The 54744-nt window shown below is 70.1% G+C and carries 51 protein-coding genes, 3 tRNA genes and 3 pseudogenes (1 of these 57 only partly in view); 23 read left to right on the top strand and 34 right to left on the bottom strand.

Features of this window, described 5'->3' with window-relative positions:
• Positions 1-279: 279 nt before the first annotated feature.
• The 3 genes and pseudogenes from ACPCJR_RS15410 to ACPCJR_RS15420 form a co-directional block, all read right to left on the bottom strand.
• Positions 280-444 (bottom strand): annotated as a pseudogene (locus tag ACPCJR_RS15410) (integrase); the annotation flags it as partial.
• Positions 445-507: 63 nt separating this feature from the next.
• Positions 508-1707 (bottom strand): annotated as a pseudogene (locus ACPCJR_RS15415) (IS256 family transposase).
• Between the two features lie 1965 nt (positions 1708-3672).
• Positions 3673-3747, bottom strand: a tRNA-Gln gene (locus ACPCJR_RS15420).
• 200 nt (positions 3748-3947) lie between these two features.
• On the opposite strand from ACPCJR_RS15420, the gene ACPCJR_RS15425 reads away from it, so the two are divergent.
• Both ACPCJR_RS15425 and ACPCJR_RS15430 read left to right on the top strand, forming a co-directional pair.
• Positions 3948-4691: an SDR family oxidoreductase gene (locus ACPCJR_RS15425; RefSeq protein WP_391515727.1), complete on the top strand. Its 744-nt coding sequence runs from the start codon at positions 3948-3950 to the stop codon at positions 4689-4691.
• Positions 4692-4795: 104 nt separating this feature from the next.
• On the top strand, positions 4796-6421 hold the full coding sequence (locus ACPCJR_RS15430; RefSeq protein ID WP_391515725.1) for a peptide chain release factor 3: 1626 nt from the start codon (positions 4796-4798) through the stop codon (positions 6419-6421).
• A gap of 59 nt (positions 6422-6480) precedes the next feature.
• Here the strand turns inward: ACPCJR_RS15430 and ACPCJR_RS15435 are convergent, their stop codons facing one another.
• The 5 genes from ACPCJR_RS15435 to ACPCJR_RS15455 form a co-directional block, all read right to left on the bottom strand.
• Complete coding sequence (locus tag ACPCJR_RS15435; protein ID WP_391515724.1) at positions 6481-6672, bottom strand: hypothetical protein; 192 nt, start codon at positions 6670-6672, stop codon at positions 6481-6483.
• 67 nt (positions 6673-6739) lie between these two features.
• Entirely contained in the window at positions 6740-7174 is a 435-nt protein-coding gene (locus tag ACPCJR_RS15440; RefSeq protein ID WP_110352375.1) for a tellurite resistance TerB family protein, read from the bottom strand.
• A gap of 94 nt (positions 7175-7268) precedes the next feature.
• Positions 7269-8051, bottom strand: a complete 783-nt coding sequence (locus tag ACPCJR_RS15445; protein ID WP_391515722.1) for an ABC transporter ATP-binding protein — start codon at positions 8049-8051, stop codon at positions 7269-7271.
• Complete coding sequence (locus tag ACPCJR_RS15450) at positions 8048-8800, bottom strand: ABC transporter permease (protein ID WP_110352374.1); 753 nt, start codon at positions 8798-8800, stop codon at positions 8048-8050. Before ACPCJR_RS15450 ends, ACPCJR_RS15445 begins: the two co-directional genes overlap by 4 nt.
• A 26-nt stretch (positions 8801-8826) precedes the next feature.
• Positions 8827-9840 carry an ABC transporter substrate-binding protein gene (locus ACPCJR_RS15455; RefSeq protein ID WP_391515720.1) on the bottom strand — a complete coding sequence of 338 codons (1014 nt, stop codon included), beginning with the start codon at positions 9838-9840 and terminating at the stop codon, positions 8827-8829.
• 201 nt (positions 9841-10041) lie between these two features.
• Between ACPCJR_RS15455 and ACPCJR_RS15460 the strand changes: the two genes are divergently transcribed.
• The 3 genes from ACPCJR_RS15460 (at position 10042) to ACPCJR_RS15470 (ending at position 11375) form a co-directional block, all read left to right on the top strand.
• Positions 10042-10485 carry a DUF3597 domain-containing protein gene (locus tag ACPCJR_RS15460; protein WP_391515719.1) on the top strand — a complete coding sequence of 148 codons (444 nt, stop codon included), beginning with the start codon at positions 10042-10044 and terminating at the stop codon, positions 10483-10485.
• A gap of 230 nt (positions 10486-10715) precedes the next feature.
• Positions 10716-11192, top strand: coding sequence for an NUDIX domain-containing protein (locus ACPCJR_RS15465; RefSeq protein WP_391515738.1), 477 nt, complete (start codon positions 10716-10718; stop codon positions 11190-11192).
• 108 nt (positions 11193-11300) lie between these two features.
• Positions 11301-11375, top strand: a tRNA-Gly gene (locus tag ACPCJR_RS15470).
• 521 nt (positions 11376-11896) lie between these two features.
• Here the strand turns inward: ACPCJR_RS15470 and ACPCJR_RS15475 are convergent.
• A tRNA-Gln gene (locus ACPCJR_RS15475) sits at positions 11897-11970 on the bottom strand.
• A 112-nt stretch (positions 11971-12082) separates the two neighbouring features.
• Positions 12083-12298, bottom strand: a complete 216-nt coding sequence (locus ACPCJR_RS15480; protein ID WP_391515717.1) for a hypothetical protein — start codon at positions 12296-12298, stop codon at positions 12083-12085.
• 526 nt (positions 12299-12824) lie between these two features.
• Here ACPCJR_RS15480 and ACPCJR_RS15485 point away from each other — a divergent pair.
• Positions 12825-13622, top strand: a complete 798-nt coding sequence (locus ACPCJR_RS15485; protein WP_391515716.1) for an ABC transporter permease — start codon at positions 12825-12827, stop codon at positions 13620-13622.
• Positions 13623-13797: 175 nt separating this feature from the next.
• Here the strand turns inward: ACPCJR_RS15485 and ACPCJR_RS15490 are convergent.
• Positions 13798-14111 (bottom strand): annotated as a pseudogene (locus ACPCJR_RS15490) (integrase core domain-containing protein); the annotation flags it as partial.
• 453 nt (positions 14112-14564) lie between these two features.
• Here ACPCJR_RS15490 and ACPCJR_RS15495 point away from each other — a divergent pair.
• On the top strand, positions 14565-15284 hold the full coding sequence (locus tag ACPCJR_RS15495; RefSeq protein WP_391515714.1) for a cytochrome c biogenesis protein CcdA: 720 nt from the start codon (positions 14565-14567) through the stop codon (positions 15282-15284).
• Positions 15285-15309: 25 nt separating this feature from the next.
• Here the strand turns inward: ACPCJR_RS15495 and ACPCJR_RS15500 are convergent, their stop codons facing one another.
• The 14 genes from ACPCJR_RS15500 to ACPCJR_RS15565 form a co-directional block, all read right to left on the bottom strand.
• Positions 15310-15990: a response regulator transcription factor gene (locus ACPCJR_RS15500; RefSeq protein ID WP_391515736.1), complete on the bottom strand. Its 681-nt coding sequence runs from the start codon at positions 15988-15990 to the stop codon at positions 15310-15312.
• Between the two features lie 20 nt (positions 15991-16010).
• Entirely contained in the window at positions 16011-16595 is a 585-nt protein-coding gene (locus tag ACPCJR_RS15505; RefSeq protein WP_391515712.1) for an MxaH protein, read from the bottom strand.
• Positions 16592-17539 (bottom strand): YncE family protein, encoded by a 948-nt coding sequence (locus ACPCJR_RS15510; protein ID WP_391515711.1) that lies wholly within the window; start codon positions 17537-17539, stop codon positions 16592-16594. Before ACPCJR_RS15510 ends, ACPCJR_RS15505 begins: the two co-directional genes overlap by 4 nt.
• Complete coding sequence (locus tag ACPCJR_RS15515) at positions 17536-18078, bottom strand: SRPBCC family protein (RefSeq protein ID WP_391515709.1); 543 nt, start codon at positions 18076-18078, stop codon at positions 17536-17538. Before ACPCJR_RS15515 ends, ACPCJR_RS15510 begins: the two co-directional genes overlap by 4 nt.
• Positions 18078-19100, bottom strand: coding sequence for a vWA domain-containing protein (locus tag ACPCJR_RS15520; RefSeq protein WP_391515707.1), 1023 nt, complete (start codon positions 19098-19100; stop codon positions 18078-18080). The genes ACPCJR_RS15515 and ACPCJR_RS15520 overlap by 1 nt, the downstream gene beginning before the upstream one ends.
• Positions 19097-19732, bottom strand: coding sequence for an MxaK protein (locus tag ACPCJR_RS15525; RefSeq protein ID WP_391515734.1), 636 nt, complete (start codon positions 19730-19732; stop codon positions 19097-19099). Before ACPCJR_RS15525 ends, ACPCJR_RS15520 begins: the two co-directional genes overlap by 4 nt.
• Positions 19732-20805 carry a vWA domain-containing protein gene (locus ACPCJR_RS15530; protein ID WP_391515732.1) on the bottom strand — a complete coding sequence of 358 codons (1074 nt, stop codon included), beginning with the start codon at positions 20803-20805 and terminating at the stop codon, positions 19732-19734. The genes ACPCJR_RS15525 and ACPCJR_RS15530 overlap by 1 nt, the downstream gene beginning before the upstream one ends.
• A gap of 5 nt (positions 20806-20810) precedes the next feature.
• Positions 20811-21767 (bottom strand): nonribosomal peptide synthetase MxaA, encoded by a 957-nt coding sequence (locus ACPCJR_RS15535; protein WP_391515705.1) that lies wholly within the window; start codon positions 21765-21767, stop codon positions 20811-20813.
• Positions 21768-21772: 5 nt separating this feature from the next.
• Positions 21773-22630, bottom strand: coding sequence for an MxaS protein (locus ACPCJR_RS15540; RefSeq protein ID WP_391515703.1), 858 nt, complete (start codon positions 22628-22630; stop codon positions 21773-21775).
• Positions 22627-23658 (bottom strand): AAA family ATPase, encoded by a 1032-nt coding sequence (locus ACPCJR_RS15545; RefSeq protein WP_391515701.1) that lies wholly within the window; start codon positions 23656-23658, stop codon positions 22627-22629. Before ACPCJR_RS15545 ends, ACPCJR_RS15540 begins: the two co-directional genes overlap by 4 nt.
• A 208-nt stretch (positions 23659-23866) precedes the next feature.
• Positions 23867-24157 (bottom strand): methanol dehydrogenase [cytochrome c] subunit, encoded by a 291-nt coding sequence (locus ACPCJR_RS15550; protein WP_110353573.1) that lies wholly within the window; start codon positions 24155-24157, stop codon positions 23867-23869.
• 131 nt (positions 24158-24288) lie between these two features.
• Positions 24289-24882, bottom strand: a complete 594-nt coding sequence (gene moxG / locus ACPCJR_RS15555; protein WP_391515698.1) for a cytochrome c(L), periplasmic — start codon at positions 24880-24882, stop codon at positions 24289-24291.
• A 127-nt stretch (positions 24883-25009) separates the two neighbouring features.
• Positions 25010-25927 (bottom strand): methanol oxidation system protein MoxJ, encoded by a 918-nt coding sequence (moxJ, locus tag ACPCJR_RS15560; protein ID WP_391515696.1) that lies wholly within the window; start codon positions 25925-25927, stop codon positions 25010-25012.
• 274 nt (positions 25928-26201) lie between these two features.
• Positions 26202-28082, bottom strand: a complete 1881-nt coding sequence (locus tag ACPCJR_RS15565; protein WP_391515694.1) for a methanol/ethanol family PQQ-dependent dehydrogenase — start codon at positions 28080-28082, stop codon at positions 26202-26204.
• A gap of 370 nt (positions 28083-28452) precedes the next feature.
• Between ACPCJR_RS15565 and ACPCJR_RS15570 the strand changes: the two genes are divergently transcribed.
• Together ACPCJR_RS15570 and ACPCJR_RS15575 are read left to right on the top strand one after the other, a co-directional pair.
• Entirely contained in the window at positions 28453-29334 is an 882-nt protein-coding gene (locus ACPCJR_RS15570; RefSeq protein ID WP_391515692.1) for a S1 family peptidase, read from the top strand.
• A gap of 165 nt (positions 29335-29499) precedes the next feature.
• Positions 29500-29697, top strand: coding sequence for a hypothetical protein (locus tag ACPCJR_RS15575; RefSeq protein WP_391515691.1), 198 nt, complete (start codon positions 29500-29502; stop codon positions 29695-29697).
• A 32-nt stretch (positions 29698-29729) separates the two neighbouring features.
• Here the strand turns inward: ACPCJR_RS15575 and ACPCJR_RS15580 are convergent, their stop codons facing one another.
• On the bottom strand, positions 29730-30464 hold the full coding sequence (locus ACPCJR_RS15580; RefSeq protein WP_391515689.1) for a DUF4336 domain-containing protein: 735 nt from the start codon (positions 30462-30464) through the stop codon (positions 29730-29732).
• 350 nt (positions 30465-30814) lie between these two features.
• On the opposite strand from ACPCJR_RS15580, the gene ACPCJR_RS15585 reads away from it, so the two are divergent.
• From ACPCJR_RS15585 to glmS, 4 genes are all read left to right on the top strand, one after another.
• On the top strand, positions 30815-31714 hold the full coding sequence (locus ACPCJR_RS15585) for an MBL fold metallo-hydrolase (protein ID WP_391515688.1): 900 nt from the start codon (positions 30815-30817) through the stop codon (positions 31712-31714).
• 10 nt (positions 31715-31724) lie between these two features.
• Positions 31725-32267 carry a DUF2243 domain-containing protein gene (locus ACPCJR_RS15590; RefSeq protein ID WP_391515686.1) on the top strand — a complete coding sequence of 181 codons (543 nt, stop codon included), beginning with the start codon at positions 31725-31727 and terminating at the stop codon, positions 32265-32267.
• 297 nt (positions 32268-32564) lie between these two features.
• Positions 32565-33950, top strand: coding sequence for a bifunctional UDP-N-acetylglucosamine diphosphorylase/glucosamine-1-phosphate N-acetyltransferase GlmU (gene glmU / locus ACPCJR_RS15595; protein WP_391515684.1), 1386 nt, complete (start codon positions 32565-32567; stop codon positions 33948-33950).
• 252 nt (positions 33951-34202) lie between these two features.
• Positions 34203-36029: a glutamine--fructose-6-phosphate transaminase (isomerizing) gene (gene glmS / locus ACPCJR_RS15600; protein WP_391515682.1), complete on the top strand. Its 1827-nt coding sequence runs from the start codon at positions 34203-34205 to the stop codon at positions 36027-36029.
• Positions 36030-36129: 100 nt separating this feature from the next.
• On the opposite strand, the gene ACPCJR_RS15605 is transcribed toward glmS, so the two are convergent.
• Complete coding sequence (locus ACPCJR_RS15605; protein ID WP_110353564.1) at positions 36130-36564, bottom strand: GlcG/HbpS family heme-binding protein; 435 nt, start codon at positions 36562-36564, stop codon at positions 36130-36132.
• Between the two features lie 270 nt (positions 36565-36834).
• Here ACPCJR_RS15605 and ACPCJR_RS15610 point away from each other — a divergent pair, with 270 nt between their 5' ends.
• Complete coding sequence (locus tag ACPCJR_RS15610) at positions 36835-37641, top strand: DUF502 domain-containing protein (RefSeq protein WP_391515681.1); 807 nt, start codon at positions 36835-36837, stop codon at positions 37639-37641.
• A 34-nt stretch (positions 37642-37675) separates the two neighbouring features.
• Here the strand turns inward: ACPCJR_RS15610 and ACPCJR_RS15615 are convergent, their stop codons facing one another.
• From ACPCJR_RS15615 to ACPCJR_RS15625, 3 genes are all read right to left on the bottom strand, one after another.
• Positions 37676-38002, bottom strand: coding sequence for a hypothetical protein (locus ACPCJR_RS15615; RefSeq protein WP_391515679.1), 327 nt, complete (start codon positions 38000-38002; stop codon positions 37676-37678).
• A gap of 316 nt (positions 38003-38318) precedes the next feature.
• Positions 38319-40448: an ATP-dependent DNA helicase RecG gene (gene recG / locus ACPCJR_RS15620; RefSeq protein WP_391515678.1), complete on the bottom strand. Its 2130-nt coding sequence runs from the start codon at positions 40446-40448 to the stop codon at positions 38319-38321.
• 31 nt (positions 40449-40479) lie between these two features.
• On the bottom strand, positions 40480-41658 hold the full coding sequence (locus ACPCJR_RS15625) for a hypothetical protein (protein ID WP_391515676.1): 1179 nt from the start codon (positions 41656-41658) through the stop codon (positions 40480-40482).
• Positions 41659-41847: 189 nt separating this feature from the next.
• Between ACPCJR_RS15625 and ACPCJR_RS15630 the strand changes: the two genes are divergently transcribed.
• The 5 genes from ACPCJR_RS15630 to ACPCJR_RS15650 all read left to right on the top strand — a co-directional run bounded on the left by ACPCJR_RS15630 (position 41848) and on the right by ACPCJR_RS15650 (position 47241).
• Entirely contained in the window at positions 41848-42144 is a 297-nt protein-coding gene (locus ACPCJR_RS15630) for a succinate dehydrogenase assembly factor 2 (protein ID WP_391515674.1), read from the top strand.
• 209 nt (positions 42145-42353) lie between these two features.
• Positions 42354-45962, top strand: coding sequence for a transcription-repair coupling factor (gene mfd / locus ACPCJR_RS15635; RefSeq protein ID WP_391515673.1), 3609 nt, complete (start codon positions 42354-42356; stop codon positions 45960-45962).
• Positions 45963-46295: 333 nt separating this feature from the next.
• Positions 46296-46505 (top strand): cold-shock protein, encoded by a 210-nt coding sequence (locus tag ACPCJR_RS15640; RefSeq protein WP_110353558.1) that lies wholly within the window; start codon positions 46296-46298, stop codon positions 46503-46505.
• Between the two features lie 98 nt (positions 46506-46603).
• Complete coding sequence (locus tag ACPCJR_RS15645; RefSeq protein ID WP_391515670.1) at positions 46604-46972, top strand: DUF6481 family protein; 369 nt, start codon at positions 46604-46606, stop codon at positions 46970-46972.
• Positions 46973-47043: 71 nt separating this feature from the next.
• Entirely contained in the window at positions 47044-47241 is a 198-nt protein-coding gene (locus ACPCJR_RS15650; protein WP_391515669.1) for a hypothetical protein, read from the top strand.
• 101 nt (positions 47242-47342) lie between these two features.
• On the opposite strand, the gene ACPCJR_RS15655 is transcribed toward ACPCJR_RS15650, so the two are convergent.
• Both ACPCJR_RS15655 and ACPCJR_RS15660 read right to left on the bottom strand, forming a co-directional pair.
• On the bottom strand, positions 47343-47684 hold the full coding sequence (locus ACPCJR_RS15655; protein WP_110353555.1) for a hypothetical protein: 342 nt from the start codon (positions 47682-47684) through the stop codon (positions 47343-47345).
• Positions 47685-47905: 221 nt separating this feature from the next.
• On the bottom strand, positions 47906-49309 hold the full coding sequence (locus tag ACPCJR_RS15660) for an AMP-binding protein (RefSeq protein WP_391515667.1): 1404 nt from the start codon (positions 49307-49309) through the stop codon (positions 47906-47908).
• A gap of 210 nt (positions 49310-49519) precedes the next feature.
• On the opposite strand from ACPCJR_RS15660, the gene ACPCJR_RS15665 reads away from it, so the two are divergent.
• The 3 genes from ACPCJR_RS15665 to ACPCJR_RS15675 all read left to right on the top strand — a co-directional run bounded on the left by ACPCJR_RS15665 (position 49520) and on the right by ACPCJR_RS15675 (position 51632).
• Entirely contained in the window at positions 49520-50782 is a 1263-nt protein-coding gene (locus ACPCJR_RS15665; protein ID WP_391515665.1) for an ATP-binding protein, read from the top strand.
• 90 nt (positions 50783-50872) lie between these two features.
• Positions 50873-51235, top strand: a complete 363-nt coding sequence (locus ACPCJR_RS15670; RefSeq protein WP_110353552.1) for a response regulator — start codon at positions 50873-50875, stop codon at positions 51233-51235.
• A 136-nt stretch (positions 51236-51371) separates the two neighbouring features.
• Positions 51372-51632 carry a hypothetical protein gene (locus tag ACPCJR_RS15675; protein WP_391515663.1) on the top strand — a complete coding sequence of 87 codons (261 nt, stop codon included), beginning with the start codon at positions 51372-51374 and terminating at the stop codon, positions 51630-51632.
• A 142-nt stretch (positions 51633-51774) separates the two neighbouring features.
• Here the strand turns inward: ACPCJR_RS15675 and ACPCJR_RS15680 are convergent, their stop codons facing one another.
• Both ACPCJR_RS15680 and ACPCJR_RS15685 read right to left on the bottom strand, forming a co-directional pair.
• Positions 51775-53406, bottom strand: coding sequence for an acyl-CoA synthetase (locus ACPCJR_RS15680; protein WP_391515661.1), 1632 nt, complete (start codon positions 53404-53406; stop codon positions 51775-51777).
• A 175-nt stretch (positions 53407-53581) separates the two neighbouring features.
• Positions 53582-53776, bottom strand: a complete 195-nt coding sequence (locus ACPCJR_RS15685; RefSeq protein ID WP_003599068.1) for a hypothetical protein — start codon at positions 53774-53776, stop codon at positions 53582-53584.
• Positions 53777-54097: 321 nt separating this feature from the next.
• Here ACPCJR_RS15685 and ACPCJR_RS15690 point away from each other — a divergent pair, with 321 nt between their 5' ends.
• Positions 54098-54744, top strand: the 5' end (the start) of a protein-coding gene (locus ACPCJR_RS15690; RefSeq protein WP_391515659.1) for an ArnT family glycosyltransferase. The gene runs 1162 nt beyond the window's last position; only the first 647 of its 1809 coding nucleotides appear in the window; the start codon lies at positions 54098-54100; the stop codon falls past the right edge of the window.

Here is a 54744-nt window from a genome sequence, read left to right on the forward strand (position 1 = left end):
ACGGCCTCGGCCACCTGCGCGTCGGTCCAGCCGGGTCCGCCCTCTGCCGCATCCGTCAGCAGCAGCATGCGCGCATGGCCCAGCGTGCGCGCCGCGGCTTTGCCCCGCGAAATCAGGCGATCCAGTTCAGTCCGCTCCTCAGCCGTCAGCGTCACACGGTAGCGCTTGTGCATGCCGCCCTCCTGACTTCAAGAGACAGGAGACTCGCGCCAACAAGCCCACACCGCAAGCGGGACAGAGCACTAGTACGCCGCAGCCGTTTCGACCGCGGCGTTCGGTTCAGATTTCGGTCTGCTCTGAGAGGATCAGCGCGTCGTCTACCTCAATGCCGAGATAGCGAACCGTGCTCTCCAGTTTCGTGTGGCCGAGCAACAGTTGGCAGGCTCGGATATTGCCGGTGCGCTTGTACACCAGCGCGACCTTCGTGCGGCGTAGGCTGTGGGTCGTGTCCCTTGGCGTGGTGTAGCTCGCTGAAGGCCACCACGATCACCGGCTGGGCCGGATCGGTCAGGCTGCTAGGTTAGGCAGGCCGACAAGGGGATCATCGCCGATCGGAGCGATGCTTTCCAGGGTCATGTAGCGGGCACGCTGGACGGCCCACTCGTCGTCTTGCTCCAGCAGGATCGCGCCGACCAAGCGGGTGATGGCGGCCTCGTTGGGGAAGATGCCGACGACCTCGGTCCGGCGCTTGATCTCGCCGTTCAGTCGCTCTAGCGAGTTGGTGCTGTGGAGCTTGATCCGGTGGCCGGCCGGGAAGTTCATGTAGGCCAGCACATCGGTCTCGGCGCTGTCCATCAGCGCGGCGAGCTTGGGCACTTTGGGCCGGAGTTGGTCGGCCACGCGCCGCCACTGCTACCGGGCGGCCTCGGCGTCCTCCTGGGCGAAGGCGGTGGCGATGAATGCGGAGAAGACCCGCTGTCCGCTGTGGCCGGCATGGGCCAGGGCGTTGCGCATGAAGTGGACGCGGCAGCGCTGCCACGTGGTGCTCATCACCTTGGCCACCGAGGCCTTGATGCCTTCGTGCGCGTTCGAGATCACGAGCTTGACGCCGCGCAGGCCGCGGCGCGCCAGCTTGCGCAGGAAGGCGGTCCAGAACGTCTCGGCCTCGGAGGGACCGACGTCCATGCCCAACACCTCCCGGCGACCGTCATTGTTCACGCCGACAGCCACGATGACGGCGACCGAGACGATGCGGCCAGCCTCGCGCACCTTCACGTAGGTCGCGTCGATCCAGAGATAAGGCCATTCGCCCTCGATCGGCCGGTCGAGGAAGGCGTTGACCCGCTCGTCGATCTCCTCGCACAGCCGCGAGACCTGGCTCTTCGAGATGCCGGTCCCGCCCATGGCTTGAACAAGGTCGTCGACCGAGCGGGTCGAGATGCCCTGGATGTAGGCCTCCTGGATCACCGCCGTGAGGGCCTTCTCGGCCATCCGCCGAGGTTCTAGGAAGCCGGGGAAGTAGGATCCCTTGCGCAGCTTCGGGATGCGCAACTCGACCGTGCCGGCTCGCGTCTGCCAGTCCCGATCCCGGTAGCCGTTGCGCTGGACCAGACGCTCCGGGCTCTTCTCGCCGTGAGCCGCCCCGGTCAGGCCGCCCACCTCCAGTTCCATCAGCCGCTCAGCCGCAAAACCGATCATCTCACGCAGCAGATCGGCGTCGGCACTCTTCTCCATCAGCCCACGCAGGGCCATCATCTCGTCGGTCATCGGAGGTCTCTCGGGTTCGGGTTGGCTGTCGCAACCCGACCCTACCCGGCAACCGCCGATGACCACCCCTCCAGCTACACCACCACCCGGGACACGACCCACGTCCACGTCGCCGAGTTCGAGATAGGCCAGCTCGGATAGACGCGCGCAGGAGTAGTAGCCGAGAAGCGGCAGCCAGTAGACGGCTGCGAAGATCTGTTGCCTCCGCGCGATCCGCAGCATCTCCGGCTCCGAGGCCGTCGAGGTCCAAACGGGATGCGCGAACAGCTTCTCCACCTCGTCAACTTCGAAGGCCGGTCGCTTCTCACCATCCCGTTCCGGGTCGATCAGCCGGAAGTCGCTCAGGAGCTCGACCTGCCCGATCGGGCGCTGCTTGGCGCGGCAGTACTTCGCGATCGTCGAGAGCTGCGTGATATGCCGGTTGACCGTCGCGGGACTGAGCCCAACCTTCTCGGCCTGACCAGCGGCCCGCATCGTTCGTCCACGCTCGACATCGCGTGAACTCTTGCCGTAGGATTTGGGCAGGTTCGAGAGGTCTTGGACGTAGGCGGCGAGATGCGCGTGCGTGATCCGACGCAGGTCATCGGTCCCAGCGATGTCGCCCAGCATCCTGCCGACGGCCCGATGCTGCCGCCGGGTCTTCTCGTCCCAGGTGACGCCTTTGTGGATGATGAGCTCTTCGACCATCGTCGTCAGGGAGTTCGTGATGGGCTCGGAGACGGCTTCCACGCCCGTGCTCGCATCGTCCTGAACTCGCTGTTCGTAGTCAGTAGCGCAGTCGGCGGTGTCTTGAATGGCATCCTCGCCATCCAACTCGGACCGCATATGCGATTGTTCTGGAACCGCTTCTGGAGCGGCGGCCTCCGTTTCCGAAGGGTACGACGCAGGCGCTGGCGGGGCCGGGGGGTGTTTCCTGGCTGGTGCAGGGCCCTGTTCGGGTGCGGGATGGCGGGCAGATTCGGATAGGGGAGGGGTAGGACCGCCATCATCATCACTCGCTCTTTGCCGAAGTATCGGCGGAGCGTGGATTTTGAAGTCGCCCCATTCGAAGCTGTCGGCGCCATCGAAGTCGGACGAGGCCCAGCCCAGCTCGTCGCGTGGCATCTCGCCTCTGGCGCGCATGGCAGAGAGGTTGGCCCAGGCCTCACGCGGATCGCAACGGGCCTCGGCATAAGTTGCAGCGAACTCGCGCGAGACATGGCCGGAGACAGCCGCGAGGCCACGTAGGCATCGGATCAGGCCCGCTTCGGTCACGGGCTCGTCCATGCTCATCAGCATCGCCTCGAGGTAGGCGCGGGGCGGCGTGAGCCGCCCGGTCTCATCCGGGCGTCCGAGATCGCGCAGGTAGCCATTCGTGATGCGCCGCCTGATCGCCCCGCGTTCCGTCGGGCTGAAGCCTTCCTGCTTCAGGCGAGCATCGAGTTCGCCGTCGTACCCGGCTTCGAAGCCTCCCTCGGCGGCCAGGGCCTGCAGGCGCCCGAAGATGCGGTACTCGCGGGCGCGTCTCTCCATCAGCGTGGGCCAGTCGCCGACGAGCGGATCACGCGGCGGATCGAGGTCGCGCTGCAGACGCGTCAACCGCGCGCTTCGCTCCCGGTCGACATAGGCGCGCAGGTGGTCACGGATCTGGCTTGTGGTGCGCATGGCGGGATCGTCCCGGACGCGGAGGCTTTCCGCGTTGAGCGCCCAGCCGAGTGTGCGCGCACTGGATGGGTCGGTCGTGCCCAGGCTCAGAGCGACCGTGGTGGAATTCCCCTTAACAGAGGCACCAAGCGGTTGCGTCCGCTCATCGCAACGGAATCGCCTACGCCACCAGTATACCGCACCGCGACGGTACACGTTAGAACAAATCGTCAACGGCCTGCCCCTGTGGACAAGCGCGTGCAACAGCTCTGCGTACAATCGGCGCAGCCGCGGGAGCGGCCGAGCACAGATCGCAATCAGATCAACGACTTAGCTGAGGCTTGGCTGGGGCGCCAGGATTCGAACCTGGGAATGGCGGTACCAAAAACCGCTGCCTTACCACTTGGCGACGCCCCATCGGCTCCAAGCCGCCGGTTCTCTAGACGGGCCGCGCGGGACTGGCAACCGGGTCGCAGGCGTCCGCTCCCGTGTCCGGGGGTGTTTTTGCCACGAGGGCTCGGGCTCCTGCCGGAGGCCTCGGCCCCGAAAGGCCCCTGCACGGGGTCCGCGCGAGGCCCTATGCTCGGGCCGAACGGGGACGCGGGAGCGTGAGGGCGATGGCGGATCGGGTGGCGGTGGTGACGGGGGCGGGGTCCGGCATCGGGCGCGCGGTCGCGTTCGGGCTGGCACAGGCCGGGTGGCGGCTGGTGCTGGCGGGGCGGCGGGGAGAGGCGCTGGCGCGGGTCGCCGCCGCACTGCCGGACGGTGCGGCTTGCGTGCCCACCGACGTGGCCGACCCGAAGGCCGTCGAGGCTCTGTTCGCGACGGTCGCAGAGCAGTTCGGACGGCTCGACCTGCTGTTCAACAATGCCGGGATCTTCACCCCGGCCGCGACCGTCGACGAGGTCGCGGTCGAGGATTGGCTGGCCAGCGTCAACGTCAACCTCACCGGCGCCTTCCTCTGCACCCGCGCCGCCTTCGGCTTGATGCGCCGGCAGGAGCCCCAGGGCGGGCGCATCATCAACAACGGCTCCATCGCGGCCTACGCGCCGCGGCCGATGTCGGCGCCCTACAGCGCCACCAAGCACGCCATCACCGGGTTGACCCGCGCCACGGCGCTGGACGGGCGCCCCTTCGCGATCGCCTGCGGCCAGATCGATGTCGGCAACGCCGAGACCGAGATGACGCAGAGCTTCGGGCAGGGCGCGCGGCAGGCCGACGGCTCGATCCGGCCCGAGCCGTACATGGAGGCGGCCCACGTTGCGGAGGCGGTCGTCTACATGGCCGGGCTGCCGCTCTCGGCCAACGTGCTGTTCATGACGGTGATGGCCACCGGCATGCCCTTCGTCGGGCGAGGATAGGGGAGCGGCTTTGCGTCGGAGGCGCGGAGCGCGTAGAGAGCAGGCCACCGCCCGGCCCCCTTCGAGACGAGCGGCCGCCCGCAAGACGGCGGCCGGTGCCCGCCATGCTGATGCAGACCGATCCCAAGCCTGCCGATCATTCCAAGCCCGCCGACCCGGTCGCGCGGCGGCGCACCTTCGCGATCATCTCGCACCCGGACGCGGGCAAGACCACGCTGACCGAGAAGCTGCTGCTGTTCGGCGGCGCGATCCAGCTCGCGGGCGAGGTGAAGGCCAAGCGCAACCGGGTCTCGACCCGCTCCGACTGGATGGGAATCGAGAAGGAGCGCGGCATCTCGGTCGTCACCTCGGTGATGACCTTCGAGTACGGCGATTGCGTCTTCAACCTGCTCGACACGCCGGGCCACGAGGACTTTTCCGAGGACACCTACCGCACGCTGACGGCGGTCGACTCGGCCGTGATGGTGATCGATGCCGCCAAGGGCATCGAGGCCAGAACGCGCAAGCTGTTCGAGGTGTGCCGGCTGCGGGACATCCCGATCGTCACCTTCGTGAACAAGCTCGACCGCGAGGCGCGCGACCCCTTCGAGACGCTCGACGAGATCGAGAAGACGCTGGCCCTCGACGTGGCGCCCGTGACCTGGCCGATCGGCCTGGGCCGCAACTTCGCCGGCACCTACGAACTCGGCGGCAACCGGGTGCGCCGGCTCGACGCCGCGGACGATGCCGGCACGATCGCCGTCTCGGGCTTTGACGATCCGCTCTTCGACACGCTGCTGACGGAGAACGGTGCGGCCGATGCCTGGCGCGAGGAGGTGGAGCTGGCCGAGGGCGGGCTCAAGAGCTTCGATCTCGCCGCCTTCCGCGAGGGCCACCTGACGCCGGTCTTCTTCGGCTCCGCCCTGCGGAATTTCGGGGTGCGCGACCTCATCGACGGGCTCGCCCGCTTCGCCCCGCCGCCGCGCGGCCAGGAGGCCGACAAGCGCGCCGTAGAGCCGACCGAGCCGAAGATGACGGGCTTCGTGTTCAAGATCCAGGCGAACATGGATCCGAACCACCGCGACCGCATCGCCTTCATGCGGGTCTGTTCGGGCCAGTTGCGGCGCGGCATGAAGGCCAAGCTCGTGCGCACGGGCAAGCCGATGTCGCTCTCGGCGCCGCAATTCTTCTTCGCGCAGGATCGGGCGATCGCCGACGAGGCCTATGCCGGCGACGTGGTCGGCATCCCCAATCACGGCACGCTGCGCATCGGCGACACGCTCACCGAGGGCGAGGAACTCGTCTTCCGCGGCGTGCCGAGCTTCGCCCCCGAGATCATGCGGCGGATCAAGCTCACCGACGCGATGAAGGCCAAGAAGCTGCGGGAAGCCCTCCAGCAGATGGGCGAGGAGGGCGTGGTGCAGGTGTTCATCCCGCAGGACGGCTCGCCGGCCATCGTCGGCGTGGTCGGCGCGCTTCAGCTCGACGTGCTGAAGGAGCGTCTGCAGGCGGAATACGGCCTGCCGATCGACTACGAGACCACGCGCTTCTCCGTCTGCCGCTGGATCGAGGCGGAATCGGAGGCCGAGATCGACCGGTTCGTGAACGCCCACGGCTCGGCCATGGCGAGCGACCTCGACGGTGCCCCGGTCTTCATGGCCTCGACCGCCTTCTCGCTGCGCTACGAGGAGGAGCGCTGGGAGAAGATCCGCTTCACCGACGTGAAGGATTATCAGAAGCGAGCGGCCTGAGCGGCGGGCGCCCCGCCGCGGGTGGCGGCTCGACGGGGCCGCCCCGGCCGGAGGCAGCCTCAATCGTATTCGAGGTCGAGGGAGCGCTCGAACGCCGTCGCGCTCATCTGCCGGCCGCTCGGATCGGCAACGGAGACGTCGCGAAAACCGCGCCGCGCCAGTTCCCAGGTCTTCTCCAGGGCCTGCTCGTCGGTGCCGCAGGCGAACGCCATGGTCCGCCCGGACGGATCGGTCCCAGTCACCTTGTACATCGGTCGCACTCCCGGCCTGCGCGGGTGATCCTACGCCCGCCGCGGCGGGATCGCGAGGGGGCCGGCCTCAGCCGAGCAGGGCGGCCTTGTCGACGTCGAGCGCCGCGGCCAGTTCGTCGAGCACCCGGTGCTCGCTCTGCGTGATGCCGCCCTTGTCGGCGGCGTCCGCCGCGATGAGGAAGACGTGCTGGCGCTGCTCCAGGGAGCGGTCGGCGATGGCCGCGACCTGCTGCAGGTTCTCCAGCCGCCCGGCGCGCAGTTCCGCCCGGGCCAGCGCCTCGAACAGGGCCGCCTCCAGGGCGAGCGTGTCGTAGGATTTCTCCAGGATCGGGTTCGCCCGCATGCTGACGAGGGCCGCCTCGATCTCCTCGTCGTCGGTGTCGCCGTCGGCGACGATGACGTTGGCCGCCGCCGAGACCGCCGCCTGCATGAAGACGGTATCGCCCGCGTAGGACATCACCACCCGGTTGAAACGGACCAGGGCGTCCTGGAAAAACCCCATCTTGCACTCCCCCCGGCGGCGCCCCGTCCCGCGGGACGCCCGATGGTTCCAACGCGGCCGGCGAACCGTCAAGACAGCAAGGCCGGCGGGCCCGTCAGAGTTCCGCCGAGCGCCGCGACAGCTCCGCCCGCAGGTGGCGGGCCGCCTCGATCAGGGTCGCGTCCCGGCGCTGGCGCGGTCGGGGCAGGTCGATGGCGACGTCGGCCGCGATCCGGCCGGGACTGCCGGCCAGCACCACGACCCGGTCGGCGAGGTAGACCGCCTCGTCGATGTCGTGGGTCACGAACAGCACGGTCTTGCCGGTCTGCGCCTTGATGCGCTGAACCTCGTCCTGAAGGCCCTCGCGGGTGAAGCTGTCGAGCGCCGAGAAGGGCTCGTCCATCAAGAGCACCTCGGGCTCCACCGCGAGCGCCCGGGCGATGGCGACGCGCTGGCGCTGCCCCCCGGAGAGCTGGTGCGGCCAGCGCCCGGCGAGGTCGGCGAGCCCCACGAGCTTGAGCATCGCCGAGGCCCGGGCGCGGCGCTCGGATTTCGGAAGACCGTGGCGCTCCAGCCCGAAGGCCACGTTGTCGATCACCCGCCGCCAGGGCAGCAGCCGGGCGTCCTGGAAGACCAGCGCCATCGGCGTGCGAGTGGCCGCCTTCGTGTCCAGGGTGACGGTGCCGCCGCTGGGCTTGGCCAGATCGATCAGCACCCGCAGCAGCGTCGACTTGCCGACGCCGGACTCGCCCACGATGACGAGAAACTGCCCGCGCGGCACGGCGAGGTCGAGGCTCGACAGGATCTCGGTGCGCCGTCCGTCGCGCTCGTAGGCGAGACTCAAGCCCCGGATGTCGATGATCGGGCGCGCGCCGGCCGGGATGTCGGTCGCACTCATGCGCGCCACCGCAGCAGCCAGCCCTGGAGGGCGACGAAGCCGGTGTCGAACAGGCCGTACAGCCCGGCCATGGTGAGCATGTAGACCACGACGATGTCGGTGGAGAGGAGCGAAGAGGCCTGCATCATCCGCGCGCCGATACCGGGCACGCCGAAGATCTCGGCAGCGACCACCGCCATCCAGGCCTGTCCCAGCGCCGTGCGCAGGCCCACCAGGATGCCGGGGGTCGCCGCCGGCAGGAGGATCTTCGTCAGGCGCGCGAAGGGCCCGCGGAAGCCGAAGGCCTGGGCCACCTCGACGAGGTCCCGGTCGACCCCGCGCACGGCCCCTTGCGTCGCGAAGAACACGATCCAGAACACGCCGATGGCGATGATGAACACGGCCGCCGAGGGCTGGACGCCGAACCAGATGATCGCGAAGGGCACCCAGGCGAGGCCAGGAATGGGGCGAAGCAGCCGCACGACCCAGGCGGTCAGGCTCTCGAACCAGCGGAACATGCCGGAGAGGAGCCCGAGCGCGATGCCGGCCCCCGCGCCCGCGCCGAGACCGACCACGTAGTGGCTCAGGCTCTCGGCGACCGCGCGCGGCCATGCCCCGCCCGAGATCTCCCGGGCGAAGGCCGCGGGGAGGGAGGAGGGCGGCGGTAGGAAGGCTGGGTTCACGAGGTCGAGCCGGGGCGCCGCCTCCCACAGGGCGAGGAAGGCGGCGAGCCCCGCGGCCGCGAGGGCGACCGAGCGAAACGAGGTCATGAGGCGTCGATCAAGGCTTCCTCGGATCAGGGCTTCTTAACCTTGTCGAAGGGCTTGGCGTCGAACAGGCCGTCGGTCGGCGCCTCCTTGTCGAGGGTGCCGATCGAGACCTGATAGGCCTGCATCTTCTTCGTCGCCTCGATGATCGTACGCGGGTCGGCGACGAACTTCGCGGCCGGCGAGGAGAGGGCCTTCTGGATCGTGGCGACGTCGGTGATGCCCTTGCCGAGTGCCGCCTCGACCGGCGGAGCGGCGCGGGCCGGGTCGGTCTTGAGCAGGTCGGTCGCCCTCACCAGCGCCGAGACCAGCCCCTCGACCGCCGCCGGGTTGGCGTCGGCGAACTTGCCGTAGACTGCCACCACCGTGCCGGGCTGGTCGGGGAACATCTCCCCGCCCGTAGCGATCAGCTTGATCTTCGGGTTGCGCCCCTGGACGATGGTGAGCGCCGGCTCGCGGATCGAGGCGCCGTCCACGGCGCCGGCGAGCAGCGCCTGCTGGGTCGCGTCGATGCCCATGGCGACGATCTCGACATCGGCCTTGTCGGCCTTGGCCACCTGCCAGAGCCAGTGCTGGAGCGTGGTATTGGGGACCGAGCCCGGCGGCTGGGTGGCCAGCCGCGCGGGGCGGCCTTCCTTGGCCTTGAACTGCTTGAAGGCCTCGGCCTTGCTCGGCGCCGACTCGAAGTAGGTGGCGAGCTTGGGGGCGGCCACGAACACCATCTCCTCGATGGCGGTGGCGGCCACGACCCGCACGTCGATGCCCTTGGTGCGGGCCACCGCCAGCGGAGCGATGCCGGCGACGTAGACGTCGATGGTGCCCGAGGCCAGCGCCTGGATCATGTTCGGGCCCGACTCGAAGGTGGTGAAGGTGGGTGCCAGCCCCGCCTCCTTGAGCCAACCCTCGCCGTTGGCGACGAAGACCGGCGCCGCGCCGATCACCGGGATCACGCCGATGCGCACCGGCGCGGTCTGCGCGGCGAGCGGGGCGGGGAGGGCGGCGAGCCCCGCAAACAGGGCGAGGGCCTTGAGCAATCTGCGCATCGGGACGAGTTCCAGGGGGCCGGGCGGTGCTCCCCATGGCACAGCGGGCGCGATCTTCCAATCCGGGTCCGGCACGAGGGACGAGCCGGGCCGAGGGGCAAGCTTTGCCGGCCTGCGACGGAACGGGCCATCCGCCCTGCCGTTTACCCAGCCGGAAGCGGCGGGATCTCCGCCGGGACAGACAACGGGAACTTCTCCACCATGAGCCTCATCGGAAGCATCGTCAGCAAGATCCTCCACCCCTTCGGATCGTCGGAGGCTCAGGCCGCGGAGTCCAGCGCCAAGCCTTCCGAAACCCAGGCCCAGCCCTCCTCCGGCGGCGGCAGCGCGCCCGCCTCCACGCCGACCAGCGGCGGCGCCTCCTCGGGTACCGCATCGTCGGGCGGCTCGGTCGACGTCGAGGCCGTGCTCAACGATCTCGCCTCGAAGAACTCGCAGAAGCTGAACTGGCGCACCTCGATCGTCGACCTGATGAAGCTTCTCGACCTCGATTCGAGCCTGCACGCCCGCCAGCAGCTGGCCGACGAGCTGCACTACAGCGGCGACAAGAACGACTCGGCCTCCATGAACGTCTGGCTGCACAAGCAGGTCATCAAGAAGCTCGAGGAGAACGGCGGCAAGGTCCCCGCCGACCTCAAGGACTGAGGCCGTCGAAGGGCGCGTCGGCCCGTCCGGCGCGCCCCCGGAAGTCGGGCGGCGGGGAGATCTCCCCGCCGCCCTCTTTTTTGCGCGAAAGGCGATCGGACCCCGCAGCGGCGCTGCGGATATCGGCCCCGGGACGATGGGCGGGCCTGCCGACGGGCTGTCATGGAGGCCGGCCGTGCGGCAGGCTCGCCGCTGCGCATCGAAACCGACCCTGGACAGGCAGGATGGGAATGATGGTGAATCTCGACCGGCCCTGGCTTCAGCGCTTGGTCCTGCGCGCCGCGCTCCTCACCCGGGGCATGACGCTCGGCGTGCGCGGGGTCGCCATCGACGGGCAGGGCCGGGTCTGTCTCGTGCGCCACACCTATATCGGCGGCTGGCACCTGCCGGGGGGCGGCATCGAGCCCGGCGAGAGCGCCCCCGCCGCGATGATCCGCGAGTTCCGCGAGGAAGCCGAGATCGTGGTGGCGTCCGAAGGAGGACTGCGGCTCCACGGCTTCTTCCTGAACCCGGGCGCCCTGCGCCGCGACCACATCGCCGTCTACGTCGCCCCGGCCTTCACGCTGAACGGGCCGAAGCGACCCGACCGCGAGATTGCGCAGAGCGGCTTCTTCCCCCTCGACGCCCTGCCCGCGGACACGACCCGCGCCACCCGCACCCGCCTCGCCGAGATCGCCGCCGCTGCGCCGCCGGCCGAGCTGTGGTGAGGGAGCCGGCAAAAAGTGCGAACTTGGCGCTTGCATCGTCCGGCGGAATGGTGTTTAGACAGCGCCACCGACGGACGCGCCCACGGCGCCGGACGGACGGACAAGAGAGCGGGTGTAGCTCAGGGGTAGAGCACAACCTTGCCAAGGTTGGGGTCGAGGGTTCGAATCCCTTCGCCCGCTCCAGTTTTCCTAAAAACTGACCGACCTACGAGAAGCCGCCGCAAGGCGGCTTTCGTCGTTCTGAGGCAGATCGCGGGGCTCCAGGTCAGGCACCCTGTCGCTCGTGCGCGAGCGGTCGCTGCCGGGGCCGTCTCGGGTCCGCACAGGGCTGCCCGCCGCGATCGAGGCGACGGAACCGGTCCGTGACCATTCGCTCTGTTCCCCGATCATCTCCGAAGTTTTGCGAACCGCTGGACGCATTCCGCTCCAGCGTGAACGCTTCGTCGTCGTACGCGGGCCTGACAGGCCGCGAAGGCGCCGCTCCTCCGCCATGTGCACGAGATCAATCCGCTCTCGCTCGCAGATGTGCTCAAGCGATCGAAGCCGTCCGGGCCGAAGCAAGTCGCGCCGCCAAGGCGCATCCAAGCGAGCCACCGCGACCGTCACGGCTCGCCCCCCCCCCCGCAGGGCAGAGCGGCGAGGCGCGCTCGCTGAAAAAGCGAGATTCAATCAAGTACTGCTATGCTGTGGAATTTCGCCATAAGTGGCTGGGGGACCTGGATTCGAACCAGGACTAGCGGAGTCAGAGTCCGCGGTTCTACCGTTAAACTATCCCCCACCGGGATCGTTGAGAAACCAGGGGAATTTCGCCCAGGCTTCCAATCGCAGAGACCTCGTTTCCAAGGCTCGCTCGCGGTGTCGCCGTCAGATAGGCTGAGCCGGCCCGTCCGTCAACATGTGGATGGGCCTTCCTCCGCCGAAAGTTCGCCACTGCGCCATGCGCGACTTGCCGCCCGGACAAGGCCAAGGACGACATCAACGGCGAAGGCGATTTCCTGCTGCCGGTCTGCGTGCCGAAGCCCGGCATAGCCGATGGCGAGTCGCTGGCCGTCGTCGTCCTGACCACCACCAAGGGCCAGCGTGTCGGCATTGACCTCGGCACGCAAGGGCTGTCGGACCCACACGAGGTGACGCGCAAGGCCCTGCGACGGCGACAGGCGAAGGGCGGGGACAGCGTGCCGTGAGGCGACCGGCCCCCACTGTCGCCAACGGGATCGCCGAGGGCGCAACGACGATCGCCCTGTTCTGCATCGCCAAGGGCTGCAGGCATCACGTGTCGGCGGGCATTTCAGGCTTGCCGCCTGAGACGAAGCGCAGCCAGATCATTCGACGCGCCCGGTGCGCGACATGCGGGTGGCGCAGCGTGCAACTCATGCGGGACATCACGCGCATTACCGGCGGGTCGAGGCGAGCGGCGTTCTCAGCGCGGGCTATCCAGGGTTCAAGCGCGGACGACCCCATGGCCGAGATGCGGAAGGGATGCTCGCAGCGGCTCCGGAGGCGTAGAAGCCAAGTTTGCGAGCACGGAAAAGCCTGCGCACCAGGTGCCGACGGGCCGAGAGGAGGTGAACCTCTATTTTGGCGCATTTAGGGACTCTTGAGCGCGCAGGCTCTTCATCCGCCACGGACATCATGGCCGCGAACCCCTACTCCTCCGACAGGCCAACGCCGAATTATCTCGACGTTTACCTTCGAGTGCTGAGCGCGTTGATGCTGCGCGACATGAGAAGTCGCTTTGGGGGGAATTATTGGGGCTACCTGATTCAGGTCCTTTGGCCCTGCGCGCACCTTGCCATTCTAGTTTTCGTAATGACCTTTCGCGGCATGAAGCCTCCTATCGCTGATAGCGCCATGCTATTCATCGCAACCGGTGCTCTGCCAGCTCTAGCGTTTCAGTATATTTCCCGCGAGGTCATGAAAGGGTATCAGATACACAAGCCACTGACTTATTTTCCTCAGGTTAAGAAGTTTGACACTGTAATCGCCAGATGTCTTGTTGAAATTGTCAGTAGCTTTATGGGACTGATGCTGGTTTGCGTTGTTCTTTTGTGCTTTGGCATCGATCCAACTCCGCAGGATATGTTTACCGCAGTAACTGGCTATCTAGCCGCAGTTGGGCTTGGCATCGGCGTCGGCTTTGTAAACGTTGGCATCTGCGCCGTTTTCCCTGGCTGGGTGTTAGGGTACATTCTCGTAACGATTTTGCTGTACCTAACCAGCGGAGTTTACTTTCTTGCCTGCTTTATGCCAGGAGAAATTTATGAATACATGAAGTGGAATCCAGTCACCCAGCTGATCGAGTGGGTGCGTTTAGGATATGAGCCAACTCTGCCGGCGCAAGTGGATTATCTTTACATATTCTGCTGGATTTTTGGCACATTCACAATCGGCCTACTGATGGAACGCTTTATCGTCAGAGCTCAGCAATAAGATAGACGCGCATGACAACTGCCCGATCGATGCACCCGCGGTCGGCTCCAGCAGCTTCGGCAGCGCCAAGTGATTGGCTGACGCCGTCACGTCGGATCCCGTGTGCCGAAGCCATTCCACCAGCGGGGCGACGTTCGGACGCTCGTGTACGATAAAATAGCAGAGGCCGAGGCTTGTTCGGTCCCGGCATGTGGTGTGGCGGATCGAGCCTGAAGCGTTCGGGCTGTTTCGTCCAGGTTTGGCAGATGAATTCGTAGGGGTGAGGCCGCGCAGGGTTTTGAGGCGACGCCCCCAATCGTAAACCTCGACGAACAACGGCAGATGGTAGCGCAACTCGTCATGGTTGACGTAATGGTAGCGCTTGATCGTGGCGTCCTTGAAGGTGCGGTTCATCCGCTCGACTTGACCGTTCGTCCAGGGACAGCGCGGCTTGGTCAGGCGATGCTCGATCCTGGTCAGCTCGCAGGCCCAGTCGAACGCATGCCAGCGGTCGATGCGCGGCGCGTCGCGCTCACCCGAACATCAGCCCCGTTGGGAAACAACAGGCTTTCCAGGCTCGGCGCTCCAAAGCCGTTCAGTTGACTTCCTGTAAATAGCTTAGTTTTGGCGGAAGTTCGATAGTCTACCCTCAAACTTTCCCAACTGAATCCGTCGACGCTCCCGCCAGTTCGGGCTGGAAGACGGAAGCGGTGATCGTGGATGAATCTCCACGCTCGGCGTGGGCGTCAGACAGGCTGAGCCGGGTGCCGCCTCAACATGCGAGCGCACGCGATCGTGTCGTCGTGTCCGGGCTGTGGCCGCGGGCGGATTCCGCTATCGCCGGATGCGGTGTCGTCGAGGGCAACGGAATGTGCGCGGTGTGGCCTCGCGAACCGGTGATGGTCATGGCCCGGCCAACGGTTGCCGGCCCGGATCACGCCGCGGCCGCCGGGAACTGAGACGATGCTCCTCACCCTCGGTCTCGCCTTCCTCGCCGGGCTCCTGTCGGTGCTCTCGCCCTGCGTGCTGCCCCTGCTGCCGCTGGTGCTGGGCAGCGCGGCCTCCGAGCATCGCCTCGGACCGGCGGCGCTCGCGACGGGGCTGGCCCTGTCGTTCACCGGGATCGGGCTGTTCGTGGCAACCGTCGGCTTCGCTTTGGGGCTCGACACCGACCTGTTCCGGACGGTCGGAGCGCTCGGGCTCGTGGCCGTCGGGCTGGTTCTGCTGGTGCCCGCCGCGGGAGACCGTCTCGCCGCCGCCGCCGGCCCGCTCGCGGATCGCGCGGAGCGCCGCTTCGGCGGCCGGTCGAGCGCCGGCCTCTCCGGGCAGTTCGGCGTCGGGCTGCTGCTCGGCGCCGTCTGGGCGCCCTGCGTCGGTCCCACCCTCGGGGCCGCCTCGCTGCTCGCCGCGCAGGGGCGCGACTTGCCCGCCGTCGCCGCGACGATGGGAGCGTTCGGCCTCGGCGCCGCCCTGCCGCTGCTCCTGCTCGGCAGCCTCTCGCGGGGCCTGCTGCTGCGCGCCCGCGGGCGGATGATGCGGTTCGGCCGGGGGCTGAAGGCGGGGCTCGGGCTGCTCCTCGTGGCCACGGGCCTGCTCGTCGCCAGCGGGCTCGACAAGAGGCTCGAGACGGCCCTGGTCGAGGCCTCGCCCGATTGGCTGACCGCGCTGACCACCCGCTTCTGAGGCGCGCCCGGCGCGCGTGGCGCCGCTACAGCAGTGCGTTGCGCCGGTTGACCGCGATCTGGACCAGCCCGGCGCGGGATTCCACGCCGAGCTTCCGGCGCATGCTGGAACTGGCGTTGATGATCGTGCGGTAGCTCACCGCCATGGCGTTGGCGATCGCCTCGTAGGATTTGCCCTGGCTCAGGAGCGACAGGATCTGCAATTCGCGGGCGCTCAAGGTGGCGAGCGGGGCGGGTCGGGCGCTGCGGTTCAGCATGGCCACGTCGGTGGCGAGCGCGTGGGGCAGGTAGCCCTGCCCGGCATGGACGGCGTCCAAGGCTTCGAGGAAGGCGTCGGGCCCGGCATCCTTCAGCGCGAAGCCGAGCGCGCCGCTCTCCAGCGCCCGCGAGACGAGCACGGGGTCGGCATGCATGCTGAAGACGAGGATGCGCGCCTCCCCGTCCAGCGCCCGGATGCGGCGGATCAGCGAGAGCCCGGACAGGCCGTCGTCGCGAAAGCTCAGGTCGGCCACCACGAGGTCGGGCCGGTGCCGGTGGAACAGGCGGTAGCCGGAGACGATGTCGGCGGCCTCGTGGACCGTGCCGACGCCCGCCGCCTCGGCCAGCCGGCGCACCCCCTGCAGCACGATCGGGTGGTCGTCGACGACGAGGATCGTCGCCGGGCGCTCCGGTACCGGCCGGCGGGCGAAGGCACGGCCCTCGCTCATGCTCGCGCTTTTGCTCGCGCTCACGGGCGCTCTCCCGACGGCTCCTGCGGGGCCGCGTCCGGCTTGTCCTGCGGCGGCTCCTGCGGCCGCTCCCGGGCTTCGAGCCGTGCGAGGGCGGTGGCGTGGTCGGCGCCCTGGGCGCGGGTGTTGTAATAGTGCTGGCACATCTCGCCGTAGAGGCTCTTGTGGCGTCCGCGCAACGACGCGATGGCCCCGAGGCCGTCGATCAGGCCGCGATAGGGCTCCGGCTTGCCGATCTCGGCGAGCATCTGGCCGAGTTGCACGGTCCGGTTGGCGATCATGCGCCTGTCTTCCACGAAGGCGCTGCGCGCCCTGTCGAGGGAGTCGCGCAATCCCCTGACCTCGGCGGCCTCGGCCGGCAAGGGGCGTCCCGCCTCGCGGCCCGCGAGCCAGCGGGCCGGGTCCGTGCCGTCGGTCGGGGTGAGCCAGTCGGGCAGGTGGTCCTCGGCGGTGGAGGCGACGACCTGACCCTCGCCCGCTCCCGAAGATGTCTCGCCCGAAGATGTCTCACCGGCGGAATCGCCGCCGCGGTCGCAGGCGGAAAGGATCAGCAGGGCGGCGAGCCCGGCCGCGAGCGGCCTCATGGCGTCTCCTCCTTCGGGGAAGGCTCGGCCGCGACGGCGAGGCTGCGCGGGCCCTCGGCGACCGTCAGGCGGGTCACCTCCCGGAGCGTGGCGAGGTCGATGACGGAGACGCTGTCGGAGAACCAGTTCGCCACGTAGGCCCTCCCGTGTGCGATGGCGATGCCCTCCGGGTAGCGGCCCACCGCGACGGTCGCCGCGAGCGCGAGCGTCCCCGCGTCGAGCACGGTGACGGTGCCGGCATGCTGGTTGGTGACGAGAACCCGCGCCCCGTCCGGGCTCACGGCGACGCCGTAGGGCATGGCGCCGGCGGGCACCGTGGCCAGCGCCTTCAGCCCTCTCGTATCGATCACGGTGAGGTCGTTGCTGCGCACGTTGCCGACATAGAGGCGGGCCTCGTCCGGGCTGAGCGCCAGGGCGAAGGGCGCGGTGCCGACGGGGATCGTGGCGAGCCGGGTCAGGCGTGCGGCGTCGAACACGCTGACCTGATGGCTCTCCCGGTCGGCGACGAACAGGCGGCCGTCGCGGGTCAGGGCGAGGTGGGCGGGGTCGCGGCCGGTCGGCGCGGAGGCTTCGAGCGTCCCGTCCGCGGCCGCGATCCGGTCGATGCGGTGGCCCGACCAATCGGCCGCGAACAGAGTCTTGCCGTCCGCCGAGGCGGCCAGCCCGAAGGCCTGACCGCGATAGGGCAGGCGGCGCAGCACCTGTCCCGTGGCCCCGTCGACCACGGTGATCGCCTGCCCGTCGGGATGGGTGAGGAAGACGAGGCCGCCGCCCGCCGCGACCGTGGCGGGCGCGCCCGCGACGCTCGTGCTGCCGGCGACCTTGCCCGCCTCGACGCGCGCGAGCCGTGCCCCCTGCTGGCTCGCGACGTAGACCGTCCCGGCCTGCGCGGGCAGGCCGGCCAGGGAGAGGAGGAGGGACAGCGCGGCGCGGCGGCGGATCATTTGGCCTTGCCGCCCTCCACGGCCGCCTTGAGGCCCTTCAGCCCTTCCGAGAAGTAGGTGTTCATCGCCGCCTTGCCGGCCTCGTCGCTGAGGTTCTCGGGCGGCTCGTTGCCGGTGTCGCCGCGGTAGAAGCGGCCCATCCACTCGACCTTGGAGCCGTCGCCCTCCGGGCTCACCGTGAAGGTGGCGGAGTAGGAGGAGACCGGCAGCGCCTTCAGGTCCGGCTCGCCCATGCGGTAGGAGTAGGTGCGCGCCTCGGGCTTGTACTCGTCCAGGCTCTCCTCGAGCGTGCCGCCGCTCCTGAGCGTCACCTTGCGGGTGCCGCCGTCCTTGCCTCCGCTGCCCTCGGCCTTGGCAACCGCCGGGTGCCACTTGCCGATGCCGGCGAAGTCGCCCGCCACCCGCCAGACGGCATCCGGGCTCGCCTTGATCGTGATCGACTGGGAGACCTTCTGCGGCGTCGGGCCGTGGGCGAGCGCGGCGGTCGCGGCCAGCGCGAGAGGCAGGGCGACGGAAAGAACGGGACGGAACAGACGCATCAGGACATCCTGCTGGGGGTGAACGGTGTGGCGCGGGTGCGCAGCGCGCCCGCGAGGAAGACGGCCAGCACGAGGGCAAGCGCCGCCGCGCCGAGGAAGGGGCGCAGATCGAGCTGGCCAAGCAGGGGGCGCGGCGTGGCCGCGGCAAGGAGCGGCGCGCGCAGGGCGTCCGGCCCGTCGAGATGGGCGTAGGCGAGGCCGGTCTGGGCGGCGAGCGCCTTCAGATGCCCCTCGCGCACGGAGGAGAGATGCTCCTCGCCCTTCGCCGCGGCGCCGCCGAAGGGGGCGTTGCGCGGGTTGTAGCCCTCGCGCGCTTCGGCATCCGCCGGGGGCGGGCCGAAGCGGTTCTCCTGCTGCACGTCGGTCTCGGCGTAGAAGCCGGTCTCGCGGCCGCGGTCGTTGTATTTCGGGATGGGCGAGAGCGCGTAGCCGCCCGCCCCCACGATCAGCCCGCGCACGGCGCCCGGCTTGCCCTCGAAGGGGGGCAGGCCGTTGGCGGGGAGCGGCGGCGTCTCCTGGCCGTCGGAGAGGAAGAGGAGATCGGCGTCGAGGTCGCCCGCCATCGCCACGGCGCGATGCAGGCCGGCGCTGATGCGGCTGTCGCCCTCCCAGGCCATGCGCCAGTCGAGCGCCGCGATCGCCCCGTCGAGGGGCGCGAAATCGGCGCAGACCTCGATCGGGGTGAACAGCAGGAAGGGCCGCCGCTCGGTGAACAGCGCCAGCGCGAGCCGGGAGCCGCAGGGCAGTTCGGGGATCAGGCGGCGCAGGGCCGCCTTGGCGGTGTCGAGCCGGCTCGCCGGGCGCCCGTCCAGCGCGTAGTCGCGCACGTTCATGCTGCCGGTGATGTCGACCACGGCGAGCACCGAGACGCCCGAGCGGGTGAGCGGCAGGGGCGGCAGGACGATCGCGAGCACCGTGAGGAGCAGCGCCGCGGCGAGCGCCTGGAAGCGGCGGTCGCGCAGGTTCTTGGCCAGCGGGAGCTGCGCCAGCGGACCGGGCGCCGACGGCTGGACCGGCCTCATGGCCCGCCCCGCGGCTGACCGGGGATGTCGGTCCAGATCTGCTTGGGCTCGGCCTTCAGCTCATCGCCGAACTTGCGGTCGAACTCGGGAAAGTCGCGGATCAGGCGCGAGGCCACGTCGAAGTTGAACTTCGCGTCCCAGAACTCGGGACGGGCCTGGAGCGCCCGGCGGTAATCCTGGCGGGCGAGCGTCACCTGCGGCCCCGCCTTGTCGAGGTCGCTGCGCTCGATCAGCCGGAAGGCTTCGCGGATGCGGGCATTGGCGACGACGTAGCGGGCGCGGGCGCTCGCGCCGGCCGCGCCGCGGCGGTCGAGGCTCTCGATCAGCGGCTCGGTCTCGCCGAGCCGGTCGCGGACGGCGAGGAAGGCGATGCGCGCGACGAGGAGCCCGTCGGCCGCCTCCGGCGCGACGGCGACGTCGCGGCCCGCCTCCAGCCTCGCGATGTCGGCATTCGTGCGCGCGGCGTTCCAGGCCGAGAGCCAGAAGGCGACGGCGGCCCCGAGAAACAGAATCGGCAGGACGGCGAGCAGGTGCGGGCGGCTCGCGCGCCACGCCCCGCCCAGGCCCGCGCGGAGGCGGGCGCGCCGGGGGAGGGGGGTGGACGAGACGGCAGGGGAGAGGGCGTGGGGCATCATGCGGCGGCCCTCCTCGGCGCGGCGTCGGGCACCGGTTCGGGCGCCCGCTCGGCCCCGCGGGCGGCCTGTGCGGGCCGGCGCCCGAGATCGGCCTCGGCGAGCTTGGCCAGCACGAGGAGGAGGAGGCCGAGCGCGGCCGCGCCGTAGGCCCAGCCCGTCAGGTCGCGGCGGGGGCGCTCTTCCGTGTAGGGGATCGGGTCGCGCTCCAGCGCCTCGATCTGGCGCACGGCGCTGGCCACGGCCTCGGCTCCCTCCGCCTCGAAGGCGCGGTAGGGCACGCCGAGGCTCTTGAAGAACAGGTCGAGATGGCGCTCCGGCGCCGCCTGGGGCGTGTCCTCGCCCGCCGGCTTGTCGGAGATCGAGGGCGAGCCCTTGGTGCGCAGGAACAGCCAGTAGAGGTTCGGCCGCACCCGGGCGAACTCGGCGCGCAATTGCGCCTGAATGCGCGGGTCGATCACCGCCGCGCCGTCGGAGACGAGCAGGAGGGCGCGCGAGACCCCAGGCACGCCCGGCCCGAACTGCGACAGCGCCATGCCGAGGCCGCGGGCGACGTTGGTGTAGTCGAGCCCCGGCCGGTCGATGGCCGCGACCGCCGCGCGCACGGCCTCGTGCCGGTCGGTCATCGGCACGACGAGCATCGGCGCCGTGGAGAAGGCCGTGACGGCGAACTGGTCGTGGACGCGCTCGCCCACGAAGTCGCGCAGGATGCGCCGGGAGGCGGCGGCCTTCGACTCCTCCGCCCCCGAGGGCTGCCGGCCGGCAAAGGTCTCGTTCATGCTTCCCGAACGGTCGATCAGCATGGAGACCTGGGCGCCGATGCCGGTGCGGGTCACGCGCTCGCCCGCGCGGTAGGGGCCGGCCAGCGCCAGGATCAGCCCGCCGATCGCCAGCATCCCGGCCGCCGTCAGGACGATCCGCAGGCCCGCGGAGAGCGGATCTTCGGGCACGGCGGCGATCGAGGGCAGCGCGTTGCGCCGCGCCGCCGAGAGGGCGAGCGGCAGCAGCGCCAGGGGCAGGCACCACAGCAGCCAGGGCGTGGCCGCGCCGAGTGGGGAAAGAAGCGTCAGCACGGGGCTCACGCGCTCCGCTCGAGGGCGCCGAGCCGGCGCAGCAGGGACTCGGCCTCGGGCAGGGGCAGCCGCGCCGCGGCCCCGGCGCTGTCCCGGCCGAAGAAGGCCAGCCGCGAGGCGGCGAAGAAATCCTCCAGGGCCGGCGTCTGCGCCCGGAAGGCCGGGTGGCGGGCGAGGAAGTCGGGCAGGTCGTCGGCGAGCACCCGGCGCCCGTCGGTGGCGTCGAGGCCGCGATGCAGGGCCAGCAGCGCCTCGCGGTAGAGGGCGTCCCCCTGCTGATGCCCCTTCTCCCGCCGCTTCAACCGGCGGAAGGCCTTGAGGGCGAGCGCGAAAGGCCGGCCGCGGCGCCTGCCGAACATCCCCCAGGCCCGGTCGCGGGCGAGCAGCAGCCCCGCCGCGGCGGCCAGGACCAGGGACGCGGCGGCCGAGGCGAGCGCCGGCTGCGGGTCGAGCCGGGGCGCGCGCCCATCGGGCCGCAGATAGTCGGCCGGGTCGTCGCGCCGCTCGGGCTGCACCTCGCGAAGCGGCGAGACGCCGATCTTCCAGGCGGGCACCTGCGCCACGGCGGTGGTCGATCCGTTCGTGCCGGCGCTCTCGACGGTGACGGGAAAGCCGGGCACGTCGAGGGCGCGCGCGTCGAGGGCGACGTAGAAATCCTGATAGGTCAGGCGCAGGCGGATCACGTGCGAGCCGTCCGCACCCCGGCTCTCCTCCGTCGTCACGTCCCGCAGGTCGAGCCAGTAGGTGACGGGACCGGGCTTCGGCAGGGAGGGACGCTGCAGGGAAAACCCCGGATCGGTGCGGATCTCGGCCTGCACCTGCACGAGATCGCCCTGGAAATAGCCGAAGGCCCGCGGCGTGCGCAGCTCGACGCCGCGCACCTGCGCGGACGCCGGCGCGGAGGCGGTCAGGCCGGCCAGCGCGAGGAGGGCGGCGAGGGGGCGGGTGGGGAGCGCGCGCATCGCTCTCACGTCGTCATCAGGTGGCGGCTCAGCGCGTCCGCGTCGAAGCGGTCGGCGAGCCGGAAGGGCGGGCGGGCGAAGGGCGCGCAGATCCGGCGCAAGGCCTCGACGCGCTCCGCCTCGCGGGCGATCCAGCGGCGGCGCAAGGAGGGGCGCAGGAAGACGAGGCGGCGCCCGGCGCCCTCCAGATCGTCGAGTTCGGCCAGGCCCCAGGCGGGCAGGCCCTCATCCTCGGCCGAGTCGGCGAGCAGCACCGGCGCTACGTCGTGCAGGGCGAGCGCGGCGAAGACCGCCTCGATCAGCGCCTCCGGCCAACGGAAATCCGAGACGAGGAAGACCAGCTTCGGGCGCCCCGCGAGGCGGCGGGCGGCCTCCAGCAGGCCCTCGGCGCCGCGCCCGTCGCAGGTCGCCTCGCCGAGGCGCGCGACCGCGGCCTGGGCCGCCGCACGGTGGCGGGTCGCGGGAAGCGTGAACGCCTCGCGCAGGGCGGCATCGCAGCCGATCAGGCCGAAGCCGTCGCCGATGCGCGTGGCCGAGCGGGCGAGCGCCGCGCAGAAGGCCTGCGCCAGCCCGAGCCGGTCGGCTCGGCCCTGGAAGCGCATGGAGGCGGAGAGATCGACGAGCGCCCAGGTCTCGACGGGCGTGCGGGTCTCGAACCGGCGCACCACCACGCCCTCGAACGGGTCGCGCAGGGAGGCCCGCAGGTCGATCCGGCGCGCATCCGGCAGGCGCAGGAAGGCGACCTGATCGCGGAAAGTGCCGAGTCCGCCGGCATCGCGCCCGCGATGGGCGCCGACGCGGTGTCCGCCCGGCCGCCAGCGCGGCCAGTAGAGGATGTCGGCCCCGTCCTCAGGGCCGCTCACGGGGCGGGCACCGTCTCGAACACCGCGCGGATCAGGTCGGGCACGATCTGCGCGCGGCGCATCTCGTAGACCGGTTCGAGGAAGATGCGGTGGGCCATCACCTCGGGGAAGACGGCGCGGATGTCCTCCGGCACCAGCCAGTCGCGGCCCTCCAGCCAGGCACGGACGCGGGCGGCGCGCACGAGGAAGGCCACGCCGCGGGGCGAGGCGCCGCCCTGCACGAGGCGCTCCATGTCGATGCCGGGAAGACGGATGCCGGCGGGGCCGGGGCGCACCAGCGCCTCCCACAGGCCGACGACGTACGATTCGATCGCCGGTTCGGCCCGGATCGCGTGCTGGATCGCACCGGCGATGGTGCCGATGCGATCGTGATCGAGCACGCCGGCCTCGACCTCCTCGGTCAGCCGGTCGGTGTCGTGGAAGCGGGGATCGAACACGAGGTCGCGGCGCGCCTTGGCGTCGCGGGGCGCCTCCATGCCGATCTCCATGAGGAAACGGTCGCGGGCGGCCGCCGGCAACTCGAAGGTCTCCTCGCGCTCGACCCGGTTGCGGTCGGCGAAGACCTGGAGGTTAGGGAAGCGGACCTCGCGGTTGAAGGCGGAGACGCTGCGCTCGGCCATGATGCGCAGGAGCAGGGCGTGGACCTGGGGCCGGGCGCGGTTGATCTCGTTGAAGAAGAAGACCGAGAGGTCCTCCGCCCGCCGCAGCACCGGGCCGGGCTCCACCCGCGGGCGCCCGTCATCGCCGAGATAGGTGTGGTAGATCAGGTCGGTGGGCATCATGTCGACGGTGCCCTCGACGCGCTCGTAGGCGCCGCCGAGGCCCCTGGCGACCGCGCGCAGGAGCGTGGTCTTGCCGACGCCGACATCGCCTTCGAGCATGACGTGGCCGCGGGCGAAGATCGCGATCGTCAGCAGGCGGATCACACGGTCCTGGCCGACCACGGCCTTGCCGATCGCGCGCTCGAAGCGCGCGGCCGCATCCCGCCAGTCCGTGAGCATGGCGTCGCCGGGGGGCAAGGTGTTCATTCGCCGAGTTGGCCTTCGATGTTTCTTGTTCTGGGATGTCGTCGCCTCGAACGGGCACGCCTTCCCTCCCGCCTCCGCGGGGGGAGGGTGGCTCCCGAAGGGGTGTCGAGAGAGGGGAGCGCCGTCTCCGGAAGGACCTGAACCGGCCCCTCTCTCGCCTGCTCCGCAGGCACCCTCCCCCGCAGAGGGGGAGGGTGGACAGATCATCTCAGTTGGCCGAGATCTTGCTCACGTCGTACTCGAACTTGCCGGTCTTCTTGAAGTTCTCGACGCGCTTCTTGTTGCGCTCTTCCATCTGCTTGATGGAATCGGCCTGCTTGTTCAGCTCCTTGGGATCGTGCTTGGGATCGTACTTGGAGCCGGCGATCTTCTCGGGGAAGCCGGGCTTCGGCTCCCAGCAATTGCCCGGCGCCTTGCACTTGGTGCCGTCATAGGCGAGCGCCGGTGCGGCGATCCCGGCAAGCGCGACGGCAGCGGCGGCGATGAGAGTGGCCTTCATGGTTTCCTCCACTTTATGAGACGTGCTCTTCTTGGGGCTTGCTCTTTCCGGGGATGTCGCCGCGTACGGCTCGATCCCCGGTCCGCCCCCTCGATCGCGCCGGTTCGAGGCCGGCCCGAAACCCGAAAGGATCACTCCTCCAGCGGCTTGCACTGGCCCTTGGCGTCCTTCGGGATGACTTCGCCCTGCTTGTAGGGCGTGTAGGCCTTCTTCTGCTCGTCGTTGAGCCAGACCGCATCCTGCTTCGGCCCCGTGTAGAGGTGCCGGATCCAGGCGATGGTCTGCAGCATCTCGTCGGGCGTCAGGTTCTCGTTGTGCGGGCCCATCATGCCGTTGGCGCCGCCGAAGATGGTCGCGAACAGGCCGACATCCGTCGTGTTGGAGGGATAGGTCCAGTAATTGTCGTTGAGACCCGGCCCGAGCTTACCCTCCGCGAGATGGCCGTGGCAGCCCGAGCAGGAGGTGGCGTACAGGCTCTCGCCGTTGCGCAGGCAGGCCTTGTCGTCGATGTAGAGGTTCTCTCCGGTCTCGAGGAACTTCTTCACCGCCGGGGTGTCGCGTCCGCCTTCCTTGCCCTGCGACACGTCCAGCGTCTCGCCGGTCACGGTGTTGCGGAACACGACGCCCGTCTGCGGCCCGGACTGGGGCTGGGCGAACGCGGGCAGGGCGACGCCGGCGAGCACGAGGCCGAGCAGGGCGGTTCCGATCGTTGTGCGCTTCGTCATTGTCTTGTTCTTGTTCCTCATCGCGGTGCCGTTCTTCCGGCGGCTCGGATTTCCTCGCCGAGCGCCCGGTCGCGGCCCGTCCCCGCGCGGGGCGAAGGCAGTGCGGCGGGCGCTTGGCGGGTGACGCTCAGTTCGAGACGGGCAGCACGGGCACGCCCTCCTCCTTCAGGATCGCCTCGATCTTCGGCTTGGCCCGCTCGATCGCCGCGTCGATCTCCGCCTTGAGGGCGGTGTCGTCCTTGCGCACGCCCATCGACTGGTCGAAGCTCTGCGGCATCTTCCGGCCGTCGCTGGTCTGCGTGTCGTCGGGCACCGGGGTCATGCGCAGCTTGGTCGAGGAATCGCGCACGTAGCGGGCGACGTCCGGCGCGAAGGCGACGCCGACCTCGGCCTTGGACGAAGCCACCTCGCTCACCATCCGGGCCGGGTCGATCTGCGTGTACTGGTTGCGCGGCGCGCGGAAGTTCACCAGCGAGTAGAGGTAGGCCATGTCCTCCTCGTAGCGGCCGATATCCTTGAGCATCGCCTCGCCGGGCGTGCCGAAGCCGACCACCATGTGGCTCACGTCCTTGAGCCGCGGATCGGACCAGGACTTGATGTCGAGATCCTTGTCGGCGCGGGTGAGGAAGACGTAGCCGGAGCGGTAATAGGGCTTGCTGGCGAGCACCCGGGGGTCGTCGGAATCGAGCCCGACCACCACGTCGCAGGTCTTCTTCTCCAGCCCGTCGCGCACGAGGTAGATCGCGGGCTTCCCGATCCAGACGAACTGGGCCTTGCGGCCCATGGCCTCGGCCACCGTCGTCGCGATGCGGTTCTCGAGCCCGGTGCCGTCCTTCATCGAGAGCGGCGCCTGCTCGGCGGCGCAGACGCGCAGGGTGCCGGAATCCGGCTTGGCATCCGGCTTGGCATCCGATTTGGCAGGTTCCGATTTGGCGGCCTCCGCGGCCTTGGGCTGCTGCGCCAGGGCGGGCGCGCACAGGCTGGCCAGAGCGGTCAGAGCGACGGCCGATGCGGCTGCACGGCGGCGTCCGTTCACGAGCGACATGGGTTCGTTTCCTCTGGCTTATTCTTATGAAATCTTGGCGCGGGCTTTTTCGGCCTGAGACCGGCCCTTGGCGCATCTCCCGTGCAGACGTTTCACCGGCGCGACCTGGGCGGCACGGGAAGAGGATCTGCGGAGAGGGACGTCGGGTGGCGCGGACCGTCACGGGCCGCTTCGGCCCGCACCACCTCGGCCCTGCCCCTCCCCCGGACGAGCCGGGGGAGGGGAGGTTCGCGACTGCCGTCGGGCAGCGTTTCTGGTCGTCTTACTTGCCGTCTTACTTGGCGGCCGACTTCCACTCGCCGACGTTCGGATCGTCGTAGGGACCCTTGCCGTCGAGCGAGAACACGATCACGCCGCCACCCATCTGGGTGTAGTTGGCGAGCTTCTTGAAGGCGCCCACCGCGCCGAGACCGGCGGTCGGGTCGGCGAGGTCGAACACGAGGCCCACGCCCGGCCAGCCGCCGACGCCGTAGTAGATGGCGACGTACTGCGTGCCCTTGTGGCTGTAGGTCATCGGGTAGCCGATGGCGCCGGACGGGATCTTGAACTTCCAGAGAAGATCGCCGTTGTCGGAATCGCGCGCCTTCAGGTAGCCGTCGAGCGTGCCGTAGAAGACGAGGTCGCCCGCGGTGGCCATGGTGCCGCCCCACACCGCGAAGCGCTCCATCTTCTCCCACTTATAGTCGCCGGTGATCGCGTTGTACGCCTTGATCTGGCCGAGACCTTCGTAGTTCTGACGGTCGCCCTTCGGGCCCGGATACATGTTCAGCGTCGCACCGACGAAGAACTGACCCGCACGATAGGGAAGCATGAAGGGCTCCCAATCCATGCAGATGTGGTTGATGCCCATGAAGAAGAGCTCACGCTTCGGATCGTACGAGTCGTGGCCCTGGTTGTGGTAGCCCATCGCCGAGGGGCAGATGTCCTTTGCGAGGTGGTCCATCCGGGTGCCGTATTCCGGATCGCGCACCGGCTGGCCGGTCTTCAGATCGACCGACTTGAACACGTTGACCGTGTCGTCGAGCTTGTTGGCCGAGACCAGCGAGCCGTCGGTGCGGTCGAGGGTGTAGACGATGCCGTTGCGGTCCGGGTGGGTCAGCAGCTTGCGGGCCTTGCCGTCCTTGTCCTTCTGCTCGGAGAGCATCATGACGTTGACGCCGGCATAGTCCCACTCGTCGTGCGGAGTCTTCTGGTAGCCGAACTTGGCCTCGCCCGTGTCGGCGTCGCGGCCGAAGATCGTCATCGTCCACTTGTTGTCGCCCGGACGCATGGTCTCGTTCCACGGCGCCGGGTTGCCGGTGCCGAAGTAGATCAGGTTGGTGCCCGGATCGTAGGCGTACCAGCCCCAGTTGGTGCCGCCGCCGATCTTCCAGGCGTCACCCTCCCAGGTGCCGGTGCCGAGGTTCTTCTGGCCGTAATGGGGGTTCTTGATGTTGAAGTCGGAGGCCAGCAGCAGGTCCTTGTCCGGACCCGTGGCGTAGGCGCGCCACACCTGCTCGCCGGTCTTCACGTCGTAGGCGGTGAGGTAGCCGCGCACGCCGAGCTCGGCGCCCGAGGAACCGATGATCACCTTGTCCTTCACGACGTAGGGGGCGATCGTGAGCGTCGAGCCGACCTTGATGTCGGAGTTCTCAACCTTCCACACCGTCTCGCCAGTCTCGGCGTTGAGCGCGGCGACGTTGCCGTCGAGCTGGGTCTTGAGGATCAGCGCCGGGGTCTTGCCGTCGCCGGGCCAGTAGGCGAGGCCGCGGTTGACGAGGTCGCAGCAGGCGACGGCGCGGGCGGCCGGGTTCTGCTTCGGCTTGTCCTGCCACAGGATCAGGCCCGGATCGTCGAGGCCGAGGGCGAAGGTGTTGTTCGGGAACGAGGTGTGGATGTACATCTTGCCGTCGACGACGAGCGGCGCGCCCTCGTGGCCGTTCAGCAGGCCGGTCGAGAACGTCCAAGCCGGCCGAAGCTGCTTCACGTTGCTCTTGTTGATCTGCTTCAGCTCGCTGTAGTTATCCGAGTCGTAGTTCTTACCGGGCATCACCCAGTTTTCGTCTTTCTTCGACAACTCAACGAGCTTGTCGTTGGCATATGCTGCGCTCGAAAGCGCGGCCGGCGCGAGCGCCAGCATAGCCAGGGCCGAGACCGACGTCACAAACCTGCTCATCCTGCGTCTCCTCACTCAACCGCCTCGCCTTTCGGCCTCGCGGTATCTCTCAGACGTTCTTTCTGAGGTCCGGGTCCGCCACAAAGTCCTTCGGAGTGCCGCAGGATAGAGCTAAGAGGTTTCTTAGATCAGTGCGGTCTTATGAAAGACTTATTAGCGCCCCTTCGCCTATAATTTCTAGGCTTCGATTGAAGAAGAAGTCTTTAGCTGGTCGGACATTTCTTGTCGGGACGATAAGGCAATTCTAAAAGTGAGAAGACGTAGCGACGCAGGCACTTAGCCGTCGCTTGACCGCCGCGGGAGGTCATCGCACCACTATCGGTAACGGGCACGGCCAAGCGGCCCGGCGCAGGCGGGAGGCTTGTCGGTGATGGCGCAGGGGCGGCGCGTTCTGGCAATCGGTGGCGCGCTCGTGCTCGCCGCCCTCCTCGGGGGACCGGTCACGGCCGAAGACGATGCGCCGCACCTCTCCACCAGGGCCGCGCCGGGGTCGGAAGGCAATCTCGGCATCGTGATCGAGACGGCCGCGCTCTATCCCCAGGACGGGCGGCGCGACCTCACCGGCAGCGACCGGGCGCGGTTCCCGGGGGCGGGCGTCCTCTGGTGCCGCCGCTCCGACGGGGTGCCGCAGAAGGCGGCGGCCGCTTGGCTGATCGGCACGCCTTCTCTCGTCATGCTGAACGCGCACAACTTCCGCAACCGGCAGCTCGAAACCACGCGGCAGGTCGGCGATTGCTACTTCCAGATCGGCGGACGCAATTACGACTTCGTGAGCGAGAGCCTGCATCTCGGCGTCGCCGCGGACGCGACGCGGCTCCACATCACCGACGACTGGGCCCTGTTGCGCCTCGCACAGCCCGCCGAGGGCCCGCGCCAGCCCGTGCCGGACACGCCGCCGGCTCTCGCGACCGGCGACCTCTCGCTGCCCGTCACGCTGGTCGCTCCCGGAGGCCACCAGAACTACCGGGGCGACAGCAGCCTGGAGACCTGCACCGTGCGGCGCATCGACCCGCCGACGGAGGGCGGAACGCGCCGCGCCCGCCACGATTGCAACGACGGCTACGGCGGCTCGGGCTCGGGGCTGTTCGACGAGGCGGGCCGGTTGATCGCCATGCAGAGCGCCTCGCTCTCGATGAACTCGCGCCACGCCTTCGATATCGAGTTCCACTACGGCTCCGCCCTGCTCATCGAGGGTGCCCTGCTCGACGCCCTGAAGCGGGCGCAGCGGGAGGAGGCGCCGCAGGCGCGGTGAGTTCCGACGCGTCCCGAAGGTGGCCGGTGAGCCTTGCGGACGGCGTGATGTGCTGTGGACGAAGCGCCTCCCGACACCCTTGCCCGCGGCATCGCGGCCCGGAACACCGGCGGCGGAGTCCGGTTGCCCGGGCTTCCACTCAAGGAATCGCGAGAGGACGTCCGCATGTCGAAGCATCTCAAGACCGACACGCCGACCGATGCCGACCTGAAGGGCAATCCGGGCATCGGGCAGTCGAAGGGGCTCACCGGCGTCGACCCGGCGGAGCTGGAAGGTGATTCCACCTTCGAGGGTGATGTCGAGAACGAGACGACGCCGGAAGGCGGCGTCGATCCCGGTCACCGCGGCCGCAAGAACGCCTGAGCAAGAACGCCTGAGAAGGGCTGGAGACGGCTTCAGTCGATGAGCCAGCGCAGGGAGCGGCGCAGTTCGGCGGTGCCGTTCCGGTCGAACCAAGCGCCGTGGCTGAACACGACCCGCTCCGGCGCCAGCGCGACCAGCGCGGCGGCGGCGCGGGCCGCCGCCCGCTTGCGCAGGGAGACGACGAGGCGGAGGTAGATCGGCGCCCGCCCGTCCGGCGCCGTCGCACCGGCCAGCCGCAGGAGCGGCCGCATCGGCAGCGGCAGCTTTCCGGGTTCCAGGTTGAGCACGAGGTCGGTCAGGATCAGCGTCGCCGAGGCGGCGTGGTGGAAGGCGACTTCCCGGAAGCCGAAGCCGCCGGGCATGACGACTTGCGTGAGATCGCCGGCCCATTCCGGCGGCGCCGCGTCGGAGAGATCCCGGTCGAGGCGCAGGCCCGCCCGCTGCACCTGCCGGCGCCGGCGCAGGTTCGGCGCGGCCCAGGTGAGCGCCTGCGGGCAGTGGCACTGCCATTCCTTCAGGTAGGTCCAGTGGGCGACGTTGGGCGCGACGAGGTGGCGGATCGGCCCCAGTGCCTCGATCGCGCGGTGCAGGCCCGCGTCGTAGCGGGTCGGCGAGTGGAGCCAGATGCCGCCGTCGGCCAGCCGCACCACCGTCATCCGCACGGGCAGGGGCAGGCCGGCGGCGCGAATGGGACCGCTGTCCACGATCCACAAGCCGAAGGCGACGGGCTTGAGCACGTCAAGGGGCGGATAGGTCGGATCGCTCACGGCATCGGGCTCGGTTCGGAGGAGGGGAGGGCGACGATCATGAACGCAGGGCTCGACCGCCGCGTGACACGCTCCGCGCAGCGCCTCGACCGGGAAAGGCGGGGCACCGGCCGTCCCCCAGCGGCGGCGTCCGGCATCCACAAGTGCCGGGCGGGTCCGGCAGCGTACGTCCTCGCAAACCTCCGCGTCCCATCAAAGTTTCGGACGGTCTTGAGCGAAGAAAAGTCCCCCCATTTTTCGTGCCTGCCGCCGAGGAACAAAGCTTTTCGAGCCTGCCTTCCCCGTTGTGACGATGCCGCCCGGCCGGACAGGCCTGCCGGCGGCCCCCTATCCTTGCCAAGGAGAAGGCCGTGGCGCAGCAGATCCCGATCAGCGGCGAAGCCCGCGCCGACGATCCGCGCGCCGATACCGCGCGCGACGACGGCACCCACGAGATCGCGCCCGACCTCGCCTACCGGCGCGTGGTCCTGGCCAACGTAGTGTTCCTGGGCGCGCCGGGGGCCGGGGACCGCAACTGGACCCTGGTCGATGCCGGCATTCCCGGCTCGAAGCGCGCGATCCGCGAGGCCGCCGCCGCCCGCTTCGGCGAGGGCGCCCGCCCGGCCGCCATCGTGCTCACCCACGGCCATTTCGACCATGTCGGCGTGCTGGAGGATCTGGCGGCGGAGTGGGACACCCCGGTCTACGCCCACGCGCTCGAACGCCCCTACCTCGACGGGCGGGCGGCCTATCCGGCACCCGACCCGAGCGTCGGCGGCGGGCTGATGGCGCGCATCGCTCCGCTCTATCCGACCAAGCCTGTCGACGTGTCGGCGCGCCTGCACACGCTGCCCGCCGACGGCTCCGTGCCGCCCATGCCGGGCTGGCGCTGGCTGCACACGCCCGGCCACTCGCCGGGCCACGTCTCGTTCTGGCGCGAAGCCGACGGCAGCCTGATCGCCGGGGACGCCTTCGTCACCACGGCGCAGGAATCGGCCTACGCCGTGGTGACGCAAGCCCCGGAGGTGCACGGGCCGCCGATGTACCTCACCCTCGACTGGCCGGCCGCGGGCGGCTCGGTGCGAAGCCTCGCCGCGCTGCGGCCGGAGCGCGCCGTGACCGGTCACGGGCGTCCCCTGCAGGGTCCGGAGCTTCGCCGCGCCCTCGACGCCCTGGCCCAGGATTTCGAGCGCGTCGCCGTGCCGGAGGGCGGACGCTACGTTCAAACCCCGGCGCGGGCCGAGGACGGCTCCGCCTATCGGGCTCCGTGAGGCCGGGTCGATGAGGGAGGGGCAGGGTCGGCTCGAACCGGCGGGGACGGAGGGACGGCCGGGTGCCGACTTTCCGGTCGCGGCGGGCGTGCTGTTCGGACTCGGGCTGGGCGGCTTCTTCGACGGCATCGTGCTGCATCAGGTGTTGCAATGGCACCACATGCTGAGCACGTGGTACCCGATCACCTCGATCGAGAACCTCGAACTCAACACCCTCTGGGACGGTATCTTCCACAGCGCGACCTACGTCTTCGTCGTGCTGGGCCTGTTCGTGCTCTGGCGCCGGGGACGGGGGCGTACGTTGAGCTGGTCGAAGCAGACGCTCGCCGGCAGCCTGCTCGTCGGCTGGGGCAGCTTCAACCTCGTGGAGGGGCTGATCGACCACCAGTGGCTCGGCGTGCATCACGTCAACGAGCGGGTGGACCGTGAGCACTGGTTCCTCTGGGATCTCGGCTTCCTGGCCTGGGGGCTCGCCATGCTGCTGTCCGGCGTCTGGCTCCTGTGGCGCAGGCGCAGCCAGAGGGTGGTCGCTCCGGCCGCGCTGCGGCGATGAGCGGGCCGGGCACCCGGCCCGGGCCGCGCGGCCTGCAGCGTGCCTGGCCCTGGCTCGCGCTGAGCGTCGGCCTCGGCCTCGCGACTATGCCGGCGTGGCGGGTGCTGGCCTTCGGCGTCCGGACGAGCGTGGAGGACCTTTTGCAGATCCGCTGCCTGCCGTGGTGAGCGGCCGCTCGGTCGGGCCGGGCTTCGACACGCCCTGATCGGTCTCCTGCCCGTTCCCATCCCCCACCTTCGCGCCCGCTGCCCGATCGGCTAAACGAACGACGGATCGAAGCGGCGGGACACGGGCACGATGACGGGGACGAACAACGGAGCGGAGGCGGGCGGTTTCACGGCGATCGTGCTGGCCGCCGGCAAGGGCACGCGCATGCGCTCCGACCGGCCCAAGGTGCTGCACCAACTCGCCCACCGCTCCATGCTCGGCCACGTGCTGGCCGCCGTGCAGGAGGCCGGCGCCGCACGGCTGGCCGTGGTGGTCGAGCCCGGCCGCGACGATGTCGCCCGCGAGATCGAGCGCATGGCGCCGGGTGCCAGCGTCCATCCGCAAGCCGAGCGCCTCGGCACCGCCCACGCCGTGCTCGCCGCCCGCACGGCGCTTCAAGGCGGGCAGGACGTGATCGTGGCCTTCGGCGACACCCCGCTGATCACCGCGCAGACCTATGCCCGGCTGCGCGCGCCCTTGCGCGAGGGCGCCGCGGTGGCGGTGCTGGCTTTCGAGGCCGCCGACCCCAAGGGCTACGGGCGAGTGCTGACGGACGGCGGCCGCGTCCTGGCGATCCGCGAGGAGAAGGACGCCTCCGAGGACGAGCGTGCGGTGCGCCTGTCCAATGCCGGGCTGATGGCCCTGTCGGGCGCCCAGGCGCTCGGCCTTCTGGAGCGCATCGGCAACGACAACGCCAACCGCGAGTACTACCTCACCGACGCGGTGGCGCTCGCCGTCGCCGATGGCCAAACGGTCTCGGTGGTGCCGGTCACGGAGGAGGAGGCGCAAGGCGTCAACGACCGGGTGCAGCTCAGCGTGGCCGAGGCCACGATCCAGGCCCGCCTGCGCCGTGCGGCCCAGCTCGGCGGGGCCACCCTGATCGCCCCCGAGACGGTTTTCCTCAGCGTCGACACGGTGCTCGGCCGCGACGTGATCGTCGAGCCCCACTGCGTCTTCGGCCCCGGCGTGGTGATCGGCGACGGCTGCACCATCCGCGCCTTCTCCCACCTGCACGACGCACGATTGATGCAGGGCGCCGATATCGGTCCGCACGTGCGCCTGCGCGGCGGCGCGGTGCTGGAGGCCGGCGTGCATCTCGGCAACTTCGTCGAGATCAAGAACGCGACCCTGCACGCGGGCGCCAAGGCCTCGCACCTGACCTATCTCGGCGATGCCGAGGTGGGGGCGGGCGCCAATATCGGGGCGGGCACCATCACCTGCAACTACGACGGGGTGTCGAAGCACCGCACGCTCATCGGCGAGGGAGCCTTCATCGGCTCGAACGCGGCTCTGGTGGCGCCGGTGAGCATCGGTGCGGGCGCGCTGGTGGGGGCGGGCTCGGTCATCACCCGCGACGTGCCGGCGGATGCGCTGGCCGTGGCGCGGGGCCGGCAGATCACGCGCGACGGTGCGGCCAAGGCCCTGCGCGCCACGCTCAAGGCGGCCAAGGCCGCCCGCGAGGCCGAGCGTGACTGAAGACGAGCGTGACTGAAGAATAGCGCGACTGACGAACAGCGCGACTGACGAACCCGGACCGCGACGCCGCGCCCCGGCGCGACGCGGCTCTGGCTTTGTTGCGCCGCGATCCGCTACAAGCCGGGTCTCGCGCCACGCCCAAGGTCCGACCCTTGCGTCCAATCCTTGCACGCGGCAGGCCGGGCACGAGCCAGCGTCCTGTGGCGGGGCGCAGGCACGGGCTACGGCGAACGGACGTGATTGAGGATCGCCATGTGCGGAATTGTCGGCATCGTCGGGCGTGAGGCGGTCGCGGACGCGCTGATCGAGTCGCTGCGGCGGCTCGAATATCGCGGCTACGATTCCGCCGGCATCGCCACGCTGGAGCAGGGCCGGCTCGACCGGCGCCGGGCGGAAGGCAAGCTCGCGAACCTCCAGAGCAAGCTCGCCCAGTCGCCGCTCCCCGGCGCGATCGGCATCGGCCATACCCGCTGGGCCACCCACGGACGCCCCAACGAGACCAACGCCCACCCGCACGCCACCGAGCGGCTGGCCGTGGTCCATAACGGCATCATCGAGAATTTTCGCGAGCTGAAGGCGGAGCTCGAGGCCACGGGCGTGCGCTTCGAGAGCCAGACGGACACCGAGGTCGTGGCCCAGCTCGTCAGCCACCTGATGGGCCAGGGCCTCGGCCCCGTGGCGGCGGTGGAGGCGGCCCTGCCGCGGCTGCACGGCGCCTTCGCCCTGGCCTTCCTGTTTGCGGGCGAGGAGAACTTCCTGATCGGCGCCCGCCACGGCGCGCCGCTGGCCATCGGCTTCGGGCGGGGCGAGACCTATCTCGGCTCGGACGCGCTGGCGCTGGCGCCGTTCACCGACGAGATCACCTATCTCGAAGAGGGCGACTGGGCGGTCCTGACCCGCGAGGGCGCCGAGATCCGCGACCGCGCCGGCACCGCCGTGCGCCGCCCGCGCCAGAAGATCGCGACCCAGGCCTACCTCGTCGACAAGGGCAACCACCGCCACTTCATGGCCAAGGAGATCCACGAGCAGCCCGAGGTGGTGGGCCGCACGCTGGCCCATTACGTCGACATGGCGGCCGGCCGCGTCGTGCTGCCCGAGGCCCTGCCCTTCGACTTCGCCCGGCTCTCGCGGCTCTCGATCACCGCCTGCGGCACCGCCTACTACGCGGGTCTGGTGGCCAAGTACTGGTTCGAGACCCTGGCGCGGCTGCCGGTCGAGATCGATGTGGCCTCCGAGACGCGCTATCGCGAGCCGCCGCTGGAGGAGAACGGCCTGACGCTGGTGATCTCGCAATCGGGCGAGACCGCCGACACGCTGGCCTCGCTGCGCTACGCCAAGGCACAGGGCCAGCACACGCTGGCGGTGGTCAACGTGCCGACCTCGACCATCGCCCGGGAATCGTCCGTGGTGATGCCGACCTTCGCCGGCCCCGAGATCGGGGTGGCATCCACCAAGGCCTTCTCCTGCCAGCTCACGGTGCTGCTCTGCCTCGCGCTGGCCGCGGGCCGCGCCCGCGGCGCGCTCAGTGCGGAGCGCGAGCGCGCGATCGTCGACGCGCTGATCACGGCCCCCGGCCTGATGGCGGAGGCGGTGAAGATGGAGGGGGACGTCGAGGGGCTCGCCCGCGAAGTCGCCAAGGCGCGCGACGTGCTCTACCTCGGGCGCGGCACGAGCTATCCGATGGCGCTGGAGGGCGCCTTGAAGCTGAAGGAGATCAGCTACATCCACGCGGAGGGCTACGCGGCGGGCGAACTCAAGCACGGTCCGATCGCGCTGATCGACGAGAGCGTGCCGGTGATCGTGATCGCGCCGCACGACGCGATCTTCGAGAAGACGGTGTCGAACATGCAGGAAGTGGCGGCCCGCGGCGGGCGGATCATCCTCGTGGGCGACGCGCGTGGCGCGGCGGCGGCCGGTCTGGAGACGCTGGCGACGCTAACGATGCCGGATGTGGACCCGGTGATCGCGCCGATCGTCTACGCGGTGCCGATCCAGCTCATCGCCTACCACACCGCCGTGTTCATGGGCAAAGACGTGGACCAGCCCCGCAACCTCGCCAAGTCCGTCACCGTGGAATGAGCGGGGGCCGGTCGAGCGTTCTCGACCGGCGGCCATCGCACGACAGGATGCCGAGGCTCCCGTGCGGCAACCTCACGTCGCCGCACGGGAAGAGGCGGAATCAGGTCCGCCAGGGGTGATCGGGCAGCTCGGTGTCGCCGATCGCGCTGGCGCCGGCCAGCGCCACCGCGTCGTCGTTCTCGACCGAGGAGCCGCTCACGCCGATGGCGCCCGACATCTCGCCGTCCGCATCCACGATCGGGATGCCGCCGGGGAAGGTGATCAGGCCCTGGTTCGAGTGCTCGATGCCGTAGAGCGAGCCGCCGGGCTGCGAGAGGCTGCCGATCTGACCCGTCTTCATGCCGAAGAACACCGCCGTCTTGGCCTTCTTCTGGGCGATGTCGATGGAGCCGACCCAGGCACCGTCCATGCGGTGGAAGGCCTTCAGGTTGCCGCCGGAATCGACGATGGCGATGCACATCTGCGTACCCAGCTCGACCGCCTTGGCACGGGCGGCCTCGATCGCCTTCTCCGCCTGCTCGATGGTGACGTGCATCGTATCTCCTCCTTGACCGCGCCTCTTATGGGGCACGGTCGAGGTAAGCCTTCGCCGCTCGCGATCAAGTTGCCTCGCGCGCCACTCGTCCCGCTCCGCCTCGGGTCCGGCAACCCAAGCATCCCGCCTCGATCGCGCGCCTTGCCGCGAGGACCGGATCGACGCGGCCGCACTTGAGCCGCCCGGTCGCAGCGGCTACGTCTCTGCGCCGGAGGGTCGGATGGCGGGGTGGACCGGCCGCCCGCTCTTTTCGCCTCCCGAGGTGCATGCGTGGCGCCCACCCTCTCGCCGATTCCGGACGCGCCGGAACCCGCCTCGTCCAAGACGCGCGTCAGCGCGCGGGGCCGGTTGCGGACCTACTTCCTCACCGGCGTCATCGTCGCGGGGCCGCTCGCGATCACCGCCTACATCACGTGGTGGTTCATCGCCCTCATCGACGGCTGGGTGAAGCCGCTGGTGCCGGCGAGCTACCTGCCGGACCACTACCTGCCCTTCTCGATCCCGGGCCTGGGCCTCGTCATCGCCTTCCTCGCGGTGACGATGCTGGGCTTCCTCACCGCCAACCTCGTCGGCCGCTCGGTGGTCGAGTTCGGCGAGGTGCTGCTCGCGCGCACCCCCGTGATCTCCGGCCTCTACCGGGGCCTGCGCCAGATCTTCGAGACCTTGTTCTCGGCCAACGGCACCTCGTTCCGCACCGTCGGGCTGGTCGAGTTCCCGGTAAAGGGCACGTGGTCGGTGGTGTTCCTCTCCGCCCCCGCGGCGAACGAGGTGCAGGGCGCCCTCCAGGCCAAGGAGGGCGAGGCCAAGGACTATGTCGGCGTGTTCCTGCCCTGCGCGCCCAATCCGACGACGGGCTTCTTCTTCTACCTGCCGCGCTCCGAGATCGTGGAGGTCGGCATCAGCGTCGACGACGCGGCCAAGCTGGTGATGTCGGCCGGCGTGATCCAGCCGGAGGACCCGCGTGGCGGCCTCCAGGCCATGGCTGCCTCCCTGCGCCAAGCGCAGATGCAGGAGAGCGAGGAAGGAACGGCGGACAAAGAAAAGGCGCGCCGGGAGCCGGCGCGCCAGGACGTCTGACGGAGGGATCGAGGGTGCTGAGGCCCCGAGGGCCTCAGCGCTGGAGCGAAGCCCGCTCGACGGGCAGCGTCGGCGGCGCCGCGTCGGCGACCTGATGCCCGGCCACGGGGCGGGAGGCCGGCGTTCTCCAATCCGTGGCGATCTGCGCGGAGAGCAGCAGGGCGAGCACAGCACACAGCGCGTTCGCAGCGATCCAGAACCGGCGGGAGGCCTGCCGGACAGCGCTGGCCAGGGCATCCGTCGAGGATACTTCGCGCGTTTCGCGATCCGAGATCGGCATGAGCCAGGGTTCGACGGAGAGCGTGTCGGCTCCCCAATTCTCGGAGGAACCCGGCAGGCGTTGGAACGGTGCGATCGACATCGCGATCCTCCTTCTTTCCAGTGGCACCCCGGTCTACGAGGCCGTTTGTTCATCTCCAGTTAAGGGGCAATTTGGGCAGATACAAGGTAATTCCGCATTTTCCGCCCTCACGCCCGCTCCCCAAGAGCGCGAAGAGACCCGCGCAAGTCCTTGTTTCAGAACGAAAAAAGCGATTTGCCGGAGCGGCGATGCCGCAGCCGGGTTTTCGGCTTGCGCGCTTCGGCCTCCTGAACGGCTCGTGCAGTTTCGCCGTTTCCTGAACGGAATTCTGAACGACGCGCCCCATTCCCGGTCCGGCCCGAGATCGGGGCTGGAATCAGCCCGCCCCGATCAGCCGGATCGCTGCCTCGCGCTCGAACAGGTAGAGCAGCACCCTGAGCGCCCGACCGCGCTCGCTCGAGAGGCGCGGGTCGCGCTCGACGATCAGCCGCGCATCGTCCCGGGCCGCCTCCAGGAGGTCGCCGTCGCTCTCCAGCCGGGCGAGGCGGAAGGCGGCCATGCCGGACTGGCGTGTGCCGAGCACCTCGCCCTCGCCGCGCAGGCGCAGATCCTCCTCGGCAATGCGAAACCCGTCCTCGCTCGAGCGCATCATCTCAAGCCGCGCCTTGGCCACCTGCCCGAGGGGACCCCGGTAGAGCAGCAGGCAGGACGAGGCCTTCGAGCCGCGCCCGACCCGGCCGCGGAGCTGGTGGAGCTGGGCCAGCCCGAAGCGCTCGGCATGCTCGATCACCATGATGGTGGCCTCCGGCACGTCGACGCCGACCTCCACGACCGTGGTCGAAACGAGCACGCGGGTGCGGCCGGCGGCGAAGGCCTCCATCGCCGCGTCCTTCTCCGGCCCCGGCATCTTGCCGTGGATCAGGCCGACCGCGTCGCCGAAATGCTTTTTGAGATCTTCGAAGCGCTCAGCGGCGGCGGCGAGATCGACGTATTCCGATTCCGCCACGAGCGGGCAGATCCAGTAGACCCGGTCACCCCCCTGAAGCGCCCGGTGCAGCCCGCCCACAACCTCGTCGATGCGCTCCACCGGCACGGTGATGGTCTTGATGGGTTGGCGTCCGGCGGGCTTCTCGTCGAGCACCGAGACATCCATGTCGCCGAAGAAGGTCAGCGCGAGGGTGCGGGGAATCGGGGTGGCGGTCATCACGAGGATGTCCACCGCCTCGCCCTTGGCGCCGAGCGCGAGGCGCTGGTGCACGCCGAAGCGGTGCTGCTCGTCCACCACCGCGAGCCCGAGATCGCGGAAGGCCACCGCCTCCTGGAACAGGGCGTGGGTGCCGACGACGATGTCGATCTCGCCCGCGGCCAGATCCGCCAGCGTCGCCCGGCGCTCGGCGGCCCGGTCGCGGCCGGTGAGCAGGCGCAGGCGCATGGCGCCGGCCAGCGGCACGAGTCGCTCGAAGTGCTGGCGCGCGAGAATCTCGGTCGGCGCCATCAATGCGGCCTGGCGCCCGGCCTCGACGGCCGAGGCCATGGCGAGCAGGGCCACCGCCGTCTTGCCGGAGCCGACATCGCCCTGGAGCAGGCGCAGCATCCGCTGCTCGGAGGCCATGTCGGCGCGGATCTCTTCGACAGCCCGCGCCTGCGCGCCCGTGAGCGCGAAGGGGAGGGCGGCCTCGACCCGCTTCTTCAGGTGCCCGTCGCCGGCATTGACCCGGCCGGCTTTCCGCCGCTGCCGGGCGCGCACCAGGGCCAGCGCCAGCTGCGAGGCCAGAAGCTCGTCATAGGCGAGGCGCTTGCGCGCGGGACTGGCGGGCGGGGCCTGCCCCTCGACGGGGGGCGGGGGCGCCTCCTCCGGGCGGTGCTCGATGCGCAGAGCCTCGGCGAAGGGGGGAAAGCGGTTGCGGGCGAGATACGGTGCATCCTGCCACTCGGGCAGCACGGGAAGCCGGTCGAGCGCGCCGTGAACGATTCTGCTGATGACCCGCGAGGTCAGCCCCTCGGTGGCACCGTAGATCGGCTCGACGGCGGGCAGGCTCGCCAGCCCCTCTTGGTCGAGGATGCGCGACGGGTGCACCATCTGCCGGGTGCCGTCCCACAGATCGATCCGGCCGGAGACGTAGCGGTGGCTGCCGAGCGGCAGCATCTTCTCGATGCGCCCCCGCGGCATGCCGAAGAAGACGAGGCTGATGTCGCCGGTCCCGTCCTCGACCAGCACCCGGAAGGCGCGCTTGCCGAGGCCCGGCGGGCGATGAGCCACCACGGTGACGCCCAGCGTGACGGGCTCGCCCGTCGGCGCATCGCGGATCGAGCCGCAGAGGGGCCGGGCCACCCCGCTCTGGGGCAGGTGGAACAGCAGGTCGGCGACGCGGGCCGGCCGCTCCTCGGAGCCGAGCAGCTTTTCGATCAGCGGCGCGATCTTCGGCCCGACGCCGGGCAGGCCGCGGGCGGGCGCGAAGAGGGGGTCGAGGATGCTGGGGCGAAGGCCGGGGGCGTCGTCGGTCATCGGCGGGTGGGTTGGAGGAACGGGGCGCCCGTCAGCGGGCGGCGCGCTCCTTCTGGATGAAGGCGGCCCGCCAGCGCACGGACGGGCTCGTGTCGTCGGCCAGTCGTTCGACCAGGGCATGCATCCGCTCGCCGAGGGCGGCGCGATGCACCGCCAGACCGTCGGCCGCCACGCGCCGGACGAGGCCGGAACGGTCCCCGGCGCCCATCGCGATCAGCGTCTCGAGATCGGACGTCCGGACGAGCCGGCGCTCCCCGATTACGCGAACGCGGCGAGCCAAGCCATAGGTCTTGTCGACCCACTCCCGCCGGGTGCCCTCCGGCCAGGTCGCCCGCTCCTCGATCAGGAAGCGCAGGGCGCAGGCTCGGACGGAGGGCAGGAACGCGCGGCGGGCCAGATCGGGCAGGGCAGGGTCGAGACCGGGCCATCGGGCCGCGCGCTGAAGCAGGCGCGCCGCCGGGCCGGTGCGGGCGGAGACGAGGTGTTCTGCAAGCCGGCTGCAGACATCGGGCCGCGCCATCAGATCGCCGAGGACGCCGTTCCCTGGGGCCTCCGCTTGGCCCCCTTGCCAGCGCTGCCATTCGGGCATCCGATGGAGCAGGAAGAGCAGGGCTTCGACGGCCCTTCCGGTCTCCGTCCCTGGGAAGACACGGGCGGCGCAATCCCGTGCCGCCGAACGCACCGGGCGCACCCAATCGTTGAGGCGATAGGCGATCGCGGCGATCTCGAAACTCGTCCGGGCAGGCCCTTCCCAGGCGCGCAGCGCCGCCTCGCGGACGTACCCGTCCGGATGGAAGAGGAAGAGACGATCGAGCCCGGAGACCGCGCCGAGCTGAGCGAGATCGGCCCTGCGATGATCCCGCAGAACGCCCGGGCTCGACCAGCGGCCGGCCGGGGGCAGCAGCAGCGCCGCGACGGCGGCCCCGGCGACGGCGACGGAGGAAGCGGGCAGCGCGGCGAGGCCGGCGACGGACGCATCGAGATCGGCCCGACTCACCGTCCCGTCCCTCAGCCCCGCGGCCACCCGCTCGATCCGCGCGGCGAGGGAGGCCGGCAGGGCCGACGATCCAGCCGGCCGCACTGCATCCCGAGGGTCGGCCCCGTCCTGAACGAGCGCGGATGCAGGGTTTTGAGGCGTGCGGCGTGCCAGGAACGTCCGCATCCAGGCCGGAAGGCTCATCGTCGGAAAGCTCATCCTCGGCAGGCTCATCCGATCCTCCGCGATCGCCGCCCCTCGACCCGTTCGCGGCACCGTTGCACGCGCGGTTCCTTCGCGGAACCCGACGCCGCCGCGCATCCGGCCGGCGGCTCGACGACACCGGCCCTGCGCCGAGACGCCGTTTGCCCACGGCCGCAGGCCCCTCTACATGCCTGTTCAGACGATCGCAGGGGAAAGCCCATGTCCGGCACCACCCGAACCAGCGCCGACCTCGACCCGCGCCGCCGCCGCACCCTGTTCCGGGCGTGGCACCGGGGCATCCGCGAGATGGATCTCATCATGGGCCGCTTCGCCGATGCCGAAATCGGCGATCTCTCCGAGGAGGAGCTGACGCAGTTCGAGGCGCTGATCGAGGTGCCCGACCGCGACCTGTTCCGCTGGCTCACCGGCGAGGACGCAACGCCGGAGAACTACGACACCGCCGTGTATCGCCGGCTCAAGGCTTTTCATAAGCACGACGCGCCGATCCATAACTGAACATTGCCGTCACGGACGGCTTCCTGTTACGCGCGGACAGAACTCACTCCCCTCTGCGGGAGAGGGTGCCCGCGGAGCGGGCGGGTGAGGGGCTGGCTCCGCACTCTCCGAAAAACGGCGCTCCCCTCTCCCCGACCCTCGCTGACGCGAGGGCCACCCTCCCCGCTTCAGGGGGGCGGGTTTTTCACCGCCCGATTGCCAAAAGACCGATGGCCAAGCCCCAGCCCAAGCCCCCCGCCCCATCCTCGGCCTCTCCGCCGAAGCTGCAGACCGCCCGGTTCGCGCTGCCGAAATCCGCGCCGCTGACCAAGGCGCTCGACGCGCTGAAGCGCGGCGACAGCCCGACGCTGGCCTCCGTGCCCGACGGGTTCGACGCGCTGGTGGCGGCCGACCTCGCCCGGGCGCTGTCGGGCTCGTTCGAGGGGCCGGCGGTGCTGGTCCACGTCGCCCGCGATTCGGGGCGCTCCAACGCCTTCCAGAACGCGCTGACATTCGTCGCCCCCGAGATCGAGGCGATGAGCTTCCCGGCCTGGGACTGCCAGCCCTACGACCGCGTCTCCCCCAACGGCGCCATCGCCGCGCAGCGCATGACCGCTTTGTCGCGGCTGACCCGCTCGCGTTCCTCGGAAGAGAAGCCCCGCATCCTCTGCACCACCGTCAACGCCCTGGTGCAGCGGGTGCCGCCCCGCGCCAAGGTCGCCGTCGAGACGTTTTCGGCCGCGATCGGCAACGTCGTGCCGATGGACAAGGTCGTGGCCTGGGTCGAGGCCAACGGGTTCCTGCGCACGGGGACGGTGCGGGATACCGGCGAGTACGCCGTGCGCGGCGGCATTTTGGACCTGTCGCCCCCCGGCCTGCCGAACCCGATCCGCCTCGACTTCTTCGGCGACACGCTCGAATCGATCCGCGCCTTCGATCCCGAGACGCAGCGCACGGTGGGGTCTTTACGCTCCCTCGACCTCGTGCCGATGAGCGAGGTGCAGCTCACCACCGAGACGATCCGGCGCTTCCGCCAGGGCTACCTGTCGAGCTTCGGCGCGGCGACCCGCGACGACCGGCTCTACGAAACGGTGAGCGAGGGCCGGCGCTATGCCGGCCTCGAACACTGGATGCCGCTGTTCTACGATCGCCTCGACACGCTGTTCGACTATCTCGGCGACGTGCCGATGCTGTTCGACCCGCAGGTCGAGGAGGCGGCGACCGAGCGGCTTTCCCTGATCCAGGACTATTTCCAGGCCCGCGAGTCGGCGCTGAAGACCCCGCAATCGGGCGTGGCGCCCTACAAGCCGCTGCCGCCGCGCGCGCTCTACCTCACGCCGAACGAGTGGAAGGGAAAGGTCGAGGCCGGCACGGTCGCCCGGCTCACGCCCTTCGCGATGCCGGATTCCGACGAGCGCGCGGTGATCGATTGCGGCGCACGGGCCGGCCGCAACTTCGCCCCCGAGCGGGCGGACGAGGCGGCCAGCGTGTTCGATGCCGCGGTCGCGCATATCCGCGATCTGCAGGCGTCCGGGCATCACGTGATCCTTGGATCCTGGTCCGATGGCTCCCGCGACCGGCTCTGCGGCGTACTGACCGATCACGGCCTGAAGAAGCCGATCGAAATCAACACTTTCACCGCCGTCAACGCGTTGAAGCGCGGCACCGACGTGGCGGTCGCGGTCTGGGGCCTGGAGGCGGGCTTCACCCTCGACCGGCTCGCCGTGGTGGCCGAGGGCGACATCCTCGGCGACCGGCTGGTGCGCCAGAAGCGCAAGTCCAAGCGCCCGCAGGACATCATCCTGGAGGTGCAGGCGCTCCAGCCCGGCGATCTCGTCGTGCATGCCGATCACGGCATCGGCCGCTTCGTCGGCCTCAAGACCATCACCGCGGCGGGCGCGCCGCACGACTGCCTGGAGCTGCAATATGCCGGCGGCCTGCTGCTGCTGCCGGTGGAGAACATCGAGCTTCTGACGCGCTACGGCTCGGAGGATTCGGAGGTCGCGCTCGACCGCCTCGGCGGCGGGGCGTGGCAGGCCCGCAAGGCCAAGATGAAGCGCCGCATCCTCGAGATGGCGGGCGAACTCATCAAGGTCGCCGCGGCGCGCTTCGTGAAGCCCGCCCCCAGCCTCAAGGCGCCGGAGGGGATGTACGAGGAATTCGCCGCCCGCTTCCCCTTCGAGGAGACCGAGGATCAGGCCAACGCCATCGACGCGGTGCTCGACGACCTCAATGCCGGCCGGCCGATGGATCGCCTCGTCTGCGGCGATGTCGGCTTCGGCAAGACCGAGGTGGCGCTGCGCGCGGCCTTCGCCGCGGCAATTTCGGCCAAGCAGGTCGCGGTGGTGGTGCCGACCACGCTGCTCGCCCGCCAGCATTTCCGCACCTTCACCGACCGCTTCAAGGGCCTGCCGATCAACATCGCGCAGCTCTCGCGCTTCGTCTCGGCCGGCGACCAGCGCCAGACCCGGGCGGGGCTCGCCGAGGGGCAGGTCGACATCGTGGTGGGCACCCACGCGCTGCTCGCCAAGAACGTCGCCTTCAAGGATCTCGGCCTGATCATCGTCGACGAGGAGCAGCATTTCGGCGTGGCCCACAAGGAGCGGCTGAAGGCGCTCCAGGCGGAGGTGCACGTGCTGACGCTCTCGGCCACCCCGATCCCGCGCACGCTGCAGCTCGCCATGACGGGGGTTCGCGAACTCTCGATCATCGCCACGCCCCCGGTGGATCGGCTGGCGGTGCGCACCTTCGTGACGCCGTTCGACCCGCTGCTGATCCGCGAGGCGCTGCTGCGCGAGCGCTACCGCGGCGGGCAGTCCTTCTACGTGGTGCCGCGCATCGAGGACCTGGCGGAGGTCAAGCGCTTCCTCGACACCGAGATGCCCGAGACCACCGTCGCGATCGCCCACGGCCAGATGGCGGCGGGCCAGCTCGAGGACGTGATGACGGCCTTCTACGAGGGCAAGTACGACGTGCTGCTCTCGACCACGATCGTGGAGTCGGGCCTCGACATCCCGACCGCCAACACGCTGATCGTGCACCGGGCCGACATGTTCGGTCTGGCCGCGCTCTACCAGCTGCGCGGGCGCGTGGGCCGCTCCAAGGCGCGGGCCTATGCCCTGTTCACGACCCCGGCCAACCGCCAGCTCACGGCTCAGGCAGAGCAGCGCCTCAAGGTGCTTCAGACCCTCGACACGCTCGGCGCCGGCTTCCAGCTGGCCTCCCACGATCTCGACATCCGCGGCGCCGGCAACCTGCTCGGCGATGCGCAGTCGGGTCACATCAAGGAGGTCGGCTACGAACTCTACCAGCAGATGCTGGAGGATGCGGTCACGGCGCTCAAGGCCGGCATCGAGGAGCCGGCGGAGGAGGCGTGGTCCCCCACCATCGCGCTGGGCGCCCCCGTCACCATCCCCGAGGACTACGTCGAGGATCTCACCGTCCGGCTCGGCCTCTACCGGCGCCTGTCGCAGATCGAGAACGACGCCGAGATGGAGAGCTTCGGCGCCGAGCTGATCGATCGCTTCGGACCGCTGCCGCCGGAGGTGGAGCAGCTCCTCAAGATCGTGACCATCAAGATCCTGTGCCGCGAGGCCAATGTCGAGAAGGTCGAGGCGGGCCCCAAGGGCGTGGTGGTCCACTTCCGCAACCGCGCCTTCGCCAACCCGCAGGGGCTCGCGGCGATGGTCGTGGAGCAGGGCTCCTTCGCCAAGGTGCGCCCCGACATGAGCGTCGTGTTCATCCGCGAACTCGACACCGTGCCCGAGCGGCTGAAGGTGACGACGCAGATCCTGCGCGGCCTCGTGACGATCGCCAAGCGCGCGAAGAAGGCGGCGTGAGGCGTGGGGTGCGCCCCGCGCCGTCCGGCCCCGGTGCCAATTCCTGTGTCAGTCATCGCGCCAACCCACGGCGCAAGCAGGGAAAATCAGCCCGAAGCCGAAGCCGCACAGGTGTTCTTCGCGCCGTTGTTATGAGCGCCAAAATAAATCCTGCCTTGATAAAGCGGCAATCGAAGTCTATATGAAGTTCTATCGATGCGAGGCCGGATTTTCTGGGCCGTGACGCCTCCGCAGGGCGGTTCTCATTTTCCTTCGTGATCGGTGAAAGACCATGGCTCGGCGCCTCTTGGCACTGGGCTCGCGACCTGCATCCTGCGGAGACAAGGACATTCTATGAGCACCGGCACCGTCAAGTGGTTCAACGAGCAGAAGGGCTTCGGCTTCATCCAGCCTGAGGACGGCTCGAAGGACGTTTTCGTCCACATCTCCGCCGTCGAGCGCGCCGGCCTGCGCGGCCTCGCCGAGGGCCAGAAGGTTTCCTACGAGATGGAGACCGACCGTCGCTCCGGGAAGCAGTCCGCCGGACAGCTCCAGCTCGCGTAAGCGCCGCCTGGACCGCTTGACATCGAAGCCGCTCCGCCTGGGGCGGCTTCTCGCATTTCTCGCTCGGCCCTTGCGCCGGGACATGACAAGGACGGTACGTGAGCTTCGCTAAACAAAACTCCTTCGACGACCGCCGCCAGAATTCCGCTTCCGCCCGCGAGGCGATGCTCGCGCGCTTCCGCGCCCGCCCGTCGCAGGACGATCCGGCCGTGCTGGCACGTCAGGCCGAGCGCCAAGCCATCGCCGAAGCCCGGCAGGCGCGAGCCGAGGAGCGCGAGCGTCAGCGCCGCGCCGAAGTCGAGCGGCTCGAAGCCCTCGCCGTCGCCGAGCGTGCCGCGGAGGCCGCCCGCAAGGCTGCCGAGATCGAGGCTGCCGCCGAGCGTGCGCGCCTCGCCCAGGCCAAGCAGAAGGAAGAGCGGGACGCCCGCTACGCCGCCCGCAAGGCCAAGATCAAGCTGCGGCGCTGAGCGCCCGCTTCTGCCGCAGGTCGCGTCCGCGACCTGCGGTACCCTTGTCCGCTCCATGCCCGGAGACCTCGATGTCCCACAAGTTCAAGCTCGGCCAGCGCGTGCGCCGCTCTCAAAGCTCTCAGACCGACGAGCGGCTGGGCTTCGGCGCCGTGAGCGAGATCGTCCGCCTCATGCCCGACGATCCGACCGGCGAGCCGTCCTACCGCATCCGTTCGGGCAGCGCGGAGCGGGCTGTGCGGGAGAGCGAGATCGTCCTGGCCGCCTGAGCGGCCGATACGATGACGGGCCGACCTTCCGGCCCGCCCGTCATCGTCCCGTTATGGGAAAATTCTAGAAGCGTCCCGACGCCGGGGCTGCGCGACGCGCCCTAAAGCTCAGGCTCGCTGAGGACGTAGGGCCCGATCCGGCTCTTGAGATCGACCGGCGCACCGGCCCGGGGTCCGGCATCGTCCATGTCGATGACGGGGATGCCGCCGGCCCGCATCTGCTCGCGCAGGCGCGTCGCCAATGCGGCGATCTGCGGATTGGGACGGGACGAGAGTTGGAGCAGGATCGCCGCCGGGCGAGCGATCACGGCGAGGACATCGTCCGCCGCCTCGATCGAGGCGGTGACGCTCGCGTAGCCGAGCCCCGCGAGATCAGCGGCGAGAGATCGGTCGACGGCGCGATGACCATCGTCGACGACGAGCACTTGTTGCAGCGCACCCATAAGCTTCAGCGTTACCCCATGCCGCCCCCCTTGGGAAGGGGCACCCCGGATAACCCGCACGGTCACGATTGGTTCGCCGGCCATGCAGATGATGTCAGCATGGCGCGAAGATCCTGAAGGGCGCGTGAACTGCGCTGCACACGGCGCCGATGCCTCGGAGCCCTGCCCCTTGCACCGATGCTAACCGTCTCCTGAAAAAGCGCTTTCTTCCTCCTGTCCGCTCAGACTTCCTCGCCACGAAGGCTGCGTGGTCCGCCAGACGACGCAGGCGCAAAAATTTCTGTTGGATCGGCGCTTTCGGGCAGGGCCGCCATGTCGATTCCGGTCGCGAGCCCGGCGAACAGCACCGCCGCGTAGGGCGTCTCCTGCCAAGTCACCGGTTCCGAGTCGCGCCCCGCGCGCTCCGCGGTGGCCGCTTGGTTCCCGCGCTGCAGCGGCGTCGCCGCGCAGGCCAAGCCGCGGAAGGCGAGACGCCCGTCGGGATCGCGGCGCAAGCCCAGCAGGCTCGCGGGAAGGGCGAGCCGCTCCGGCTTGCCGAGCACCAGGGCGAGATCGCCGGGGCCTCCGCGCCGGCCGGACAGGATCGCGGTCTCGTCGAAGGCCACCGTATCGATCACCGTGTCGAGGCGCAGGCCCTGCGGCCCGCCGGCCGCGCGGCTGCGGACGGGGAAGCGGGCCGGCGCCCGGTGGACCAGCGTGACGGAGCGCAGCTCCGCGGGCAGGTCGCGGCCGGCGAGATTCCTTTCGAGGAAGGCCGGGGCGACGAGATGGGTCGGGACCGGCCGGCGCAGGGCCGCCGCGAAGGCGGCGCCGTCGAAGAGCGGCATCACCTCCAGGGTCGCGCCCGCGACGAGGGAGGCGGCCAGCCCGGTGACGAGGCCGCGCAGGTCGTGCGGGCCGATCAGGCTGAGGATGCGCTCGGCGGGCGCCACGCGCGCCGCCACGAGATGGGCGGCCGCGGCCGCGGCCACCGCCTCGCCGCTACGATAGACCGGCCGGTCGGGATCGCCCCCGACGAAGCTGACGAAGCCGGCCGGCGCGGGCGGCGGTCCCTCCGGGGCCTGGGCCGGGCCGTCGAGCACGAAGCGGTCGAGGTTGATCACGCCGTCCGGCACGTCGGGGCCGAAGGCGGCGAGGTAGCGCAGGCCGAAATAGCGCGCGGCGACGGCGCAGAGGCGCGCGGCCGGGGCGGTCGCGCCGAGCCGGGACTGCGTCAGCACCGCGCTCAGCGCGGCCCCCTGTGCGGCGGCGAGAAGCTGCTCCTCGTTCCAGGAGACCGGCAGCAGGCAGGCGACGTGGCCCGCCGCCTCGACGGCGAGGATCGCCAGGGCGCTCTCGGCGGAGCCCGGCAGGCACAGGCCGATGCGGCTGCCCGGCGGCAGGCGCCAGCTGCGCAGGCCGCGGGCGAGGCGCTCCACGATCTCGGCGGCGGCGGCGTAGGTCCAGGTGATGGCGGGCCGGTCGCTCCAGTCCGGCTTGTCGGCCGGATCGACCACGACGATCCGATCGGGATGCCGGCGGGCGGTCGCGGCCAGCAGGCTCCCGAGGCCGACCCTCCTCAAGGGGAGGTCGGTCGGTGCGCCGTATGCGGCTTCAGCCTGCATGATTGCCCGTTGCGCCGACACCCGCGCCCGCCCTCGAATCCCGCCTCCCGTGATGTCGGAAGAGGGTTAAGCAAGACTTAACATTTGGTCCGCGCGGGTGTCTCGCGTAGAGATCGCGCCCGCGGGGGGCGCTCGACCGGCCTGAGGCCGGTCCGAAGTGCCCTGATTTGCCAAGCTTGCGCGCGCGGGGCAGAAATCGGCCGGCATGCGACAGGTCGGGAACCGAGTTCGATGCTCGATAGTCTTCGGCGTCTCTGGGAGGTCGAGAACCTCTCGCCTCACGGCATCTGCCTGCTCTGGCGGCCGGAGCTGATCTGGACGCACGTCGTCTCCGACAGCCTGATCGCCTTCGCCTACTTCTCGATTCCCATCGGACTGGCCTACTTCGTCTCGCGGCGCCGGGACGTGGTGTTCGGCTGGATGTTCTGGTCGTTTGCCGTATTCATTACCGCCTGCGGCGCGACGCACCTGATGGCGATCTGGACGCTGTGGGTACCGGATTACGGGCTGGAGGCGGCGGTCAAGCTGCTGACGGGCGTGGCCTCCATCGGCACCTCGGTGGCGCTCTGGATCCTGATGCCGAAGGCCTTGTCGCTGCCCTCGCCCACCCAGCTCCGGCAGGCCAACGAGGCGCTGGAGGCCCGCATCCGGGAGCGCGACGAGGCCCTGGCCGCCCTGAAGGCGGCCAATGCCGAGCGCGAGCGCGCCGAGGAGGCGCTGCGCCAGAGCCAGAAGATGGAGGCGATCGGCCAGCTCACGGGGGGCGTGGCCCACGACTTCAACAACCTGCTCAACGTGGTGCTGCTCAACCTCGACCGGGTCGAGCGCGGCCTGCCCGAGGACAGCCCGCTGCGCACCCGGCTGCGGGATGCGGTGAAGGGCGCCGAGCGCGCAGCGACGATGACGCACAAGCTGCTTGCCTTCGCCCGCCGCCAGCCGCTCTCGCCGGTGAGCACCGACGTGAACGCGCAGATCGCCTCCTTCGCCGAGTTCCTGCGCGGCACGATCGGCTCGCGCATCCGTCTGGAGACGGATCTCGCCCCGAACCTGCCGCGGGTGAACGTCGATCCCAACCAGCTCGAGAACGCGATCCTCAACCTCGCGGTCAATGCCCGCGACGCGATGCCGGAGGGCGGCACGCTCACCCTCGCCACCCGGCCGCTGCCCGGCGCGGAAGGACTCGCGGTCGAGGTGTCCGATACCGGCGGCGGCATGGCGCCGGAGGTCGAGGCGCGGGCCTTCGAGCCGTTCTTCACCACCAAGCCGCTGGGGCAGGGGACCGGCCTCGGGCTGAGCCAGGTGTTCGGCTTCGCGCAGCAATCGGGCGGCAGCGCCGCCTTCGTGCACCGCGAGGGGCCGGGTGAACGGCTCGGCACCACCGTGCGCCTGACCTTCCCGGCCCAGGCGCCCGCCCCGCCCCGCCCCGCCGGGCGCCCGACCCCCGTCGCCACGCCGGCTGTGGGTTCCGTCCTGCCGGTGGCGGTCGCGGGCTGAGGCCGCCAGCCACACGACACGTCATCCACGCCAGTCACGTCCCGGGCCGGCCCCGCCCGCGCCACGCTTCGGAAAACAGAAGGAGGGGGAATGTCCGACAAGCGCACGGTGCTCGTCGTCGAGGACGAGGAGATGCTGCTCAACGCCGTGTCCATGGAGTTCGAGGATGCGGGCTTCGCGGTGCTGCGTGCGGGCACGGCGGAGGAGGCCTACGGTCTGCTCCAGCAGAGCAAGACCGTCGATCTCCTGTTCACCGACATCCGCCTGCCGGGCCAGCTCGACGGCTGGGACCTCGCCGAGCACGCCCGCGCCCTGCAGCCGGACCTGCCGGTGATCTACGTGACCGGCTACAGCGCCGAGGAGCCGCGGCAGGTCGCCGAGAGCGTGCTGGTGATGAAGCCCTACCGCATGGCCGCGATCCTTACGGCGGCGCGCGGCCTCGGCGTCGCCTGAACCGCTGCGCGGGGGGGCATTTTCGCAGGTGCGAAACGACACGGCGTCCGGACCCTGCGCGGCCAATATCGGGAGGATCGAAGTCACGGCCCCCGACAGCCTTACGGAGACCGCGCACAGCGTAAGGACGACCCCCATGTCGACACGTCTTGCCGCCGCCGCCCTGGCCCTGAGCCTCGCCGCCCCGGCTCCCTCCGCCCTCGCGCAGGGCTCCCCTCATGCCGCCCACCCGGCCGGGCAGTCCGTCTACATCCTCAACGACGACGACGTGGACGTGAACGTCACCGGCGCGATCACCCCTCGTACCCCGGACTGGTCGGCCAAGGCCGGCAACGCCGCCCGCCCCGAACTGGCCACGCCGAATCTGGGCAACACCTCGGGCGGCCCGGCCTACTGAACCGACGGCCGGAGTCCTGCGACGCGGGAGAGCGGCGGCCCTGCCGCCGCTCTTCTTCGAAGCGCGGGGTCATCGGCCGCTCAGGCCAGGGGCGGCTGCGCCGGAAGCGGCGCAGTCCGAGGTCGCGCGGGACGGGGCCGCCTCACCCTTCCCGCGCCTTCTCCCGCAGCACGAATTTCTGCACCTTGCCCGTCGAGGTCTTGGGCAATTCGCCGAACACCACGTGGCGCGGCAGCTTGTAGGGGGCAAGGCGCTCGCGGCACCACGCGATCAGTTCCTCGGGCGAGACCTCCTTGCCCTCCTTCAGCTCGACGAAGGCGCAAGGGGTCTCACCCCACTTCGCGTCGGGCTTGGCGACGACCGCCGCGGCGGCGACCGCCGGGTGCTTGAACAGGGCATCTTCGACCTCGATCGAGGAGATGTTTTCGCCGCCCGAGATGATGATGTCCTTCGAGCGGTCCTTGAGCTGGATGTAGCCGTCCGCGTGCTTCACCCCGAGGTCGCCGGAGCGGAACCAGCCGCCGGCAAAGGCGGCCTGCGTGGATTTCGGGTTCTTCAGGTAGCCGCGCATCACCACGTTGCCGCGGAACATCACCTCGCCGAGGCTGGTGCCGTCGGCGGGCAGGGATTCCATGGTCTCGGGGTCGCGCACGTCGAGCCCCTCCAGCACGGGGTAGCGCACGCCCTGCCGCGCCTTCTTCCGCGCCCGCTCGTCGGCGGGGAGGGCGTCCCATTCCTCATGCCAGGCGTTCACCACCGCCGGGCCGTAGGTTTCGGTCAGGCCGTAGAGGTGGGTCACGTCGAAGCCCGCCTCGCCCATGGCGGCGAGCACCGCCTCGGGCGGCGGCGCGGCGGCGGTGAGGAAGTGGACGCGCTGAGGCAGCGGGCGCTTCTGGTCCTCGGGGGCGTTGAGCAGCGTCGACATCACGATCGGCGCGCCCGAGAGATGCGTCACGCCGTGCTCGGCCAGCGCTGCGTAGAGGGCGGGCGCCCGCACCTGCCGCAGGCAGACATGGGTGCCGGCCACGATCGAGAGCGTCCAGGGGAAGCACCAGCCGTTGCAGTGGAACATCGGCAGGGTCCAGAGATAGACCGCGTGCTGCGGCAGCCCCGCCGTGATGACGTTGCCGAGCGAGAGCAGGGCCGCGCCGCGGTGGTGGTAGACCACGCCCTTCGGGTCGCCCGTGGTGCCGGAGGTGTAGTTGAGGGAGATCGCGTCCCACTCGTCGGCGGGCATGGCCCAGTCGTAGGCGGGATTGCCCGACGCCAGGAACGCCTCGTACCCGATCTCGCCGAGGGCGCTGCCCTCTCCGGTGAATTCGGGGTCGTCGTCGTCGATGACGAAGGGCGTCACGCCGGCCTTCTCCAGCGCGTCACGGGCGAGCTTCGAGAACTCGCGGTCGACGATGAAGACCTTCGCCTCGCCGTGGTCGAGGCAGAAGGCGAGCGCCCCGGCATCGAGGCGGGTGTTGAGCGTGTTCAGCACCGCCCCGGTCATCGGCACGCCGTAGTGGCACTCGATCATGGCCGGGGTGTTGGCGAGCAGCACCGCCACGGTGTCGCCGCGCCCGATGCCCCGGGCGGCGAGCGCGGAGGCGAGCCGGCGGCAGCGGGCGTCGAGTTCGGCGTAGGAGCGGCGCAGGCCCCCGTGGATCACCGCGACCCGGTCCGGGAAGGTGCGGGCGGCGCGGTCGAGATAGCTCAGCGGCGTCAGCGGCTGGTAGTTGGCGGGGTTCCGGTCCAGATCCCGGTCGTAGATCGTCTCGCGCGTCATGGCCCCGCCTCCCGTAGGGAAGCGAACTTAATCGAGGTTCGGGCTCGTTCAACGCGGAAAGGCTCCGCGGGCGCGATCGCCCGGGAGCCTTTCACAGGGTCGGTTCGAGAAGGGGAGGGTGGAGGGGCCGATGCCGTGCCGCGTCTCGCCGGAGCGAACCGCGAGGCTCAGCCGATCAACGCTCCCGGCCGCTCAGGAGCTTCTCCAGGGCGGCGAGCCCACTCCGCTCGGCGGCCTCTTCCGTGGTCTGCACGCGGTCGGCGCGCTGGAAGAGCTTGCCGTTGCGGCGGATTGCCCAGGTGAAATGTCCCGCCGGGCGCTCGCAGGCTTCGATTTCGAGGGTGTAGGGATTTGCGCTGTTGTTTGCCATGAGCGGGATATAGGGTCGGCGTCCCGGTCCGGCTACCCGCCCCGCGCATGGTTGCGTTGCTTTTCGCGGGAAGGCGCGCGTGCAGCTGCGGTCGCGCAAGGCAGGCGCACGCTTCTCGCGTCGCGGTTTGACAAGCCCGGTGCGATCACCGACACGGCGCCCGGCCGTCCGCCGGCCCATTGCCACCGTTCCCGCGCGCTCTTTCGCCGAAGCGGCAATGATCCTAGGCGGAGGGCGCTTTCCCAGGTCCGCGCCCGAGCCGCCGATGCCCGTTCCTCTCCCCCCGCGCCGGACCGCGATCGTCGCGGGCAAAGCCCGCCCATGACGAGCCTCAGCCTCGGCCCGACCGCTCCCCCGGCAGCGGATGCGTCCGGCCCTCGCGCCAGCCGCCTTGCCGGGCCCCTTGCCGGGCCGCTGCGCCTCGCGGACCGGGTGCTGTCCTTCGCGGCGGCGAGCCATGCCCGGGCCTGCCTCCTGCTCCTGCTGATCGGGCTCGCCTGCTTCCTGCCGGGCTTCGCCTCGCTGCAGCCGATGGACCGGGACGAGCCGCGCTTCGCCCAGGCCTCGAAGCAGATGCTGGAGACGGGCGATCTCGTCGACATCCGCTTCCAGGCGGAGGCGCGTCACAAGAAGCCCGTCGGCATCTACTGGGCGCAGGCCGCCGCCGTCGCGGCGGGCGAGGCGCTCGGCGTGCCGGAGGCGCGCACGACCATCGCGCTCTATCGCATCCCCTCGCTGCTCGGCGCGCTGGCGGCGATCCTGCTGACCTACTGGGCCGCCCTGGCCTTCCTGGAGCGGCGCGGCGCGTGGCTCGCCGCCGCGCTGTTTGCCGCCTGCATCATGCTCTCGGCGGAGGCGCGGCTCGCCAAGACCGACGCGCTGCTGACCGCCTGCGCGGTGGCCGCGTTCGGCGCGCTCGCCCGCGCCTGGCTCGGACGCGCCCGGCTGGAGCGGCGCCGGGGCCCGGC

The sequence above is a fragment of the Methylobacterium sp. NPDC097929 genome (assembly GCF_049543375.1).
GTDB lineage: Bacteria > Pseudomonadota > Alphaproteobacteria > Rhizobiales > Beijerinckiaceae > Methylobacterium.

Coding starts and splice junctions, on each gene's coding strand:
- moxJ (WP_391515696.1), bottom strand. CDS start 25,927: ATGTCGCTCGTGAACGGACGCCGCCGTGCAGCCGCATCGGCCGTCGCT.
- ACPCJR_RS15500 (WP_391515736.1), bottom strand. CDS start 15,990: ATGAGCGAGGGCCGTGCCTTCGCCCGCCGGCCGGTACCGGAGCGCCCG.
- glmU (WP_391515684.1), top strand. CDS start 32,565: ATGACGGGGACGAACAACGGAGCGGAGGCGGGCGGTTTCACGGCGATC.
- recG (WP_391515678.1), bottom strand. CDS start 40,448: ATGACCGACGACGCCCCCGGCCTTCGCCCCAGCATCCTCGACCCCCTC.
- ACPCJR_RS15495 (WP_391515714.1), top strand. CDS start 14,565: ATGCTCCTCACCCTCGGTCTCGCCTTCCTCGCCGGGCTCCTGTCGGTG.
- ACPCJR_RS15570 (WP_391515692.1), top strand. CDS start 28,453: ATGGCGCAGGGGCGGCGCGTTCTGGCAATCGGTGGCGCGCTCGTGCTC.
- ACPCJR_RS15655 (WP_110353555.1), bottom strand. CDS start 47,684: ATGGGTGCGCTGCAACAAGTGCTCGTCGTCGACGATGGTCATCGCGCC.
- mfd (WP_391515673.1), top strand. CDS start 42,354: ATGGCCAAGCCCCAGCCCAAGCCCCCCGCCCCATCCTCGGCCTCTCCG.
- ACPCJR_RS15605 (WP_110353564.1), bottom strand. CDS start 36,564: ATGCACGTCACCATCGAGCAGGCGGAGAAGGCGATCGAGGCCGCCCGT.
- ACPCJR_RS15640 (WP_110353558.1), top strand. CDS start 46,296: ATGAGCACCGGCACCGTCAAGTGGTTCAACGAGCAGAAGGGCTTCGGC.
- ACPCJR_RS15575 (WP_391515691.1), top strand. CDS start 29,500: ATGTCGAAGCATCTCAAGACCGACACGCCGACCGATGCCGACCTGAAG.
- ACPCJR_RS15515 (WP_391515709.1), bottom strand. CDS start 18,078: ATGCGTCTGTTCCGTCCCGTTCTTTCCGTCGCCCTGCCTCTCGCGCTG.
- ACPCJR_RS15675 (WP_391515663.1), top strand. CDS start 51,372: ATGTCGACACGTCTTGCCGCCGCCGCCCTGGCCCTGAGCCTCGCCGCC.
- ACPCJR_RS15435 (WP_391515724.1), bottom strand. CDS start 6,672: ATGTACAAGGTGACTGGGACCGATCCGTCCGGGCGGACCATGGCGTTC.
- ACPCJR_RS15590 (WP_391515686.1), top strand. CDS start 31,725: ATGAGGGAGGGGCAGGGTCGGCTCGAACCGGCGGGGACGGAGGGACGG.
- moxG (WP_391515698.1), bottom strand. CDS start 24,882: ATGACGAAGCGCACAACGATCGGAACCGCCCTGCTCGGCCTCGTGCTC.
- ACPCJR_RS15625 (WP_391515676.1), bottom strand. CDS start 41,658: ATGAGCCTGCCGAGGATGAGCTTTCCGACGATGAGCCTTCCGGCCTGG.
- ACPCJR_RS15485 (WP_391515716.1), top strand. CDS start 12,825: ATGGCCGCGAACCCCTACTCCTCCGACAGGCCAACGCCGAATTATCTC.
- ACPCJR_RS15430 (WP_391515725.1), top strand. CDS start 4,796: ATGCTGATGCAGACCGATCCCAAGCCTGCCGATCATTCCAAGCCCGCC.
- ACPCJR_RS15450 (WP_110352374.1), bottom strand. CDS start 8,800: ATGACCTCGTTTCGCTCGGTCGCCCTCGCGGCCGCGGGGCTCGCCGCC.
- ACPCJR_RS15520 (WP_391515707.1), bottom strand. CDS start 19,100: ATGAGGCCGGTCCAGCCGTCGGCGCCCGGTCCGCTGGCGCAGCTCCCG.
- ACPCJR_RS15425 (WP_391515727.1), top strand. CDS start 3,948: ATGGCGGATCGGGTGGCGGTGGTGACGGGGGCGGGGTCCGGCATCGGG.
- ACPCJR_RS15465 (WP_391515738.1), top strand. CDS start 10,716: ATGATGGTGAATCTCGACCGGCCCTGGCTTCAGCGCTTGGTCCTGCGC.
- ACPCJR_RS15545 (WP_391515701.1), bottom strand. CDS start 23,658: ATGAACACCTTGCCCCCCGGCGACGCCATGCTCACGGACTGGCGGGAT.
- ACPCJR_RS15550 (WP_110353573.1), bottom strand. CDS start 24,157: ATGAAGGCCACTCTCATCGCCGCCGCTGCCGTCGCGCTTGCCGGGATC.
- ACPCJR_RS15455 (WP_391515720.1), bottom strand. CDS start 9,840: ATGCGCAGATTGCTCAAGGCCCTCGCCCTGTTTGCGGGGCTCGCCGCC.
- ACPCJR_RS15680 (WP_391515661.1), bottom strand. CDS start 53,406: ATGACGCGCGAGACGATCTACGACCGGGATCTGGACCGGAACCCCGCC.
- ACPCJR_RS15565 (WP_391515694.1), bottom strand. CDS start 28,082: ATGAGCAGGTTTGTGACGTCGGTCTCGGCCCTGGCTATGCTGGCGCTC.
- ACPCJR_RS15510 (WP_391515711.1), bottom strand. CDS start 17,539: ATGATCCGCCGCCGCGCCGCGCTGTCCCTCCTCCTCTCCCTGGCCGGC.
- ACPCJR_RS15505 (WP_391515712.1), bottom strand. CDS start 16,595: ATGAGGCCGCTCGCGGCCGGGCTCGCCGCCCTGCTGATCCTTTCCGCC.
- ACPCJR_RS15665 (WP_391515665.1), top strand. CDS start 49,520: ATGCTCGATAGTCTTCGGCGTCTCTGGGAGGTCGAGAACCTCTCGCCT.
- ACPCJR_RS15440 (WP_110352375.1), bottom strand. CDS start 7,174: ATGGGGTTTTTCCAGGACGCCCTGGTCCGTTTCAACCGGGTGGTGATG.
- ACPCJR_RS15670 (WP_110353552.1), top strand. CDS start 50,873: ATGTCCGACAAGCGCACGGTGCTCGTCGTCGAGGACGAGGAGATGCTG.
- ACPCJR_RS15525 (WP_391515734.1), bottom strand. CDS start 19,732: ATGCCCCACGCCCTCTCCCCTGCCGTCTCGTCCACCCCCCTCCCCCGG.
- ACPCJR_RS15630 (WP_391515674.1), top strand. CDS start 41,848: ATGTCCGGCACCACCCGAACCAGCGCCGACCTCGACCCGCGCCGCCGC.
- ACPCJR_RS15615 (WP_391515679.1), bottom strand. CDS start 38,002: ATGTCGATCGCACCGTTCCAACGCCTGCCGGGTTCCTCCGAGAATTGG.
- ACPCJR_RS15445 (WP_391515722.1), bottom strand. CDS start 8,051: ATGAGTGCGACCGACATCCCGGCCGGCGCGCGCCCGATCATCGACATC.
- ACPCJR_RS15650 (WP_391515669.1), top strand. CDS start 47,044: ATGTCCCACAAGTTCAAGCTCGGCCAGCGCGTGCGCCGCTCTCAAAGC.
- ACPCJR_RS15535 (WP_391515705.1), bottom strand. CDS start 21,767: ATGCGCGCGCTCCCCACCCGCCCCCTCGCCGCCCTCCTCGCGCTGGCC.
- ACPCJR_RS15460 (WP_391515719.1), top strand. CDS start 10,042: ATGAGCCTCATCGGAAGCATCGTCAGCAAGATCCTCCACCCCTTCGGA.
- glmS (WP_391515682.1), top strand. CDS start 34,203: ATGTGCGGAATTGTCGGCATCGTCGGGCGTGAGGCGGTCGCGGACGCG.
- ACPCJR_RS15685 (WP_003599068.1), bottom strand. CDS start 53,776: ATGGCAAACAACAGCGCAAATCCCTACACCCTCGAAATCGAAGCCTGC.